Source organism: Salinispora sp. H7-4, from assembly GCF_013416675.1.
Classification (GTDB): Bacteria; Actinomycetota; Actinomycetes; order Mycobacteriales; family Micromonosporaceae; genus Micromonospora; species Micromonospora vitiensis.
The window spans coordinates 559,205-605,023 of the sequence record NZ_JABZED010000003.1; the positions used below are offsets into that span (position 1 = coordinate 559,205).

Below are 45,819 nucleotides of genomic sequence, written 5' to 3' on the forward strand. Positions count from 1 at the left end.
CGAGTACGTCGGCGGTGGGTAGCTACCCACCGCCGACGTACTGAAGATCAGATCTTGGCGACCTGGTTGAAGTTCAGCTCCACCGGGGTCTCTCGACCGAAGATCGACACCAACACCTTGAGCTTCTGCTGGTCGGCGTTGATCTCGCTGATCGTCGCCGGCAGGGAGGCGAAGGCACCGTCGGTGACGGTGACCGAGTCGCCGACCTCGAAGTCGAGGACCTTGACCTCGGGCTTCGCCTTCTTTTCCACAGCCTCGACCGCTGGCGCCAGCCACTTCAACACCTCGTCGAGGCTCAGCGGCGCCGGACGGTCGGCCCGGTCGGTGGCGCCCACGAAGCCGGTCACCCCGGGCGTGTTCCGCACGCAGGAGTACGACTCCGCGGTGAGCTCCATTCGCACCAGGATGTAGCCGGGGAAGACCTTGGCCTGGATCTGGGAACGCTTGCCGTTCTTGACCTCGACCTCGTCCCGGGTCGGCACCTCGACCTGGTAGATGTAGTCCTCCATGTCGAGGGAGGTGATCCGGGTCTCGAGGTTGGTCTTGACCTTGTTCTCGTAGCCGGCGTACGAGTGCACCACATACCAGTCGCCCGGCGCGTAGCGCAGCTTCTGCCGCAGCTCGGCGACCGGGTCGAACTCGTCCTCCTCGGCCGGCTCGCTGGCGCTGGCGGAGAGCTCCGGCTCGCTGGCGGAGAGCTCCGGCTCGCTGGCGGCCTCAACCGACATGTCACCAGCCGCCGTCGCGACCGTGGACTGCTCGTCCACAGGCTCGGCGGTCTCGTCGTACTCAGGCACGCTTGCTCACTTCCGTCACTATCAGCACAGTCAGCCGGTCAGCTGGGGTCACCGAAGACCCACAGCACACCCTCGGCGAAGGCGAGGTCCAGGCCAGCCACGATCGCCAGCATCACGGCGACGAACACGATCACCACGGAGGCGTAGGTCAACAGCTCCTTGCGAGTCGGCCAGATGACCTTACGCAGCTCAGCCACGACCTCGCGGACGAATCGCGCGACTCGACCGATCGGGCCTACCTTGTCACCCTGGGTACGACTCTTCGGCCGGTCACCCGACTCGGCCCGTGAGCTGCTCGCGCCCTCGCCCCGGGAGGCTGACTCATCGTCGGCGCCGGCATCACCGGCAGCGTCGAGCTCGCCGTCCAGACGCTCGTCGTCGGCATCCTCGCCACGCCGCTTGTTGTCGGCCACATCGCCCTCCGTCGCGGGATGTCGGTTCGCACGCCGTCACAGCATACGCGGAGTCTGGTCACGCCGGCCGGCCCGACCGTCCGCGACGGGCCGTAGCCAGCGGTCCGAACTTGGGGCCCCAGTGCCTCGGAGCCGCCCTGCCGATACCACCACCACGGGCCGGACGCCGCCAGCCGGCGACGCGACCCACGAAACGATCAGGCCTGAGGCGCAGGGGTGACAGGACTTGAACCTGCAGCCTGCGGTTTTGGAGACCGCTGCTCTGCCAATTGAGCTACACCCCTATGCGGCAGACGTCACCTCACCCCGCCAAAACGGCTGGGCAGGGTCACGTGCCCCACGGCGGATCAGTGTACGGGTAGTGGCACGACTTTCCCAACCGGTCCGCCCCTGGCACGTCAAAGATCGGTCAGCCGGATGCCCGAATGGTCGCCCTCGCCTGCGACAACACCTTCTCCCCGCCGCAGGTCGCGGTGATGTCGATCCTGGTCAAGCCCGCATCGGTGACCTCCCGAACCGCCGCCGTCACCTCGATCTCGGTGCCCTGATCATCGTCTGGGACAACGACCGGTCGGGTGAATCGGACCCCGTAGTCGACCACCGCGTCGGCAGCGCCGGCCCACTCGGCGACGGCCCGGCCCACCAAAGCCATCGTGAACATGCCGTGGGCGATCACGCCGGGCAGCCCGACGGAGGTCGCGATCCGGTCGCTCCAGTGGATCGGGTTGAAGTCTCCCGAGGCACCCGCGTAGCGAATCAGGTCCGCCCGGGTTACCCGGAATGTCTTGGTCGGCAGCTCCATCTCAGCCCTCCCCCCGTACGACAATCTTCGACCAGACGGTGACCACCGACTCGCCATCAGGCGTGGTGACCTCGGTGCGGGTGGTCAGGAACCCGTGCCCGCCGCGGGTGCGGACGTCCTCGATGGTGTTGACGCAGACCAACTCGTCCCCCGCCACAACCGGGCGGGTGTAGGCGAAGCGCTGATCGCCGTGGACCACCCGGCTGTAGTCGACACCGAGGTCCGGATCCTCCACGATCTGACGGGTGGCGGCCATGGTGACCACGACCGGAAAGGTCGGCGGGGCGACCACGTCCGGATGGCCGAGTGCACGAGCGGCAGTCGGGTCGTGGTGGGCCGGTTCGGTGGCGCCGATCGCGGTCGCAAACTCACGAATCTTCTCTCGGCCCACCTGGTAGGGGGCGGTCGGCGGGTAGGTCCGGCCGACGAAGGAGGGGTCCAGGGACATGCCGCGAACCTACACGCAGAACACGGCCGCCGACCCACCCGACCGGCGGCGACAAAGCCACTCGGGTCGACGGATCGGCGACCGTGGATAAATCAGCGGTGGACCGCCAGGATCAGCGGGTCTCGCGGTGGATCGTGTGCCGGCCCTCACGCGGGCAGAACTTCTTCAGCTCGATACGGTCCGGGTCGTTACGCCGGTTCTTGCGCGTGATGTAGTTGCGCTCCTTGCACTCCACACACGCCAAAGTGATCTTCGGCCGGACATCGGTCGCCTTCGCCACGGCGGAGTGCCTTCCTCGTAAATGGGTGACAACTACGGGCGCATCAGCCTACGCGCAGAGCACGTGGACATGCAAAGCGGGCGCCGAAGGCGCCCGTCCCATCATCCGCCGGGTGAGGCCCGATGGACGAAAGTAGCGGTGGCCGGACTTGAACCGGCGACACAGCGATTATGAGCCGCTTGCTCTGCCACCTGAGCTACACCGCCGGGTGGGTCCAGCCGGACCCTCTGAGCCCCCTTACGGAATCGAACCGTAGACCTTCTCCTTACCATGGAGACGCTCTGCCGACTGAGCTAAGGGGGCCTGCGCAGCCACTCGGTGGCCGTGCAGAGGTTAGCCTACACGGCGGGATCGCGGAGCTGAAATCGGATCCCCTCGGTGGCCCGTGGGCCCAGCTCACGGCACGACCCGCAGGCGCGGCGACTCCCCCGCGGCCGCTGGCCCCGACTCCAGCTGGGCGCCGAACCACGCCTCCAGCCGCTCAAAGGGCAACGGCCGGCTGAACAGGAACCCCTGCCCGTACTCACACCCGATGTCCTGGAGAAGCTCCAGGGTCAACTCGCTCTCCACCCCCTCGGCCACCACGGTGAGGCCGAACTGCTGGGAGAGCGTGACCACCGCGTTGACGATCGCCAGGTCCCCGGGGTCGGTCGCCATCCCCTGCACGAATCGGTGATCGACCTTCACCTCGTGCACGGGGAGCCGGCGCAGGTGGGCGAGCGACGAGTTACCCGTACCGAAGTCATCCACCGACAGGCGGACGCCCAGATCACGCAGGCGCCGCAGGGTCGGGATGGGGCGGTCGGTGCCGTCCAGCACCCCGGACTCCCGGATCTCCAACGTGAGCCGCTCCGGCGGCACCCCGTACTCCTCGAGCAGTTCCCGCACCCGCTCCGGGAAGTGCTGGTCGGTCAGCGTACGCGGGGAGAGGTTGACCGCGACGGAGAGCGGGTGGCCCCCGGGCGCCCAGTCACGGCTACGCCGTAGCCCCTCCCGGAGCACGAACTCGGTGAGCCGCCCCAGTTGACCGGTGTACTCCGCAACCGCCACGAAGTCCTCCGGCGAGACTGCCCCGTGGGCCCGGTCCTCCCAGCGGGCAAGGCACTCGACGCCCACCAACCGCCGGTCAGGCAGGGTGACCTTGGGCTGGAAATACACCTCCAGCTCACCATTGGCCAGGGCCCGCCGCAGGTCGCCGGCGAGACCGAGCCGCCGCAGCGACCGGGACTCCAACGCCGGGTGAAACAGCTGGACGCTCCCGGGCGAGGACTTGGCCGCCCGTACGGCCAGGTCGACCCGTTGCAGCAGCGCGGCAGACCCACTGCCATGTTCCGGGTGCATGGCGACACCCACCGCCGTATCCACGTCGAGGGTCAGCCCGTCAAAGGTCACCACAGCCCGGACCTGTTCCCGCATCCGCGCCGCCAGGTCCAGGGCCGCGGTCGCCCCCGCCAGCCGGAGAGTCACCAGAAACGCGTCACCGCCGACCCGTCCCACCAGTGCCGAGGACGGCGCGCAGGACCGAAGCCGCGTGGCGACCTGGACCAACACCGTGTCCCCGGCGGCGCGCCCGAGAGACTCGTTGACCTCCCGGAGTCGATCAACCGCGAAGAGCAGCAGCGCCACCACCTCACCCGGCGCCCGGATCTTCACCGCCTCGTCCAGCGCCTCGGTGACCCGCCGCCGGTTGGGCAGCTTGGTGAGCGTGTCGTGGTAGGCGTCGTGCCGCAGCCGGTCAACCAGCCGGGAATTCTCGAGCGCGACCGCGGCATGAGCGGCGACGGTCTCGAAGACAGGAATGTCCTCCGGGGTGAAGTGCCCCACATCACTCAGTCGGTTGACGGCTTCCAACGTGCCGATCACTGCCTTGCCCGACCGTAGCGGGACGGCGATCACGTCCTTCACCCCGTGGCCGGCCAGGTCCCCCCAAGCATCAGCGGGGTCCGGGAGGGCTCGCCCGACGGCGAGGGTCACGCCGGACTCGCGGACCTTGACGCGCAGGTCGGCAGGGGTCGGCGCAACATCGAGCAGGCCCCGGTCGTCCACCCGAGCGCTGAGCAGCACCTCGGGATAGCGCCCCTGCGCGGGGAGCCACAGAGTCGCGTACTCGGCCTGCATCAGGGCCCGGATCCGATCCAACAACAGGTCAGCGACAGCGCCCTCCCGACCGCCCTCAGTCATCGCCCGAGTCAACTCGTACATGCTGCTCAACGTGCGATGCTGCCGGAGAAACTGCGCGTACGAGCGGTAGATCACCACCATCGCGACGGTCAGCACGGCGATCAGCAGCGCTGACCACCGGGTCGACTCCAGCGCCAGCAGCAGGATCAGGCCGATCACCACGTTGATGGAGTTGACCACCAGCGGCACCGGGGATCTGCGGAACAACTCCCAGCCGGTCTGCCAACCGTGGAGCAGGCTCACGACACCACTGATCGCGAGCAGGGAGACCACCGAGTTCACGGTGACCGCGGCGAACAGGACCGCCCATGTCCGGGGGCCGATTCCGTTGACGCCGGAGAGCCCGACCAGGACGACACCACCGAGCGAGGCCGCCGCACCCGTGCAGGCCACATTGAACCAGACCTTCACTGCGGCATGTCGGCGCCAGAGCTGCCCGACCAGGGATGACAGCACAGTGAGCGCCACGACCGTCAAGGGCGGCAGGTAATAGAAAGCCAGCACGAGTGGGATCTCGGTGACTATCACCTCGAGCGCTTCACGGCGCACGACAATCTGCAGAACCCCGGCTCCAGCTGCGACTATCGCAACGAGTAGGGCCGCGGTAATGGCAAGGTTCCCCGGGGGCGGCTCGGCCGCGAGTGCCAGGAAGACGCTACAAGCCACCGCGACCATCGCCAGCGGGGCGGTGATCAGCCAGACCTGCTCGGCGGGCCTACGCACCGAAGGTGGACTTTCTGGCATACCGCCCCCTGGCCGGTGGCGCGGAACCTATCGGACTAACGCGATGCCTGACTCCACAGCTGGCGCGCCCCAATTGAAGTCGGCGAGTTGGACATTCGAGACCAGCGCTAGTAGGCCACCCGCGAACGCAGCCACAACCGCGAACGCGAGGACGGCACCACGCAGGCGATGCGTCGATTTAGACATTGGGGAACTCCTGTCGAGGACCGGAGGTGGTTGCCGGTGCCACGATGGTGCCATACGTGAATCGCCCGGCAAAGCCGCCGGGACCATTACCGCAGCCAAACGGGAGGCCCGGCTGAACGGGCTCATCCGGACAGCACTGACGAAACCGGTCTTCACCATCACCGGCCGTTAGCAAGGCACAGCGAAGGGGTGCAGCACATTGATCGGCGGCGGGCGCCCTCGGGTGTGCGGTCCGGCGGTTCCGGGGTATATCAGCCGCCATGCCAGATCAGAGGCGGTCAGTGGACGCGGAACACTCTCGGCCGGCAGGGGCCGATGACGTCACCATCGACGCACTGGGCGGGTTGAGTGAGGCGTTGGAGACAGTCCACCGGGCACGCGGTCACCTGTATTCGGCACACCAGCTCATCGGGGGAGCAGATCTCACCCTCGACCGAGTGGTACGGCTGCTCCGCGAGGCCGGGCACGACGACATGGCCAACCGGGTCGAGCACGAGCTGCTGGGCCGCAACGTGCTACCCGGGCGATGGACGTTCCAGGTCGTGGAAGAGTTCGACGACGGCTACTACGCCACGTTCCAGGAGATCGAACGGGACGCACGGGAGCGCCTGGGCGGCGGGCGGCGGCACATCTACGAGGCGGAGATGAAGCAGCGGCGCCGTACCGACGGGTTGCGGGGGCACGAGGCCACGCCGGAGGCGGAAGCTCCGTAACCCTGACCGGGGCAGCGCACCGGTAGCGCGGCTCGGGCAATGCCCCTCAAACGTTCACCGGTTGACCGGGACTGTCGTGAGCCCGACCCGGGTGGTACGCAGCGGCGCGGACAGGAGCGCCAGCAGCCCGACGCCGCTGGTGGCCACCGCGCAGGCCACGACCGCCACCACCGCACCACGGTGTTCGACGACAGTGCCGAGCACGTTGAGCATGACCAACGAAGCCAGACTCTGCACCAGGGTCAGCAGGGCCTGAATCCGGGACAGGTGCGTCTCCGGGGTCGTCCCCAGGATCAGGGGCCCGATATGCGCGGCGAAGAGACCACTCCCGAGTCCCAGGACCACCGCCGCGCCGATGGCGACAGCCGCGGTGGGTGAGAGCGCCAGTCCAAGGACACCAGTGCTCGCTGTCAACAGGCCCCAGGCGGAGAGGAGACCGGGCCGGCCGAGCGGGCCTCGGCGTGCGACAGCCAGGGTGACGACCAGCATGCCGATGCTCTGCGCCCCAAGAATGAGACCGACAGCCGCGGCTCCCCAGCCTTCCGCCCGCGCGAGCAGCGGGACCAGCAACGACAGCACCGGAAGCAGGAACGCCGCCGCGGCCCCGGTCATCGTCAGGCCGGGACGCAGAAGCGGATCACGAAAGCCAACGCGGAGACTGTCGAAGGCATCGCGGACAACCCCGCTGCCCGCCGGCGGTGGCGGGCCGCCGTACCGCGGCCGGATGACGATCAGCAACATCAGCACCGCGGCGAAGGTCACCGCGTTGACCAGGGCCGCCCCCGCCAGCCCGGCCAACCCGACGAGAACCCCGCCGAGCGGACCGCCGCCCACGGCCACCAACTGACCGCCGGCCTGACGTAGCGCCAGGGCCCGCGGCAACTGGTCCGGGTGGACCAGCCGTCGCGGCATCGAACCGGACGCCGGCAGATAGAAGGCGTCGGCGACCCCCACGGCGACCCCGGCGGTGAGCAACAACCAGGGCGGCGCGCCAAGATGGTAGGCCGCTGCCGCCAGGGCGACCGAGAAGACGAGCATCGCCGCATCGCCGATGATGAGCACCCGGCGTGCGCTCACCCGATCCCCGACCGCCCCACCGATCAAAAGCAGCAGCACCCGCGGCAGCGTGACGGCGGTGAGCACCAGACCGGTGATGGCACCGCCATGCGCACTCGCCTGCCAGCCGAGGGCGAAGTAGAACAGCGAGTTGCCCAGCAGCGAGGCGAGGATCCCGACGAGCCAGAGCAGGTACGAGGTGGGCAGTTGGTACCTCCGACGGCCGCGACGCAGATCTGGACCACCGGACAATGCCGGATCTTGGCCGCTGCCACAAGGCCGGCGAGGAACGGCCGTACCGCGGGGCTACCGTAGGCGCGTGACGCTCTCGCTGGCGATCTCGCCCTGCCCCAACGACACGTTCGTCTTCCACGCACTGGTGCACGGGCAGGTCCCCGGCGCCCCCGCGGTCACGGTGACCTACGCCGACGTGGACGTGACCAACACGGCCGCCGAGCGGGGCGCGTTCGACCTGGTGAAGGTGAGCTACGCGGCGCTGCCGTGGCTGCTCGAGGACTACCACCTCCTACCCTGCGGTGGGGCACTCGGCCGGGGATGCGGGCCCCTGGTACTGACCCGACCCGACCCGGCGCTCGCCCCTGCTGCGGCACCCGAGGGCTCGAGCAGCCGGGTGGCCGGGCTCCCGGACCGGGCCGACCTCTCCGGGGCCACAGTTGCCGTACCCGGCGACCGGACCACGGCCTACCTGCTCTTCCGGCTCTGGTCAGCCGGACGGCCACCCGCCCGGATCGAGGTGGTGCCGTTCCACGAGATCATGCCGGGGGTCGCCGCCGGCCGGTACGACGCCGGCCTGGTGATCCACGAAGCCCGGTTCACCTACCCCCGGCACGGGCTGACCGCCCTGGTCGACCTGGGCGAGTGGTGGGAGGCCGACACCGGCCTCCCGATCCCGCTCGGCGCGATACTCGCCCGCCGCGGCAGCGTGGACCCCGAGGCCGCCACCGGATGGATCCGGGAGTCGGTCAACCGCGCCTGGGCGGACCCGGCGGCCAGCCGCGACTACGTGCTGAGGCACGCGCAGGAGATGGAGCCCGACGTGGTCCAGCGGCACATCGACCTCTATGTGAACGAGTTCACCGCCGACCTGGGCGCAGCCGGGTACGCCGCCGTCAACGCGCTGCTGGGCCGGGCCGCCGACGCCGGCCTGGTGTCTCAGACCTCCAACTCGCGGGCGACCGCGTGGACCAGCTGAGCGATCTTCTGCGCGGTCTTCCGGTCCGGGAACCGGCCACGGCGTAGGTTCGGCTGCACCTTCGCCTCCAGAACTTTGATCATGTCTTCGACGAGGCCGTGCAGCTCCTCCGCCGGGCGACGACGCAGCTCCGCCACCGACGGTGGGGCCTCCAACAGCTTGACCCCCATCGCCTGGGTGCCACGACGACTGTCGACCACACTGAAATCGACCCGCTGCCCACCCTTCAGGTCGGTGACACCCGCCGGAAGCGCCGCCTTGGGCAGGAACACGTCGCCGCCCTCGTCACTGGTGACGAACCCGTATCCCTTGGTCGCGTCGTACCACTTCACTCGACCCGTCGGCACTTGAAAACCTCTGCTTCACTCACGACGTCTACTGCTCTAAGGCTAGCCGGACCGCGGCGTCGGGCGCCGCTGGGAATCCAGTGAGATCATCGCGCACCGGCGCCACCCCCGCCGCGGCTGCCACGGGTACGGCGGCCACCGATGCGGTGGGGGCGACTGGCCGACCGAGGGGCGGAGCGGACACCCGTCGGGCTAGCGTGGAAAGACGATGACCAACTCACTCGCCGACCACCTGCGTGCGCTGCCCGACCAGGAGCTCGCGGCCCTGCTCCAGCAGCGGCCGGACCTGGTCGTACCGGTCCCCAGCGACCTCGCCGCGCTCGCCCTCCGAGCCCAGTCCCGGGTATCGGTGGCCCGCGTGCTGGACAGCCTGGACCGGTTCACGCTTCAGGTCCTCGACGCCGCCCGGCTCACCCGCGACGCAGCGGCCGACACGACCAGCCTCGACGTGATCCTCGCCATGTCCGGGGCCAACGCGCGCCCGCCCGACCCGGCCGCCGTCCGCGAAGCGGTGCGACTGCTCCGATCCCGCCTGCTGCTGTACGGACCCGACGAACGGCTACACGTGATCGGCGGCATCGACGAAATCTCCCCGTACCCCGCGGGGCTGGGCCGGCCGGCAGCGGAGCTGGACTCGCGGGCGGCGGCCCTCTGCGCGGACCCGGCGAAGCTGCGGCGCACCCTACTCTCGGCACCGCCGTCGGCGCGGGCCATCCTGGATCGGCTGGCCGCCGGTCCGCCGGTCGGCAGCGTGCCACCGGGGGCGTTGCAGGCCCCGCCCCTGGGCGCCGAGGATGCCCTGCCGCCGGACCCCACGAACGGCGGCGCACCCACCGGCTCACCGGTGCGCTGGCTGGTTGACCACCGGCTCCTGGTTTCGGTCACCACCGGTGGGGGCGGCCGCCCCGGGACTGTCGAGCTGCCCCGGGAGGTGGGGCTCCTGCTCCGCCGGGACACCGGCCCGCTCGGCCCCATGCCCACCGACCCGCCACAGGTCGCGGCCCCACCTCGGGAACCGAAAGCGGTCGACTCGGCCGGAGCCGGCCAGACCATGGAGGTGGTCCGCCAGGCCGAGGCGCTGCTGGAACAGCTCGCCGCGGAGCCGGCCTCGGTGCTTCGCTCCGGCGGCCTGGGCGTCCGCGACCTCCGCCGGCTGGCCCGCGCCCTCGGCCTGGACGAACCGACCGCCGCACTGCTGCTGGAGGCGGCGCACGCCGCCGGACTGATCGGGGAGCTGGAGGCGCCCGGGGTCGCCGCGCCCCGGACCGCCGCCGAGCAGCAGGTGTTGCCGAGCGCCGGGTACGAGGCCTGGCGCGCCGGTTCGCTGGCGCAACGGTGGGAACAGCTGGCCCGGGCCTGGCTGACGATGACCCGACAACCCGGGCTGGTCGGCCAACGCGACGACCGGGACCGCCCGATCACGGTGCTCTCCCCCGAGGCGGAACGCGCCGGGGCGCCGATCGCCCGGCAGGCGGCGCTCGGTGTCCTCGCCGACCTGGAGCCGGCGACCGCACCCACCCCGGACGAGGTGTTGGAGCTGTTGGACTGGCGAGCGCCCCGGCGCAGCCGGGGACGGGAGGCGGCACACCGGGAGGTGCTGACCGAGGCGGCCACGCTGGGCGTCACCGGGCTGGGGGCGCTCACCTCGTACGGGCGGCTACTGCTCGCCGACACCACCGCCAGCGAGCAGCGGGGCGCGGGCGACCCGCTGGGCCTGCACGCCGACGGCGAGGCGTCAACGGCGGTACGGGCGCTGGACGGGCTGCTACCCGCCCCGGTTGACCACTTCCTGGTGCAGGCCGATCTGACCGTCGTCGTACCCGGACCGGCTGACCCGACCCTCGCCGCCGAGCTGGACGTGGTGGCCGAGCACGAGTCGGCCGGTGGGGCCAGCGTGCACCGGGTGACCCCGGCAAGCGTCCGCCGGGCGCTGGACGCCGGCTACTCGGCAGCCGACCTACACGGGTTGTTCGCCCGGCGCTCGCGGACCCCGGTGCCGCAGGGGCTCACCTACCTGGTCGACGACGTCGCCCGCCGGCATGGCGGGCTGCGGGTCGGCGCCACCGGGGCGTACCTGCGCAGTGACGATGAGGCGCTGCTCGGCGAGGTGCTCGCCGACCGCCGGTTGGAGGTGCTGGCGCTCCGCCGGCTCGCGCCGACCGTGCTCGTCACGCCGGGCCCGGTCACCCGGATGCTCGCCACACTGCGCGAGGTGGGCTATGCGCCGGTGCCCGAGGACGCCACCGGTGCGGCGGTACTCACCCGGCCCAGGACCCGCCGGGCACCGGCACGCCCGCCGGGCACCGCCGCCCGGATCGTGGACCCGGTCACCGCCCCGAGGCTCCCGATGCCCCGGCTCCTCGGCATGGTCGAGCAGATCCGGCGGGGCGACGCCGCCACCCGGGCTGCACAGCGGGCACCGGCGTCGCTCCGCGGCCAGGAGGGCGCCGGAGCCGCGCACCGGCACACCGACGCGCTGGCCGTACTCCAGCAGGCGGTTCGGGACAAGGCGCTGGTCTGGGTGGGGTACGTCGACGCGCACGGGGCAACCGCCTCCCGACTGGTCCGGCCGGTGTCGATCGGGGCCGGTTACCTACGGGCGGAAGACGAGCGGACCGAAATGCTGCACACCTTCGCCCTACACCGGGTGGCAGCAGCGGTGCTGGCGGACTGAACACCGCGCCGGGCCAACGCCGATCGCGCGGGAGGAGACCAACGGGCCAACGCCGATCGCGCGGGAGGAGACCAACGCGTCAGCGCCGATCGCGGCGGAACGTACCGACCACCGCGACCACCAACAGCAGACCAAACGCCGTACCGGCGGTCTCGCCGACCGAGTCCACGAGACCCTGCCGCTGCACCAGCAGACCAAACAGGAACCAACCGAACAGGAGCACCCCGCCGGCCACGTAGGCGACCATCGTGCCGGCGGAGACAGGCGGATCGGGTCTCCGCCGTGTCTCGGTCATCACGTCCTGGTCGACGGTCATTCCGCCCTCCCCGCCATCGACGAACTCCGAGGATCCAGGGTGACACTCACCGTGGCTGTGGGCCAGCACCACCACCGGCCGGTCCGGCCCGGGCGTTGCGCCCGCCCCCGTTGGCGACTCCGCCGCCCGACCGACGCGGGCCCTCCGACCCCGCCGCCCTCGGCCGCGGATCGAACGCGTACGCACCGGCGCCGACCAGCGTGACAACCGTGCGGGCAGGATCCGGAAGGTAGCCCGGAACCAGGAACATGAGACCCACCCGCATTGGTTGTCACCCTGCAAGACGTACCAGTACCCCGCCAGGTTGCATGGTGCACCCAAAAATCCAGCATCCGGTGCGGAGCGTGCAACACTGGATGGTCGTCCCGTGGCCCATGCCCGGCACGACGACCGACATCCGAAGATCAAGAGAGGCGCTCACGTGAGTGGTGGACCCCTGATCGTGCAGTCGGACAAGACCCTGCTGTTGGAGATCGAGCATCCCGATGCGCAGGCCTGCCGGCTGGCGATCGCGCCGTTCGCCGAGTTGGAACGCTCACCGGAGCATGTACACACGTACCGGCTGACCCCGCTGGGCCTCTGGAACGCCCGGGCCGCCGGGCACGACGCCGAGGGCGTGGTCAACGCGCTGATCACGTACAGCCGCTATCCGGTGCCCCATGCCCTGCTGGTTGATGTGGCCGAGACGATGGACCGGTATGGCCGGCTGCAACTGATCAACGACCCGGTGCACGGCCTGGTGCTGCGGGCCGTGGATCGGGTGGTGCTGATCGAGGTCGCCAAGAGCAAGAAGCTCGCCGGGATGCTCGGCACGAAGCTCGACGACGACACCATCGCGGTGCATCCGTCCGAGCGCGGGCGGCTCAAGCAGGCGCTGCTCAAGCTCGGCTGGCCGGCCGAGGACCTGGCCGGGTACGTCAATGGTGAGGCCCACCCGATCGAGCTGGCCGAGGCCGGCGGGGATGGCGGAAAGCCGTGGACGCTGCGCTCCTACCAACGGGAGGCGGTGGAGGCGTTCTGGGCCGGCGGTTCGGGCGTGGTGGTGCTGCCCTGCGGCGCGGGGAAGACCCTGGTCGGGGCGGCGGCGATGGCCGAGGCGAAGGCGACCACGCTGATCCTGGTGACGAACACGGTGGCGGGGCGGCAGTGGAAACGGGAGTTGGTGGCCCGCACGTCGCTGACCGAGGCGGAGATCGGCGAGTACTCGGGGGACCGCAAGGAGATCCGTCCGGTCACCATCGCCACGTACCAGGTGTTGACGTCCCGGCGCGGCGGCGCGTTCACCCACCTGGACCTGTTCGGGGCACGGGACTGGGGCCTGGTCGTCTACGACGAGGTTCACCTGCTGCCCGCACCGATCTTCCGGTTCACCGCCGACCTTCAGGCCCGTCGCCGGCTGGGGCTGACGGCCACCCTGGTTCGCGAGGACGGCCGGGAGGGGGACGTGTTCAGCCTGATCGGTCCGAAGCGGTACGACGCGCCGTGGAAGGACATCGAACAGCAGGGTTGGATCGCCCCGGCCCGGTGCACCGAGGTGCGGGTGACGCTCACCGAGGCCGAGCGGATGGCGTACGCCATGGCGGAGGCCGAGGAGCGCTACCGGATGGCGGCGACCACCCGGACCAAGCTGCCGGTGGTGAAGGCGCTGCTGGACCGACACCCGGGCGAGCAGACCCTGGTGATTGGCGGGTACATCGACCAGCTGCACCAGCTGGGGGAGTATCTGGACGCGCCGATCGTGCAGGGGTCAACCACGAACCGGGAGCGGGAGCGGCTCTTCGACGCGTTCCGCTCCGGTGAGCTGCGCACTCTGGTGATCTCGAAGGTGGGTAACTTCTCGATCGATCTGCCGGAGGCGGCGGTGGCGGTCCAGGTGTCGGGCACGTTCGGCTCCCGGCAGGAGGAGGCGCAGCGGCTCGGTCGGGTGCTCCGACCCAAGGCCGACGGCCGGCAGGCGCACTTCTACACGGTGGTGTCCCGGGACACGATCGACACCGAGTACGCCGCCCACCGGCAACGCTTCCTCGCCGAGCAGGGGTACGCGTACACGATCGTGGACGCCGACGATGTCCTTGGCCCGTCGCTGCCCTCGGTCGACTGACGCCGCGAGGCGCGCACCGACGGTCGGGCGGGGTGGACCGCTGGCGGGGCCGGGCCCGTGCGGACACGTTGCCGCAGACGACGGTGGCGGTGATCGCGGTTGACCGTCGCGCCCCGGGGGCAGGGCCCGCAACGACTCCGCCCGGCCGGGGAGCCCGGCCGGGCGGAGTACGACGTCAGCTAGGGCTATCCCGTTCAGCTGCCACCGGGAAGGTCTTCGAGCTCCTTCATGGCATCCTCAAAGTCCTTGCCGAGGTCCGCGAAGATATCCTCAAGGTCGGCAACCTCCGCTGCCGGCGGCGCCTCGATCTGCGCGGGCTCGTTGTAGTCGTAGTAGTCAACCGTCGTCACGCCCGCCGTGCCCAGGTCCGAGCGGAACCGACGGAGCAGGTACTCTTCGTCGATCCAGATATCGATCGTTACTTCGGTTACATCGAGAGTGTCCTCCGCAGGCGGCAGGTCCGAGGAATCAACCGAACCCTCCGGTTGTGCCTCGGCGAGCTTCTCGGGGGTGGTGGTGACGGTGTACTGGACCGTCCGGGTCCCATCCACCGTATCCTCACCCACGACGGTGACGCCCTCCAACTCCAGCAGCGCCTCGATCTGCTGGGATGGGTTGGATTCCTGCAACATCTGATCCATGCCCGTATCACCTGCGGGCGCCGAGCTGAGGTCGATCTTGGTCCAGCGCTTACCGCCGTAGAGCTCCCGATCCTCCGCGGAGTTCTCCGTATACATCACCGAGTCGACCAGGCGCAGGGCGACAGGTTCCCCAAGGGCCTCGCCGACCGCATCGAAGTTGAGTGAATCACGGAAGTCCAACGTCATCTGCAGCTCAGAATCTGCGGTACTTCCCGAGGTAACCACGTCAGCTCGCACCGTTTCGGTTTCCTTGGCCTTGTCGGCTGCCGCTCGAAGCGAGCCAGGGACGTCATCGGTGAGCAGTTCCAGCGCACCCGACTCTCCCTTGGAGTCGTTAGGCCCGCAGGCAGTCATCGAAACCGCCGCAACGGCCGCGACCGCCAGAACGCTCAATTTCTTCCAATGTGACATGTGAAGCCACTCCCCCGGAAGTACGTCTAAGTCGACTGGACACAGTAACCCAGCCCGTCAAGCCGGACAAGCACCTTTCGGACTCACCCACCCGGCAACGATTGGGACGGCGAATCAGTACATTCCCGACCTATGCCACGTCGGCGACGCGGAGACAAACCCGCATCATCCACGCCGAACTAATTCGAGAGTGAGTCGTAGTCGAAGGTCACCTGACCACTGATCAAGCTTGCCCAACCGGTGACGGCGAAGTCGAGGTCGTAATCCATCTCCACCCCGCCGTCGCCGGTCCATGCCACGTTGACCCGTCCCGACCAACCGGTGACGCTGACCTGGCCATAATAGATAGCGAATTCGAGCTCCGGATACGTTTCGATCGTCCATTGCACGGTCTGCGAAGAATCGACTGCGGTCCAGGAGAAGGGGCAGTCCTCCGGCGACGGGTCGGTGCTCTCAGCACAGTTGTCAAGGTACGCCTTCACCTGACTTCCGACCGCGCTGCGCGCCGAATCCCGGACCGTTGGCCGTAGCCTCGCCTCGTGCGGCCTCAGCAGGCCAACCTCCGCAGACACCGGCTCGGCCTGGAGTAGCGGGTCGTCCGACAGCCCCACCTCATGGACACCAGGGAAGACGCGGGCGATCGCGTTCCCTTCGCGAGCTGGCACCACCTGCCCGTTGATGAGCACGCTCGGACCGTTCTCCCAGGCCGACACGGTCAGCTCATTAACCCCGCCGTAGATCAACCAGCCATCAAGAACACCCAGTTCCTTCCGTTTCTGCCGGTGCAGATACAGCACTTCCCGAAAGGTACGGTCGCCCACCCGGTACGTGACGCCGGCCAACCGCCAGTCAGCCCGGTCCGCACCGGCCGGAACACCCTCCAGCTCGATCTCGTTCGGCACCTCGATCGAGGTGACCTCCGCTGCCGACGGCGGCTGGTAGGACTCGTTCAGGGGGATCAACGGTAGCTTCCCGGGATCATTCGGACCGTCCCCGGGTGGCTCCTCCAGGAGCGAACGCGCGGCGGCGAAGTCCCGCTCGGAGAGCGCGGAGAAGTACTCCGCGACCACGCGCTCGGGGGTGTAGAAGACGCTCTGGACCGCATAGAGGCCGGCAATACCGGCCAACAGCACGGCCAGACCGACGCCGGTGAGCCGGTACAACCAGCGATTGGGGTTGCGCACCTCGGCGAACGCGGTGGGCGGCGGCAACGGGGCAGCTGGATCGGTGCCGGGTGTCGGTGCCGTCGCCGCCTCACCGGCGGGCATCGGCGACCGCTGCCCCAGTCGCTGCCCACAGGCGGGGCAGAACCGCGCGTCCACCCCGGTGGGACGGTGACAGGTGGAGCACTCCTGCGTCTGCTCGGCTGCCGGGAAGCCACATCGCAGGCACCCCTGCTGGCCCGGAAGGAGCACGGTCCGGCACTTCACGCAGGCATGAATCGTCGTCATCGCTGCCTCTCCGCCCTTGGCTCAGTCACGAGATGGGCTGGACACGACCACCGGAAGCGGACGTGCCGGCGAGTCCCGGTCGGGCAGCGGATAGTCAACACCGGGCGCCTCGGCGCGCTCCAAACGCAGCTCACCCGGGGGGTGGTTGGCGCAGACAGCGAGTTCCCACCCATTGCGGGCCCCGTCGAACCCGCCCTGGACCCGACTCAACACCTGCCGCAGCCCGAGGTGGTGCCCCGCCCAGATCGCACCCTGGTCGGCGAGGTATTCGGCGCCCCGGTTCCCCGCCGCCTGCATCGGCATGACGAAGTACCGGACAGTCAGCAGGAGCGGCCAGGCGCTGAGCGCCAGGGCGAGGGAGAGGATCGGGTGCCGGAACTTCCGTCGCAGCCAGGTGACCAACGCGTAGGCGAGGTAGAGCGGCAGGCCGAGCCCGCGCACGAAGAGGCCGGACACCGGGTCGGCGTTGCGCCAGTGCGTCAGCTCGTGGCACAGCACCGCGGCGATCGGCTCGGGCGCGTAGTCGAACTCGTCGAGCAGTCCGCGGCTGAGCACCACGTGTCGGGTCCCGCTGACCGCGTGCGGATCACGGCTGTCATCGATAAGCAGCTTCGGGTGCGAGTCGAGCTGCAGCCGCGTCGCGCAGTCGACCAGGATCGGCTGGAGCAGTTCCCTTTCACGGCGGCTTGGTTCGCGGTAGCCGGCAGCCCGGAACCGCCATCCTTCGGTACCGATTCCGTAGCTGGTGTAGAGCAGGCTGAGGAGAATCGCGACAATGGTCTGGGCGACGAGGTAGCCGACGGCATAGCCCGGCTCGGTGGTGACCAGAGACCACGGCACGAACAAGCCGCCGAAGAACCCGGCCAGGCAGCCGAGCAGCACGCCGACCAGAAGACCGAGCACGCCGCCAACCTGAAGCGCGGCACCGCTGAGCACCGAACCGAGGAGGGGAACCTCGACGAGGAAATCGGGGCCGAATTCATTGCCGCTGGTGAACCCGCCGAGGTAGCCAGCTATCCCGCCGTACACGATCCCCAGACCGCCGACGAACACGGCGAGCGGCAGGTTGAACCAGGCGGCGAGGAACGCGCCGAGCGCACCGCGCCGGTCCCGGAACGCGCCGGTCACCACCCAGGAGACGAAGGTCGGATAGCCAGGGGGACGGGCGAAGAGCCGCTGCCCCCGGGCCGGCTGGACGTTGTGCGGCGGGACGGAGATCGGCTGCGCCGGCCGCTGGCCGGGCACCTCCGCGCCGGTTGGCTGCGGCAACGGAGTGCCGCACTCGCACTCACCCTTTGCCGGATCAATATAATTGCCGCAGTTCGTGCACTGCACCGTCGACTCCCAGAAACATCGTCATTGAATCCGAACGGATTGTTGCACGGACGACGGCCGGGCGATGACCCGCCGTTCCGGGAACGGCGAGGAACGCGATCGAATCGGTGCCCGATTTCACCGCCCTGCACTACTTCACCCGCTATGACGCCAGTAACGGCCGACCCACGAATTTCCAACCGGCACGTTAGTCGTACGGCCGACCTTCGCGCTGGGTAACGTTTGGGCTGGCGGCATTCGACGGCGGGACGGCGTGGATCGGGCTCGCCTCCCCGGGTTGGTCGTACCCACCGGGCAGGATCTGGTGCATGACTGATTCTGTGACACACCGACAGCACGCCATCGACTACGTTGAGTTCGCCGTCACCGACCTCGCGGAGGCGAAACGTTTTTACGGCGAGGCCTTCGGCTGGCAGTTCACCGACTATGGGCCGGAATACGCCGGCATCCGCAGCCCGCACGGCGAGTCCGCACCGGAGGTGGGCGGGCTCCGGCAGGACCCGCAGGTGCGGGCGGGCGGCCCACTGGTCGTGCTGTTCTCGACCGCCCTGGAAAAGTCGGTCCAGGCGGTGACCGGGGCCGGCGGCACCGTCGTCGACGGCCCCTACGACTTCCCGGGCGGGCGTCGGTTCCACTTCACCGACCCGAGCGGCAACGAGCTGGCCGTCTGGGCCGAGGCGTAACGACGACGGGAGCGGCGGGCTACCCGATCAGGGGCAGCACCGCGTCAACTCTTCGCGCAACTCATCCACCGTGGGTGGAATGTGGCTGGGGCAGGACGTCGAAGTGCCGCAGGGCGCGGGCGAAGCCCTCCGGTACGTCGGTGGTCTGCCAGCCCAGCTGACTGCGGGCCCGGGAGGCGTCCGGCAGCGGGTGCGAACGAAGGAAGTGCAGCTCGCCCGCGGCGAGCAGCGGTGGCCGACGGGTCACGCGGGAGATGGCCTCCCCGGTGGTGGCCATGGCTTTCGCGAGTGCCGGGGGTATGGTGCGGGGGACCTTGGCCGTCGGCACCAACGTGTGGACCAGCTCAGCGATGGCGGTCAGGGTCAGGTAGCGGTCGGAGAGGATGAACCGGCTGCCGATCGGCGCCTCGGCCGCGAGGAGGTGTCCCCGGGCGACGTCTTCGGTGAAGACGACGGGCATGCCACCTGGGGGCAGCGCGGGAATCTGATTACGGACCAGTCTGAGCAGCAGCAGGTTCAGCGCGGTCGCGGTCGCCGGACCGGGCCCGTAGACCCCGGACGGATGCAGGAACCGGGCTGGCAGGCCCCGCTCGACCGCATCGGTCACGAGCACGTCGGCGCGCTGCTTGGAACGCTCGTACGCGGTGCCGAGCGGACGTTCCGTGATCCGTGACTCGTCGAACGGCTGGCCCGGGACCTGGTCGAAAACGTCGATCGTGCTGGTGTAGACGAACGTCGCCACGCCCTCGGCGAGAGCTGCCTCCACCAGGTGCCGCGTGCCGCCGACGTTGACCCGCTCGAAGACGTCGGGATCGGCCAACCACTGCTCGGGGAGCCCGGCAGCGTGAAAGACGGTGTCACACCCGTCGACCGCGGACCGGACCGAGGCCAGGTCGGTGACGTCCCCGCGGACCGTCTCCACGCCCTGGGGTAGGGCAGCCGCCGCCCGCTCCGGCGAACGAACCAGCGCCCGCACTCGCACCCCGCGGTCGGCGAGGTCGCGAACCAGAAGGCTACCCACGGTGCCGGTGGCTCCCGTGACAAGTACCTGTTCCATGCTGCCCCTTCGCTCCACCGAATGTACGCCGCGCATCGTGACATTTACTCGTCGAGTGTCCACGGCTGAGAGCCCCGAAGTGTGGCGCAGGCCAACCCGGGGATCGCGGCCGGTGCGATGACCTCGAGCCTAACGAGGCACGGGTGGCGGCAGCGCGGGGTACTGCCCGATCAAGGGCAGCGCCCGTCAACGACGTGGCGGCTCCGCGACGAAGACGCCGCGTCCCGGACGACCCACCAACACCCCCTGCGCCCGCAGCCGCGCCACTGCCCGACTGATAGTGGACTGAGAGGTGTCGTACTCGTCCGCCAGCACCCGCCCGGAGGGCAACTGCGAACCGGGCGGGTAGGCCCCACTCTTGATCTTGTTCAACAAGCCTTCGAGCAACTCGTCCATCGTGGGTGGAATAGGCACGTCGGGCCCCTTGCAGTCGGTTGGCCCCGCACAGTATCGCTTCGACCAGAGCCAGCTGGGACTTGTCCGTGTCAGGTAGCGGCCGGAAAGGACGGACCGGCCGCCGACCGGCGCCTCGGCTGCGAGGAATACCCACGCGAGACGTCTTCGGTAAAGACGACAGGCACGTGCCCGGGGGCAGTACGGGAAGCTGGTTACGGGCCAGCCTGAGCAGTAGCAGGTTCGGCGCGGTCACAGTCGCCGGACCAGGCCCGTAGACCCGGACGGATGCAGGAACCAAGCTGGCAGGCCAACTGCACGGCCCCGGCCACGAGAACGTCGGCGCGCTGCTTGGAACGCTCGTACGCCGCGCAGTGCGGCCCGACCGAGGGCAGCAGCGTCAGCGGTTGGAGGGTTCGGCGACGAAGACGCCGCGCCCGGGACGACCCACCAACACCCCCTGCGCCCGCAGCCGCGCCACGGCCCGGTGAATCGTCGACAGCGACAGGTCGTAGTGATCTGCGAGCTCCTGGGTGGACGGTATCTGCGAGCCAGGACGAAGCTCGCCCGCCTCGATCCGCTTCAACAGATCGTTGATCAACTCGTCCATGGTCGGCGGTATTGGCACGGAAGCCCCTTGCGGTCGGTTGGCTACTCCAGTATTGATCACCGACTGAGAGAGCAGCAAGAGCTAGGAGAGAAGCAGCAGGAAGAGGGCGAGCTAGATTCGACAGATAAGGAAGCGTTGACAGAGGTGCAAGGTGTCAGTAGCGTCGCTGTCGGTGATGCGGTGCCGCTGCGGTCGGTTGGCGCCTCTCGTACTGGTCTCGCATCGCCGCCGAGATCACACCTCCGCGCCACCACCAGGCGCGGCCCGGTTGTCGTACCGCCGATTGAGGCTGCGACGGCCGGGGGAGGTCCGGGACCGCTACTTCTCGGTCCGGCGACGGGGGCTCGACCCGGTGGAGATCCGCGACTTCCTGCACCGGGTCGCCGACAAGTTGACCACCGCGCAGACCGCCCTGGTCGCGGTGCGGGAGGAAAATGTACGGATCAAGAACGCCCTACGGGAGTGGCAGAGCGCCCAGTCGGCTCGCCACCACTACCGATGACCAGCCGCTGGGTGATCCACCTCCCGGTCACCGCGGCCGACCTGATGCGAGCCCGAATCCTGGCCCGGACCGCCGCCCGGGTGTTGATTCGGTTCAGCGCCCGGGTCGAGCCGGGCGGGGTAACCGTCTCCGCCGAGGACCAGCAGGAGGTGCGCCACTGGGTCTTCTGCGACCGGCTGTTGCCGGAGGGAGGTGGACGGTGCGTACTCGCGGTGGACCACACCTCCCGCTGCCGGCCGCGCCCGCCCCGGTAACGACTCTGCCCGGCCGGTGAGCCCGGCCGGGCAGAGTCGTGGCGATCAGTGGGACCGTGCGTCCCGGTCAGGTGGTGGTGCTGAGCTCCTCCCCGAGGTCGCCGAGGACGTCGGCGAAGTCGGCGGTCTCGGCGGCCGGCGGCGCCTCAATGGTCACCGGTTCGTTGTAGTCGGTGTAGTCGACCGTCATCACGCCCATCTCGCCCATGGTCATGCGGGCCCGGCGCGGCCAGTACTGCTCGTCGATCCACAGCTCGGTCTTGATCTCAGTGACGCCGAACTCGGCCATCTGGTCCGCGGCATTCGCCTGGCCGGCGGAGTCGAGCTTGCCCTGCTCTTCCAACAGAGCAAGGTGCTCCTCCCCGGTGGCGGTGACGCTGTAGTGGACCGTGGGTACCCCGTCCACCGTCTCCTCGCCGACAACGGTGACGCCCTCAATTTCCAGCAGTGTCTTGACCTGCTGGACCGGGTCGGCATCCTGCATCTGTTCGTCGAGACCCATCCCCTCGGCGGCAGAGACGTCCAGCTTCATCCAGCGCTTACCGTCACTGCGCTCTCGTTCTGCCTCGGGAATCTCCATGTACATCACGGAGTCGACCAAACGGATGGTGGTGACTTCCCCCTCCATCTCCATGACTATCTCGTAGCTCACGGAGTCACGCAGATCCATCGCCATCTGCATCTCGAAGTCCTCGGGACCCGAGACCACCATCGTCGCCCGTACGGTCTCGACCTTGCCGGTCCGGTCCGCCGCCTCCTGGAGGGAACCCTGGAGGTCGCTGGCGAGCAGTTCCAGCACGCTCGACTCCTGTGCTGTTTCCTGAGAAGCCGTGGTGGGTCCGCAGCCGGTCACCGCGACCGCCGCGGCGGTCGCAGCCGCCAGGACGGCGACATTCTTCCAACGTGACACGGGTAGCCACTCCCCCCGAAAAGTGCGTACTGAACGACGGGTCACGCTATCCCATTCGGCCGGTCTCGGCATCGCCCTTTCGGGTATGCCATCCAGGAAAACGGACGAGGACTAAGTAAACGCCCTGTATCGGACGTCAACGGCGTAAGCCGACAATGGCGATAGGAAGGAGACGTTCGGCCCGAGCAGGGCTATCCGCAGCCAGGGCGATACCGATCGTCAGTTGCAGGATGTCCTCGACCTCGACGCCGGCACGCACGATGCCCGCCTCCTGCGCCCGCGCGACCAGCCCCGCCCCCGCCGTACGCAACTTCATGGCGCAGTTCAGGTCGGAGCCCGACGGCACTTTCATGATCGTTTCGGCCAGACCCCGGTCCGTCAGGCAGTGCTGGAGGAACGCCTCCAGCCACGCGGTCAACGCGTCGCTCGGCGGCCGGCTCTGGGCCAGCTCGTGGGCGCGCGCACACAAGGTCTCGATCCGGGTGGTGAAGACTTCGAGCAGCAGCGACTCCCGGGTGGGGAAGTGTCGGTACAGGGTGCCGGCACCGACGCCGGCCTGTTGCGCGATCTCGTTGAGGGAGGCGGCGGGGCCCTGCTCGGCGATGACGGCGGTGGCCGCCGCCACCAGCCGGTCCCGGTTGCGCCGTGCGTCGACCCGCATTCCTCGTTCCTCCCGGACCAACCAGCAAGCGGAGAATCTCTCCGCATGCTACCTTGCCGGTACGCGGAGAACCTCTCCACATCGTGCATGCCAACGTTTCGCCACACCGCTCATGGACTATCCACACCAGCACCGAGAGGACTGGAAGGATCAGAACCAGATGAACGACACACCCACCACACCGGGCGGTAGGACACCCCCCGCATCCCCCCACCGGATCGGAGTCACCATCGACTGCCCTGATCCGGACTCGGCAGCGGCCTTCTGGGAACGGTTTCTCGGCTACCAGCGGCGACCACACCCCGCAGGGAGCGCCTATGTCACGGTCGACTGCCCAGAAAACATGGCGGGACCACCACATCTGACGTTCCAGCGGGTTCCCGAGCCCAAGACCGGCAAAGTGCGGACCCACCTCGACATCTTCGTCGACCACGCACAACCACTGACGCGACAGATGCTCGCCGCCGGCGCCCATCAGATCAGCGTGACCGACGCCGGCGAGTGGACGACCCGCGTCCTGACCGATCCGGCAGGCAACGAGTTCTGCGTCATCGGCCCGGACTGACCGACGCCGGGGACAGGCCCCGGCTCTTCCTAGCCCGGCAGCTCGGGGCCCCCGTCAAGGAGCGGGGCGAGTAGATCGCCCTGCTCGGCGATGCGGGTCAACACCTCGGTCGCCGGGTAGGGCTTGACCGCCGGGCGTTTCCCGGCCGCCCCGGCCGCAACCTCGGCCCAGGTCAGTGGGGTAGACACCGCCGGCACCGACTGCGCACGCAGCGAGTACGGCGCCACCGTCGTCTTCGCCGCGCTGTTCTGGCTCCAGTCGATGAAAATCTTTCCCGCCCGTAGCTTTCGGGTCATCTTGGACACGATCAGCTTCGGGTGGGCCCGCTCCAACTCCTGGGCGACCCGCCGGGCGTAGCCGGAAACCGCGTCGGCCGCTTGGGTGCCGGCGATCGGGCAGCAGAGCTGCATGCCCTTCTTTCCCGATGTTTTCGGATACGACTCGATCCCGTCGTCGGCGAGCCGATCCCGCAGCAACAGGGCGACCTGACAACACTGGCGAAGCTCGGCCGGCGCACCCGGATCAAGATCAACCACCATCAGGTCCGGATGCGCCCCGATCTGCCACTGTGGCGTGTGCAGTTCGAGGGCGGCGAGGTTGGCCAACCAGACCAGGGTCGGCAGCTCGTCGGCGACCACGTAGTCGATCGTCTCCCGGCCCTTCGCCGAGCCGGGGACCGGCAACGTCTCGGTGTGGACCCAGCTCGGAGTCGCCGCCGGGGCGTTCTTCTCGAAGAAGGAGCTGCCGTTGACGCCGTTCGGGAACCGGATCCGGGTCAGCGCCCGGCCAGCGAGGTGCGGCAGGAGCACCGGGGCGACCCGGGTGTAGTAGTCGATCACCTCGCCCTTGGTGAAACCGGTCGCCGGGTACAGCACCTTGTCCAGGTTCGACAACTCCAGCGTACGGCCAGCCACGTCGACCCGGAGCCGGTCAGGCATCGTCAACCTCCTCGGCGGGTTTGTCCGGGCGTAGCCGCAACACCCGGGGAAAACGCAGGCGCCCATCCGGAGTGAGCTGGCCGTACTTCACCTCCACCACGACCCGGGGCGCAACCCAGACCACGGCCCGGGTGTCCGTGCGGGGCAGCTCACCGGCGAAGGGGGAACCATCGGTGCGCAACGGCTCCAGCTCGCGCAGCAGTTCCCGCTCCAGCGCCGCCCCGATGCCACCGCCGACCCGGCCCCGGAACGTGAGGCGGCCGTCCGGCCGTGGCACCCCGACCAGCAGCCCCCCGAGCCGGCGGGCTCCCGGCCGCCAGCCACCCACCACGAAGTCACCGGTCACCTCCAACTTGACCTTGACCCAGTCCGGTGAGCGCGTACCCGGCCGGTAGACCGAACCGACCCGTTTGGCCATCACCCCCTCCAGGCCGTGCTCCCCCGCCGCCTGGAAGGTCGCCGCGCCGTCCGAGAAGGCGGGCGGGACCGCCCATCGCGGCCCGGCCAGTCCCAACTCGTCGAGCACAGCTCGCCGCCGCTGCCACGGGTAGCCGGTCAGATCGACGCCATCGAGTCGCAACAGGTCGAAGACCAGGTAGGTGATGGGCAGGGACGCCGCGAGCCGCGCGGCCCGACCACGGTCCCGGACATGCATTCGCTCGGCGAGCGCCGTGAACGACGGCTGCCCGGTCGCGCCGAAGAGCACCACCTCCCCATCGAGGAGGGCGTCATCCACCTGGGCGGCGAGGCCCGCCAATTCCGGGTAGGCCACGGTGACCTCGACGCCGGAGCGGGCGAACACCCGCTGCTGACCGTCACCGATGTTGACCAGCGCTCGAATTCCGTCCCATTTGAACTCGTAGGCCCAGCCCGGGCCCACCGGCAGCTCCCCGGTGGTCGCGAGCATCGGCTTGGACGGCACGCCGGGCACGAACCGACCTTAGTCGAATGCGGAACTGCTCGCGCCCGGTTCCATTGGATGAGAACATGGTCGATACCGGCGAAAGGAGCACAGGGTGCGGGCCATTTGGAAAGGAGCCGTGTCGTTCGGGCTCGTCTCGATCGGGGTGAAGCTGTATTCCGCGACCGAGGAGAAGGATATTCGGTTCCACCAGGTGCACCGGGATGACGGGGGTCGAATCCGCTACAAGCGCACCTGCCAGGTCTGCGGCCAAGAGGTCAGCTACGACGACATCGCCAAGGGGTACGACCTCGGCGGCGGCGAGTTGGTCATCCTCACCGACGACGACTTCGCCGACCTGCCCCTGAGCACCTCACGGGCGATCGACGTGCTGGAGTTCGTCCCCGCCGAACAGGTCGACCCGATCCTCTACAACAAGGCGTACTTCCTCGAACCGGAGGGCACCGCCACCAAGCCGTACGTGCTGCTGCGCAACGCGCTCACCGACTCCGAACGGGTGGCCATCGTGAAGGTGGCCATCCGGCAACGCGAACAGCTCGCGACGCTGCGGGTACACCAGGACGTCCTGCTGCTCAACACGATGCTCTGGCCCGACGAGATCCGGACGCCGGAGTTCGGCTTTCTCGACGAGGACCTGAAGGTCCGCCCCCCGGAGCTCGCGATGGCCAGCTCCCTGATCGACTCGATGGCGGGTGACTTCCAGCCCGACGCCTTCACCGACGACTACCGGACCGCCCTGAAGGAGGTCATCGACGCGAAGGTGGAGGGCCGCGAGGTCGTCCAGCCGGAGGAGGTCGAAGAGGCTCCGGCCGCGGCGGTGGACCTGATGGCGGCGCTGAAGGCATCGGTGGAGCGGGCCCAGGCGGCACGCGGCGAGAAACCCGCCGGCTCCGGCGCGGGCGAACCGACCCCCATCTCGGCGGCGCGTTCCGCCCAGCGAAAGGCCGCCGAGCAGCAGGCCCCACCGAAGAAGGCCGCCGGCAAGAAAAGCGAAAAGACAACCCCGGCGAAGAAGACGGCGGAAAAGGAGAAGGCCGAGGAGAAGAAGGCCGCCAAGAAGACGGCCGGGAAGAAGACGGCGGCAAAGCCGACCGCCAAGAAGGATACGGGGCAGCGGTCGGAGCCGGCCAAGAAAGCCGCGGCCCGCAAGACCGCCCGCAAGACCGCCTGAACGGCGGGACCGACACCATCGGTGATACCAACCACCACCGTTGGTACCAGCCACCATCGGCGATCCCAGCCACCACCGGCCATGCCAGCCACCACCGGCGATACCAGCCACCACCAGCGGTACCGGCTTCCACCGGACAACGGGTCGTCCGGCACCTGCACCACGGGCGGCTCGGCGGGTACCGTGTTCGTCGGCCTTCCCCCGGCACGCGGTGCCGGCCACCATCTTCGAACAGGGAGTCGACGCCGTGAGCGAGCGGACGCAGAACCGGGCACAGAAGTCGGAGCGGCGGTTGGCCGCGCAGCTCGCCGAGCAGAAGGCGGCCGAGGCGAAGCGCCGCCGGCAGGCCTGGATCGGCGGGCTCGCCGGGGTCGCCGTGGTCGGCCTCCTGGTCACCGTGTTCGTGCTGGTCAGCCCAGCCGGTGACGACGAGAGCAACCCGACCGCGGCGGACACCCCGTCGGCCGGTGCCCCGTCGGCGGGCGCCCCCGACCCGGCGGCCGGCGGCACCGAGCTGCCGGACGGGGCCGACCCGGCGCTGAACACCCCGCCGACCGTGGAGGCGGGCGAGGGCGAGCTGACCGAGCTCGTCGTCACCCCGCTGATCGAGGGCACCGGCCCCGCGGTGGAGAGCGGTCAGACGATCACCGTCAACTACGTCGGCATCCTCTACAACGAGGGCGAGGAGTTCGACTCGTCCTGGTCGCGCGGGCAGCCGGCGAGCTTCCCGATCGGGGTCGGCGGAGTGATCGCCGGCTGGGACCAGGGCCTGGTCGGCGTGACCATCGGCAGCCGGGTGCAGCTGGACATCCCCGCAGAACTGGCCTACCCAAACCCCCAGGGCGGTCAGCCAGCCGGTCCGCTGCGCTTCGTCGTGGACGTGCTCGGCGCGCAGTAACCCACCGCCCCGCCCCGCCGCCGGTGCAGTTGGCCACAGTGGGCTTCCACACCGTTACCGAACGGCAGTAGGTTCGTCGAACCGGGGGCAGATACCCCCAAGGGGCCGGAACGGACGCGGAGGTGCGCATGACAGACGACGCGGGGCGGACAGCCCGGTTGATGTGGACCCACTTCGAGCCGGTGCACGCGGTGACGTACTTCCATCCCCGGGCCCGTGCGGCGTACGAGGCGACCGGGCTACGCGGCTACTGGCGGGGCTACTTCGCCGGCCGGTCCGCGCCGCTCGGCGCCATCACCGCGGCACCGGTGACCGCGGCCTTCTACCACTTCGCCCCGCACATGGTGCAGCGGGCGCTGCCCGCGGTCTGGAAACTGGCGTCCCCGGAGGAGGCGCTGCGGGCCCGACTCACCGGTGCCGTCCAGGCCCTCGCCGAGCTCACCTACGAGCTGCCCGAGTCCCACCTCACGGAGACCGCCGACCTGATGGAGGCCGCGGCGGCCGAGACCAAGACGGCCGGCCGGGTGCTGGGGGCCGCGAACGCCGCACTGCCGCGCGGTGAATACCCGCTCGCCCGGCTCTGGCAGGCGGCGACGGTCCTGCGGGAGCACCGTGGGGACGGGCACATCGCCGCGCTCATCGCGGCCGACCTCGACCCGGTGGAGACGCTGGCCTGGCGGGTCGCGGTGGGGATGCCCGTGGCCACCCTGCTCGGCCGGGGCTGGACCGAGCAGGAGTGGGCGGCGGCCAGGAGTCGGCTCCACGACCGGGGGTGGCTGACCGCCGACGGCGAACCGACCGAGCGGGGACAGGCTGGATTCGGCACCGTCGAGGCGGCCACCGACGCGGCGGCGACCCGCCCGTGGCAGGCACTCGGCCCGGAGCGCAGCGCCCGGCTCCAGGAACTACTCGACCCGGTGGTCCGGGCCGGGCACACCATCATCCCGCCGGACAACCCGATCGGCCTGCCGTCCCTGGGTTGACCGGCGCCGCCGACCCGGTCCGGCAGGATGAGGGCATGGTAGCTGCGGTGATCTTCGACCTGGACGGCGTGATCGTGGACTCCGAACCGGTCTGGGAGGAGGTCCGGCGGGCGTACGTTTCGGCGCACGGCGGCACCTGGCAGGCCGACTCGCAGCGCCGGATGATGGGCATGAGCACCGGCGAGTGGTCCCGCTACCTCAGCGGCGAACTCGGCGTCGACCGGACGGCCGAGCAGGTCGCCACCGAGGTCGTTACGGAGATGTCCCGGCGGTACGCACACCGCGTACCGCTGATCGACGGTGGCGTTGACGCCGTGCGCCGGACGGCCGGGCGGTGGCCGCTGGGCCTGGCCAGCTCCTCCCCGACCCGGCTGATCCGCACGGCGCTCGACGCTACCGGGCTCGGCGACACCTTCGACGCGACGCTGTCGACCGAGGAGACCAGGCACGGCAAACCGGCTCCAGATGTCTACCTGGCGGTCGCGGAACAGCTCGGCGTGGACCCGGCCCGCTGCGTCGCGGTCGAGGACTCCGCCAACGGCGTCCGGTCCGCGGCGGCCGCGGGGATGGCCGTGGTGGCGGTGCCGCACGGGGCGTACCCGCTGGAACCGGACGCCGAGCGGCTCGCCGCGGTGGTGCTCTCCTCGATCGACGAGCTGACGCCGGAGGTCGTGGCGACGGTCCACGGCGGCGAGGAACGGCCGGGTACGGCAGGCCAACAGGGCGGCTGAGAAGACCGCAGGAGGCGATGGCGGCATGAAGGCGATGGAGGCGGCATGAGAGCGATCGTGTACGAGCGCACCGGCGACCCCACGGTGCTGCGACCGGTCGACCGGCCGGTGCCCGAGCCGGGGGCCGGCGAGGTGCTGGTCCGGATGGCGGTCGCGGGAGTGAACCCGACGGACTGGAAGGCACGACGAAACGGCCAGTTGCCGGCCGGCTGGCAGATACCCGGCCAGGACGGCGCGGGAGTGGTCGAGGCGGTCGGCGAGGGAGTCGACCGGTCCCTCATCGGCGAACGCGTCTGGGTGTGGGAGGCCGCCTGGCAGCGGCCCTGGGGAACGACCGCCGAGTACACACTGCTCCCGGCCCGACAGGCTGTCCGCCTCGGCGCCGCCTCCTTCGACCTCGGCGCGTGCCTGGGCATCCCGTTCCTGACCGCGCACCGGTGCCTGACCGCCGGTGAGTACCTGCCGGACGCACTGCACGCCGGGGCGCTCGCCGGTCACACCGTGCTGGTGCAGGGTGGAGCGGGCGCGGTGGGTAACGCGGCGATCCAACTGGCGCGTTGGGCGGACGCCTGCGTGGTCACCACGGTGAGCAGCGCGGAGAAGGGGAAGCTCGCGGCGGCGGCCGGGGCCGATGTCGTGGTCAACTACCGGGAACAGGACGTGGTGGCGGAGGTCCGCAAGATCGCACCAGCGGGAGTCCACGCGATCGTCGAGGTCTCCACCCGGAACAGTGACATCGATGCCCAGCTGCTCCGGACCGGTGGCGCGGTCTGCGTGTACGCCGACGACGGCGGCAGCGAGGTGACCCTGCCGGTCCGGCCCCTCATGGCCTTGAACGCCCGCTGGCAGTTCGTCCTGGTCTACACCGCACCGAAGGCCGCAAAGGCGCAGGCGGTCGTGGATGTGGCGGCGGCGGTGGAGCAGGGTGGCGTCCGGGTGGGCGAGGAGGCGGGGCTGCCGCTGCACCACTACCCGTTGCCGGCAGCCGAGGCGGCGCACCGGGCGGTGGAGGAGGGGGCGATCGGCAAAGTGTTGATCAACACCGTGGACGACCGGTGAACCCGGATCGAGCCGGGCGATCCTCCCCCGGTATCAAGTTCCCAGGTATCAAGGACAGAAGCGAATAGTCCTCGCGAGAATGACGGTGCGGGTCGCCCCGCGTTGAACGGGCGGCCCCGGCGCGGTGCGAACGCCGGGGCCGCCCCCCTGGGCCACGACCCGCAGCACCCCTCCCTCGCACCAGTCCGACCTGGCCGACCGTGGGTGGCGGCTAGGAAGAGGCCAAGTCCCGGACGGCGAGCTCCCCCTCGGCGTACCGGGCCCGCACCGCCTTCTTGTCGAACTTGCCCACGCTGGTCTTCGGCACGGCGTCGATGACCGCCCAACGCTCGGGGAGCTGCCAGCGGGCCACCGACCCGGCGAGGAAGCCCCGCAGCTCCGCAACCCCGGCCTTCGCCCCCTCCCGGAGCACCACGGTCGCCAACGGCCGCTCGCCCCAACGCTGATCCGGGACCCCCACCACGCAGGCCTCGACCACATCCGGATGGGCCATCAGCGCGTTCTCCAGCTCCACCGAGGAGATCCACTCACCGCCGGACTTGATGACATCCTTCGCCCGGTCGGTCAACGTCAGGTAGCCGTCCGGGGAGAGGGTGCCGACGTCACCCGTACGCAGCCAGCCGTCCCGGAACGTCTCCTCGTCCGGAGTCTCGTCGCCGACGTACCGTCCGGTCACCCACGGCCCGCGGACCTCCAACTCCCCCACGGACGTGCCGTCGGCGGGCAGCCGCCTGCCCTGCGGGCCAACGATCCGGGCCTCGACGCCGGCCGGGACCCGCCCCTGGGTGTAGCGGTACCGCCACGCCGTGGCCTCGTCCACCCCGGCCGGCGGGCGGGCCACCGCACCGAGCGGAGAGGTCTCGGTCATCCCCCAGGCGTGAATGATCCGGATGTCGTGCCGCTCCTCGAACGCGTGCATCAGCGCCGGTGGGCAGGCCGACCCACCCACGATCACCTCCGCCAGGGAGCTGGTGTCGACGTCGTGGCTGTCCAGGTGGGCGAGGAGATCGGTCCAGATGGTCGGGACGGCACCGGCGACGGTCGGCCGCTCGGCGGCGATCATCCCGGCGATCGGGGCGGCCTGGAGGAACCGGTCCGGCAGGAGCAGCGACGCGCCGCAGAGGAACGCCGCATAGGGCAACCCCCAGGACATCGCGTGGAACATCGGCACGATGCCCAGGACCCGGTCCTTCGGCCCGAGGCTGAACGACTCCGGCATGCAGACCTGGAGCGAGTGCAGGTAGATCGAGCGGTGCGAGTAGGCCACCCCCTTGGGGTTGCCGGTGGTCCCGGAGGTGTAGCAGAGCGCGGCGGCGGAGCGCTCGTCCACGTCCGGCCAGTCGTAGCTGTCGGGCTTGCCGGCCAGCAGGGCATCCCAGTGGTGTACGGAGATCCGGTCGCCGGCCGCCGCGACCAGCGGGGCGGGATCACCGCCGCCGACCACCACCACATGCCGGACGGTGGTCATGTCGCCGATGACCTTCGCCAGCAGCGGGATCAGGGTCGTGTCGACCAGCACCACCCGGTCCTGCGCGTGGTTGGCGATGTAGGCGACCTGGTCCGGGAGGAGCCGGATGTTGAGCGTGTGCAGCACCGCGCCCATGCTCGGCACCGCGAAGTAGGCCACCAGGTGCTCGGTGTTGTTCCACAGAAAGGTGGCGACGCGCTCGTCCCCGGTCACACCGCACTCGTCCCGCAGCGCGTGCGCCAGCTGGGCGGCCGAACGCGCCACCTCGGCGTAGGTCATCCGGCGCGGCTCGGCGCCGGTCCAGGTGACCACCTCGGCCGAGCTGTGCACGGTGGCGCCGTGGCCAAGAATCCGGGAAACCTGGAGGGGGGCATCCATCATCGTGCTCCGCATGAGCAACAAGGTAGTGTCGCCGATCACATCTGGGAACCCCGGATCTCCATCTCGCTTCGGCGGCGGTGCGTAGATTAGCCGGAGTGAGCATTTCCTGGGCAGATTCCTACGTCGGGCAGCTCCGCGCCCTCGCCGGCGACCGGACGCTGATGTTCGTCGGTGCCCGCGCGGTGGTGCGGGACGACGCAGACCGGATCCTGCTGATCCAGCGCGCCGACAACGGGCACTGGGCGATGCCGGCGGGGGCGATGGAGTTGGGTGAGTCGATCGCCGACTGCGCGGTGCGGGAGGTTCGGGAGGAGACCGGGCTGCGCGCCCTGCGGGTCAGCGCCTTCGCCCTCTACACCGGGCCGGACCGCACCCACACCAACATGTACGGGCACACGTACCAGATCTTCACCACCGCGTTCCGGGTGGAGGAGTGGGACGGGGACCTCACCCGGGTCACCGATGAGACCACCGACGCCGCCTTCTTCGACCGGGGCCACCTGCCCAGCCCGCTGTCGGCCAGCGTCCCGGAGACCCTCGCCGACCTGGATGTCTTCGAGCAGACGAACCGACTGATCCTCAAATAGTCCGCCGCCGGTCCCGCACCGCCAGGTTTGGCCCGGCGGACCGACGGGGACCCAGACGGACATGGCAGGAGCAGCAGCGGAACAGCACCGACTCGCCGCCGTGGTGGAGAGCTGGCTGGGACGCCCCGTCCTGGTCGTCGGGGACGCGATGCTCGACGAGTGGCGGTTCGCCGACTCGGATCGGCTCTGCCGGGAGGCACCGGCCCCGATCCTCACCCTGCGCCGGCGGATCTCCGCCGCGGGCGGTGCGGCGAACACCGCCGTCAACATCGCCGCGCTCGGCGGACGGGCCGCGCTGGTCGCACCGATCGGCGCGGACGTGTCCGGCGACGAGGTGCACGACTGCCTGGACCGGGCCGGGGTGTGGGACCGCACGGTCAGCCACTCGAGCCGCCCGACCCCGGTCAAGCGGCGGATGCTCGCCGGCAGCCAGATCCTGCTCCGGGAGGACTCCGGTGGCCCCGCGGAGCCCCTGGACGACGCCGGGGTGGCTCGGCTGCTCGACGCCCTGGCCTGCGCGACCACGGAGCTACACGCGGCGGGCGGCGCGGCGCCGACCCTGGTGGTCTGCGACTACGCGCTGGGGGCCCTACCCGCACCGGTACGCGGGTGGCTGGTGGCCAACCGGGAGCGGTACGCGACGGTCGCGTTGGACGCGCATGACCTCGCCAACTGGCGTGGGCTCGCCCCGACCGTGGTCACGCCGAGCTTCGCCGAGGCGAGCCGACTGCTCGCCCACACCGCGGCCCGCCCCGGGGGCGGGGGCGAGGGCCTGCACCTGGACCACCCGGACCACGCCCCCTCCGACGGCCCCTCCGAACTGACCGTGGGAGTCGCACCCGGCGACGGCCGAGTCGCCGCCGAGGAGATCGAACCCGGAGCGCGCGGGGACGCTGCGCGGCCGGACCGGGCGCTACTGGCCGAGTCCCGGCTGGCGGAGCTACGGCAACACACCGGCGCCGATGTCGTGGCGGTGACGCTGGACACCGAGGGCGCGGTCGTCGCCGGCCCGGACGGCGAGCCCAACCGCAGCCACAGCAACCCGATGCCGGCCAGTCACACGGTCGGGGCCGGAGACGCGTACCTGGCGGCGATGACCCTCGCCCTGGCCGCCGACGCGCCCCTACCGACCGCCGCGCAGCTCGCCCAGCTCGCGGCCACCATCACCGTCTCCGACACCGGTACCTGTGTCTGCCGGCGGGAGGACCTGCTCACCGCGCTCAACCAGTCCGGCGACGGCGACGCCCCGACCCTCGTCGGCGCCGACGAGTTGGCGACGATCGCCGGTGCGCACCGCCGCGCGGGCCGCTCGGTCGTCTTCACCAACGGCTGCTTCGACGTCCTGCATCCCGGGCACGTCCGCTACCTGGAGCAGGCCCGCGCCCTCGGCGACCTGCTCGTGGTGGCGGTCAACGCCGACGGCAGTGTCCGCCGGCTCAAGGGCGCCGACCGGCCGGTCAACCCGGTCGAGGACCGGGTGGCCCTGCTGGCGGCGCTGACCCACGTTGACCATGTGGTGGTCTTCGAGGAGGACTCGCCCGCCCGGCTCATCGAGGCCATCCGGCCGGACATCTACGTCAAGGGCGGGGACTACCCGCCGGAGTTGGTGCCGGAGGCACCCCTGGTCCGGCGGCTCGGCGGCCAGGTCCGCACCCTCGGCTACGTGCCGGACCGCTCCACCTCGGCGATCATCGACCGGATCCGCGCGCACGGCGGCAGCGCACCAGTGGCGGGGCAGGCGTGAGCCGACCCCTCGACCACGGCACCTCCGGCGAGTTCCGCGCCGAGCGACACCTCGACGTACTGGTTCCCACCCGAAACCGCCCCGCCGAACTGGCGGTCACCCTGTCCGGGCTCGCCGCCCAGGAAGCCGTACCCGACTTCGGGGTGGTGGTCAGCGACCAGTCCGACGACGGCCCCGCGTACGCGCACCCGGCCGTGGCCGCGATGGTCCGGGTTCTGCGCCACCGGGGACACCCGGTCCTGCTGACCCGCCGACTACCCCGGCGTGGAATGGCCGAGCACCGGGCAGCGCTGCTGGCCGCCTCGACCGCCCGCTACGTGCTCTGTCTCGACGACGACGTGTGGTTGGCGCCGGGATCCCTGCGCCGGCTGGTCACCGCGATCGCGGAGCTGGGCTGCGGGTTCGTCGGCAACGCCGTACACGGTCTGTCGTACCGGCACGACATCCGCCCGGAGACGCACCGGCACTACGAGGAGTGGGACGGGCCGCCGGTGCCGGAGCGGATCCGCCCGGGCGGCCCGGAGTGGGAGCGCGCACTGCTCCACCCGGCCGCGAACCTGCTGCACGTCACCGAGCGGCTGCGGCTGCCACCGGAGGCCTGGCGGGCGTACAAGGTGTCCTGGATCGGTGGTTGTGTGCTGTACGACCGGGAGAAGCTGGTGAACGCGGGCGGCTTCGACTTCTGGCGACGGGTGCCGGAGCGGCACCAGGGGGAGGATGTCGCCGCCCAGCTCGCGGTGTTGGAGCGGTACGGCGGCGCCGGCGTCCTGCCCAGCGGGGCGTTCCACCTGGAGTCACCGACCACCGTCACCGAACGTGAGGTGGAGGCGTGGGAGGTGCTCCTCGAACAGGCGTGACCCGCGGGCGGTAGACCATCATCGCGGCCCGGCCCGCGCCGCCTGGGCGTAGCCCCGCCCCGGCTCAACGCATACCCCGGCCCGGGCTCAGCGGGTCGAGGCCGGTTGCGCTCCGTCGGTGAGCAGGTCGCGGGCGGCTTCGAGGACCTCGATCACCGGGACCTCGGCCACGAACGAGTCGCGGTGCGGGCACTCGCCGTCGCCGGGCCGGTGTGGATAGCTGCCCGGGGTGCAGTCGACCCCGCAGACCGGGCAGTGCACCGTCCAGGACGTGATCGGGCGGTGCCGGCCCCGCAGCGGGCTCGCCGTGGTGATCAGGTTGCCGACCCAGAAGATGCCCACCGTGGGCGTACCGACCGCGGCCGCCAGGTGCAGCGGCCCGGTGTCGTTGGCGACCACCAGTGCGCAGCCGGCGTAGCAGCCGGCCAGCCCGCCGAGGCTGAGCGTGCCGACCTGCGGCCGGAGGGGCACCCCGGCCGCCGCCACCACCCGCTCCACCACCTCCTGCTCCACCGGTGTGCCGGTTACCAGCACCTCGTACCCGTCCCGGTGCAGCTGCCGGGCGACGGCCGCGAAGTGTTCGACCGGCCAACGTCGACGGGTGTCGGTGGCGCCCGGGTGCAGCGCCACCCGTGGCCGGTCCGCCGGGCCGAGCACCTCGGCCGCCTCCGCCCGGTCGGCGTCGGTGACCGCCAGGGTGGGGACAACCGTGGTCGCCACCGCCCCCACCAGCGCCGCCACCTCCAGGTAGCGGATCACCTCATGCTGGTAGTAGACGTACCGCAGCCAGCGGTCCAGCGGCGGCGCGTCCTCGGCCCGCAGCCCGGCCGTCACCCGGGCGCCGAGGCCGGCCACCACCGGGTTGGAGTTGGCCCCGCCGCCATGCACCTGCAGCGCCAGGTCGAAGCGCTCCGCGCGGGCCCGGGCGAGGAAGTCCGCCAGGCCCGACTCCGGCTCATCCGGCTCCGGCTCGTCCGGCTCCGGGCGGCGGATCCCGGGAGCCGGCGGAACCACCAGGACCCGGTCCACCGGACCCGGCCGATCGCGCCAGAGCTTCGCGTGCCACGGCGCGCCGAGCAGGACAATCTCCGCCGCGGGGTACGCGGCCCGCAACGCGGCCAGCGCCGGCAGGACGAAGATGAAGTCGCCGAGCGCGTTGGCCCGCAGCACGGCGATCCGCTCCACCTCGGGTACGCGCTGCGCGGCCGGGCCGAGCAGGTGCGGGGCGACCATCGGCGGGCTACGGCCGGTCGGACTCGACGGGCGGGTGGTGCAGTTCCCGGTTGGCGGCGGGGTCGACCGGGAACTGGCTGCCACCGTCGGCGCCGCGAACACCGCTGTGCCCGACGGTGATGGTGCGGGGCTCGGGTCGGACGGTCCGGGGCAGCCGAATCCGGAGCAGACCGTGATCCATCACCGCGTCGATGGCCTCCGGGTCCACCCGGGACGGCAGCTCCACCCGGTACACGAACGCCCGGTCCTCGGAGCCGTCGAGGATCCCGTAGTCGGCGTTGACCTCGGCCTCCGACCGGGCCCGGACGCAGAGCTCCCGCTCGTCCAGCTCGACGGCCACCTCGTCGGGTGCCACCCCGGGCAGCCGGACGATCACCTCCCAGCCGTCCTCGGTCTCGTCCAGCTGGAGGTCCGTCGAGTCGGACCGACCCCCCATCAGCCGCCCCAGCTCTGCGCGGAGCGTTTGCCACTCGCCCATCGGGTCCCACCCCTGCTGTCGGCCGCGCCTGCCCTGGCCGATCCCGCCGCCGGGTTCAGTCATCACACTTCTCCTATTCACTGGGGGCTGTCGAGGGCCGCAGGGAACTGGGCGCGTCCAGGTCGGCGTCCCGGTCGACACCGACGCCGAGCCGGTCAACCAGCTCTCCGCCGAGCCACGCGCTGACCCCGAGGATGGCCAGGGCGACGATCTCGATCGCGATGAGCGCGCCGCCGGCGGCCCGGGAGTCGGCGTTGAGCCGGACCGCCCAGACCGCGGCGAAGAGCAGGATCAACGCCACGTTCGCGGCGGCATGGGTGAGCGCCACCCGCTTGGCCCGGGTGCCGGTCGGGATGGCGAGCAGGTCGACCGTCCCGGCCGCCGCGGCCAGCAGCGCACCGACCAGGCCGACGGTGAGGTTCCAGTAGGCGACCTCACCGAGGAAGTCGGGCCCGCCCACGATGTCGACCACGTCGAAGAGCACGGCGGTGGCGAGCAGGGCGACCGGGAACATCACCAGCATCGGGTGGAGGGGATGACCCAGCACTTTGAGTCGGCTCTCCATACCCGGGCCTCCACTGTTCGGCAAACCTCACCCCGGTCGATGCCATCTAGGCTGTCGATGACGCACCGCCGCCATGGTCAACGGATGAGGGAGGGGCACGTGACGGTAGATATCACCACTCACGAGGAGTTGCGGGAGTTACTGGGCGTACCGACGGCTCAGGCCGCCACGAAGGAGCGCACGCACCTGCACGAGCGGGACCGGCAGTGGCTGGCCGCCTCCCCGTTCTGTCTGGTGGCCACGGCCGGCGCGGACGGCACCTGCGATGTCTCGCCGAAGGGGGACCCGCCCGGCTTCGCCCTGCCGATCGACGACACCACCATCGCCATCCCGGAGCGACCCGGCAACCGACGGGCCGACGGCTTTCACAACATCCTGGACAATCCACACGTCGGGCTGATCTTCCTGATTCCCGGGCGCACCGACACGTTGCGGATCAACGGCCGGGCCCGGCTGGTGCGGGAGGCACCCTTCTTCGACTCGATGACGGTCAGGGGCCACCGCCCGGCCCTGGCGCTGGTGGTAACGATCGAGGAGATCTTCTACCACTGCGCGAAGGCGTTCCTCCGGTCGCAGTTGTGGAGCCCGCAGACCTGGACGCCCGAGGTGCTGCCGTCGCGCGCCCGCCTGGCCAAGGAGGTCGAGGCGCGCACGGAGAGCCTGGCCGACCTACAGAGCTACTACGGCCCGGAGTACGCCCGCCGCCTCTACGCCTGAGCCGCCCGCGGCGGGTCAGCCCACCTGCGGGGTGGCGCGGTCAATGATCGCGGTGAGGTCGATCCCGGCGGGGAGCGTGCCGTACGCGTAGCCGTGCGCACCGCCCAGCCGGGACGCACAGAACGCCTCGGCGACCACCGGGTGGCCGTGTCGCACCAGCAGTGACCCCTGCAGGACGAGGGCGAGCCGCTCCACCAGGTGCCGCGCCCGCAACTGGGCGTCGGTCGGGTCGGCCAGGCTCGCCCGCAGCCGCCGGACCGCGGCGTCGAGCCGGGCATCCGCACCGGCGGCGACGTCCACCTCGGCCTCGAAGGCGGCCAGCACCCGCGGCTGGCGGGTCAGCGCCCGCAGCACGTCCAGGGCGGCCACGTTGCCGGAGCCCTCCCAGATCGAGTTCAGCGGCGACTCCCGGAACAGCCGAGGCATGCCGGACTCCTCCACGTACCCGTTGCCACCCAGGCACTCCAGGGCCTCGGCGGCGTGGCCCGGCCACCGCTTGCAGACCCAGTACTTGCCGACCGCGACGCCGAGGCGCCGGAACGCGGCCTCGTCGGCGTCACCCCGGGCGGAGCGGTCCGTCGCACCGGCGAGCCGCAGCATCAGGACGGTCGCGGCCTCCGACTCCACCGCCAGGTCGGCGAGGACGTTGCGCATCAACGGCTGGTCGACCAGCGGGCGCCCGAAGGCCCGTCGGTGGCGGGCGTGGTGGACCGCGGTGACCACCCCCTGGCGCATCCCGGCGGCGGCGCCGATCAGGCAGTCGAGCCGGGTCAGGTTGACCATGTCGATGATGGTGCGGACGCCGCGCCCCTCGTCGCCGACCCGCCACGCCACCGCGTGCTCGTACTCGATCTCCGCCGAGGCGTTCGACCGGTTGCCCAGCTTCTCCTTGAGCCGCATCAACCGCAGCGGGTTGCGCGTGCCGTCGGGCAACACCCGCGGCACCAGGAAACAGGTCAGCCCACCCGGCGCCTGACCGAGAGTCAGGAAGAGATCGCACATCGGTGCGGAGGTGAACCACTTGTGCCCGACCAGCCGGTAGCTGCCGTCCGCCGCTGGCCGGGCGAGGGTGGCGTTGGCGCGTACGTCCGAACCGCCCTGCTTCTCGGTCATCGACATGCCCGCCAGCAGGCCGTGCTTGCCGAGCGCCGGACGCAACCCCGGGTCGTACGCGGTGGCGGTCAGCAGCGGCTCGTACCGGGCGGCCAACTCCGGGGCGTGCCGCAGCGCCGGCACCGCCGCGTAGGTCATCGAGATCGGGCAGCCGTGGCCGGCGTCCGGCCGCCAGGTGTAGAACTTCGCGGCCCGGGCGACGTGCGATCCGGGCCGGTCGTCGGCCCACGGCGCGCCGTGCAGGCCGTAGGTCACCGCGGTCCGCATCAGCTCGTGCCAGGACGGGTGGAACTCCACTTCGTCCACCCGGTGCCCGTAGCGGTCGTAGCTGCGCAGTACGGGCGGGTGCTCGTTGGCCAACCGGCCGTGCTCGACCGCCGCCTCCGCGCCGCCGAGCCGGCCGAGTTCGCGCAGCTCGGCGCTGGCCCAGCCGGCTCCCTCCCGGGCCAGCCCGGAGTGGAGTGCCGGGTCGTCGGACATGTCGTAGTCGACCAGGGGCGGCACCTGGTTGAACACCTCGTGCGTCGACACAGTGGCTCTCCCCACCCGGGTCAACTCGACCCGCTCGGCAAGGATCGCACCGGCATTCATTCTGCGCTGACCCGAAGGAGACAGCGAAGCGGTCTCTCCAGGGGCAGCGAATACCTTTGGGGACTTATCTTCAGATTCATGTTCGTTCGGGAGTTATGTCGGTTTGGGTGACAGGTGGTTGCTACCGCCGCTTGGTAGCCGAGGAGCCCTCCCCGCGGCTGCGGTGTGGGGTCCTTGTCGCTCACGGGGGAGGGAAGGACATCGAGTTCACGATGATTGACCAGGACCACACCCAGGGGCCGGATCGGTCCGGCAGGGGTCGGGCAAGGTCGCGGTTGCGGTGGTGGGCGGTGGGGCTGGCCGGGATGACCGGTCTGGCCCTGAGCACCGTCGGCGGCGTCGCCGCCAGTCCGGCAACGGACGCGGTCGGGCGCACCCTGACCGCCGCCGATGATCACGGCTACGACCGCGGCAAGCACGACGACAAGGCCAGGGACGGCGACAAGGGCAGGCACGACGAGAAGGGCAGGGGTTCGGAGAAGAAGCCGACCGGTATCCCGGTCCCGTGTGACGCCGACGCGTTGATCGCGCAGATCACCCTGGCCAACGCCCGCGGTGGCGCCGTACTCGACCTGGCCAAGGACTGCACTTACCTGCTCACCGCCGACATCTTCGACAGCGGCCTGCCCGCCATCACCACCCCGATCACCCTCAACGGCGGCAAACACACCACCATCGAACGGGCCGCCGCAGCCGTCGGCCAGTTCCGGATCTTCACCGTTGACGTCGGCGGCGACCTCACCCTCAACAAGCTGACCGTCACCGGCGGACAGACCAGCGACGATGACGGCGGCGGGATCTTCGTCAACGCCGGTGGGGCGTTGACCACCAACCACAGCACCATCACCCGCAACATCGCCAGTGGCGGCAACTCCGGCGGTGGCATCGCCAACCTCGGCACCACTCGGATCAACCACTCCGCAGTCGTTCGAAACACCGCCGGCTTTCATGGTGGCGGCATCTACAGCGCTGGTCTGCTGGAGATCGTCAAGTCCCACATCGACAACAACACCAGTGGCGACAACGGTGGCGGCATCTTCTCGACCAGCAGCACCGTCACCGTCAAGGGCGGCAGCATCTCCGGCAATCAGGGAGCCAACGGGGCAGGGATGTTCCTGTCCACCTCCATCGGAACGGTCACCGGCACCCGAATCACCGGAAACACCAGCAGCGGCAGCAGCGGTGGTATCCGAGCCGGCGTCGGGAGCCAGCTGACGATGCGGCATGTCAGTCTCGCTGACAACACCGCATCGTGCCTGGACGGCGGCTTGTTCGTCTCCGGCCCCGGAGAGGGGGAGAGCTTCGCGACCGTCGAGGACAGCGTGATCAATAACAATGTGACCTCGACTTCCGGCGGAGGAATCTTCAACGCGGGGCAGACGGTGCTGCGACACACCAAGGTGATCGGCAACCAGGCCGACCAGGGCGGCGGCATCTACAACGAAGGCACGATCAGCCTCTTCACCACCAAGGTGGTCGAGAACATCGCCACCACCGACGGCGGAGGCATCTACAACAACAACGGCACGGTAAACCTGAACACCGGCACCGGCACCGGCACCGGCACCATCGTGATCAAAAACCGACCCAACAACTGCGTCGACGTCCCCGGCTGCGCCGGATAGCGATCAGCGGATTCCAGAGGGGCCCGTTCCCGCCGTCAACCGGTAGGAACGGGCCCTCCCCCGCTCGCCGACTCGGCGGTGAACTGTCCCGGTACCCGACGAATCCATCGTGGCCGTTCCACGCCCAGGAGTCGGCTGCGACAATTCGTCCGTGACCCGGAACCACACCTACGAGGTCTCCACCACCTGGACCGGCGACCGTGGGCACGGCACGGCGGACTACCGCTCGTACGACAGGTCGTACGACACGGTGAGCCCCGGCCGCCCCCTCCTCGCCGGCTCCGCCGACCCGGCATTTCGCGGCGACCCGCGACAGTGGAACCCCGAGTTACTCCTCGTCGCCTCGCTCAGCCAGTGCCATCTGCTGTGGTACCTACACCTGTGCGCGGTCAACGACATCGTGGTCGTCGACTACCACGACGCCGCCCACGGCACGATGAGCGAGGCCGACACCGGTGCCGCCCGCTTCACCGACGTCCTGCTCCGCCCGCAGGTGACAGTCACCCACGCCGACATGGTGGAGCGGGCGACCGCGCTGCATGCCGAGGCGAACGACCGGTGCTTCATCGCCGCCTCGGTGTCCTTCCCGGTACGGCACGAGCCGCGCACCGTGGTCCGGCTAGCACCACCAGAACCGGCCAGGTAGCAGCATCGATCTCGACACTCGTTCCGTCGAAACTGGGTTCCTCCCAACGAGCCCGCCCTCAATTCGAGGGCAATGAGGAGTTGTTCCCATGTCCGATCGGAACCGCCCACACCGCCGCCCGCCGGTGTTCTCGACCCGGCGACGCGCGCTGGCCGCCGTGACGTCGTTCGCCCTCGTCGGCGGTCTTGCCCTCAGTGGGTCCGCCCCCGCGGCGAGCGCCGATGCTGTCCGGCACCGCGACGGCGTGCAGGCCGACCTCGACCGCCTCGTCCGGGAGGAGAAGTTCCCGGCTGCCCTCGCCGCCGTCCGCACCTCCGACGGTCGTGCCCGTAACCACACCGCCGGGGTGGCCGAACTCGGCACCAAGCGGAAGCCACCGGTTGACGGGCGGGTGCGCATCGGCAGCAACACCAAGACCTTCGTCGCCACCGTGGTCCTGCAACTCGTCGGCGAGGGAAAGGTCGACCTGGACGAGCCGATCGAGACGTACCTGCCTGACCTGGTCCGCGGTGACGGCATCGATGGGCGGCAGATCACCGTACGGCAGGTGCTGCAGCACACCAGCGGCCTCCCCCGCTATGTGGACGACATCGCCCCGGACTTCTTCCTTCTCCGGCACACCTATTTCGAGCCGCGTGACCTGCTCGACCTGGCCCTCGCGAACAAGGCGAGCTTCGCACCCGGCACGAAGTGGGAGTACAGCAACACCAACTACCTCGTCGCCGGGCTGCTCATCCAGAAGGTCACCGGCCGACCGGTGGCCGAGGAGATCACCAACCGGATCATCGTCCCCCTCAAGCTGCGCGACACCTACTTCCCGAACGTCGGCGAACAGGGCATCCGTGGTCGACACCCACACGGCTACTACACCGACGACCCGGACAAGCCGCTGCAGGACGTCACGAAGATGGACCCGTCCTGGGGCTGGGCGGCCGGCGCGATGATCTCCAGCCCCAGCGACACCAACCGCTTCTTCACCGCCCTGCTCGACGGCGACCTGCTCCGGCCCGCGGAACTCGACCAGATGCGCACCACCGTTCCCGCCTTTCCGGGCCGCGACTACGGCCTCGGCCTGATGAGCTGGGACCTGCCCTGCGGCGGCCGCGCCTGGGGCCACGGCGGGGACGTCCCCGGCTTCACGACCCGCGGTGGCGTCACCGAGGACGGCCGCGCCGTCACCCTCACCGTCACCGCGCCGCCCCCCACCGAGAGCGCCGCCGGTCAGGTCGAGGCGGCCGTGGACGGAGCCCTCTGCGAGTAGGCGCCCGGGAGGTTCCGTGCCTCGCACCCGGAAGGTTCCGTGCCTCGCTCCCTGGAGCGGGGCACGGAGCGCCGGCCGGATGCCTAGCCGACATCCTGCAGGTCCTCCCGGGTACGGGCATTGGGTCCAGCCGGCCGCTCCGCGGCCCCAGCGTCCAGGTCCGTCCGGGTGTCACCCCCGAATCGGGACGGCCAGGGCCGGGCGTACGTATCCTGACGGATCAGGACCAGGCAAACGATCGTGAACACCACGAGCACGGCGACGCTGCCAACCGCCAGGGTGGGAGTGAACGGCACCAGCAGGAGGGTGCTGACCAACTCCGCGAAGATCAACACGAACAGCACCCCGCGGATCGTCAGGGGCGTCAGGCGGGTGCAGATCCAGGCCCCCAGCGGGGCGCCCACGGCCACCACCGGTGCCGCGGTGATCCAGTAGTCAACCACAAACCCGGTGAAATCGCGGACGACGAACACATGCGTCAGAAACGCCGCGATCGACACCAGCGTCATCATGACCACCGTGGTCGGTGTTGCCACCTTCTCCGAAACCCGAAAGAGCAACACGAGCAGCAAGAACATGACGCAGTTCTCACCCACCCCGGCCACGCCGCTGAGCAGTCCGCCGGCGAAGCCGGCACCCAGGACCAGATTGCGCTCCCGTGTAGTCCACATCGGCACCACGAAATTTCGCCGATAGCCGCGCTGACGCAGTTGCACGAGTAGCGCTACCGCGAGCGCAACGAGCAGCATCGTAAACAACACCCGCACCAGCTTCAGCGGCACGTGTGGAGCGATCATGGTCACGCTGAGTACCACGCCGAGCATTCCCGCGGTCGAGCCGTACAGCACCACCCGTCGCTCTATTGGCACCCGGCACAGCAGGATTGACAGTGAAGCCGCAGTCATGCCGATCGACTGGATGGCGAAGGTGAAGATTCGTGCCTGATCCGGCGGCACGGTCAGCACTTTTGTCATCACCGGAAAGGCGATCGCACCACCACCCTCGCTGGTACCACCGCCAACCAGTGATCCGAACACCATGGTTAGCGCCACCGGCCAGTGCTCGTCAAGTCGGGTAAAGTAGCCCCACCCCCACACTTTCGCCCAGATCAGCCACACGATCGCCGCGAGAACGGCGTTGACCAACAAAACTCGAGGTACTCGTACCATTTCCGCCGTCCCGCCTTCCACAGTATTCCCTGAATCATCGGCCGCGGTCTAGTCGTTCACAGCCCACGGTGTTCGGCAAGGGCCAAAAAGAGCAAAACAAAAGAATTGAGCGGTGGGACGGCACGGCACACAACTCGAGTTACGCACGGCGCCGTTCTACGGCTGGGCAGGGTTGGGCTGACCGCCAGGACCGGAAGGCCGCCCACCACCCCTTGCTGGCTCGGGATTCTGCCCCTGGCGCAGCAGACAGCACGACACTGACCCTCCACCCCGGGGCCATCACCAACGAACGTGTGACCGTTTCAGTCATGTTTTTCGGGTTCATGTAGCTATGGGGTCCATGTCGGTTTAGGTTGCGGGTGGCTGCTACCGCCGTCCGGTAGCCGAGGAACCACCCCGTGGCTGCGGGTGGCGGGTTCCTTGTCGTTCGCGGGGGAAGGACATCGATTTCACGATGAGGTACCAGGACCACACCCAGGGGTCAGCTCGACCCGGCAGGGGTTGGGCGAGGTCACGGTGGTGGGCGGTGGGGTTGGCCGGGGTGACCGGTCTGGCCCTGGGCACCGTTGGTGTCGCCGCCGGCCCGGCCGTGGGCGCGCTCGGGCGTCCGCTGACCGCCGCCGATGACCGCGGCGGTGACCGCGGTACGCAGGAAGCGGGCAAGCACGACGACAAGGCCAAGTACGACGACAAGGCCAAGCATGGCGAGCCGGGAAAGCAGCACGACAAGGGCAAGCGGGACGACAAGCGCAAGGGTTCGGAGCACAAGCCGAAGGGGATTCCGGTCCCGTGTGACGCCGACGCGTTGATCGCCGCAATCACCCTGGCCAACGCCCGCGGTGGCGCCATACTCGACCTCGCCAAGGACTGCACCTACCTACTCACCTTCGACATCGACGGCGCGGGGCTACCGATGATCGTCACCCCGATCACCCTCA

The 45,819-nt window shown here is 70.0% G+C and carries 45 protein-coding genes, 3 tRNA genes and 2 pseudogenes; 21 read left to right on the forward strand and 29 right to left on the reverse strand.

The window, feature by feature from the left end; translation table 11 throughout:
* Nucleotides 1-47: 47 nt before the first annotated feature.
* The 9 genes from nusG to H0524_RS04600 all read right to left on the reverse strand — a co-directional run bounded on the left by nusG (nt 48) and on the right by H0524_RS04600 (nt 5,665).
* Nucleotides 48-797 carry a transcription termination/antitermination protein NusG gene (nusG, locus tag H0524_RS04560; RefSeq protein WP_180197492.1) on the reverse strand — a complete coding sequence of 250 codons (750 nt, stop codon included), beginning with the start codon at nt 795-797 and terminating at the stop codon, nt 48-50.
* A gap of 38 nt (nt 798-835) precedes the next feature.
* Nucleotides 836-1,210: a preprotein translocase subunit SecE gene (gene secE / locus H0524_RS04565; RefSeq protein WP_180197493.1), complete on the reverse strand. Its 375-nt coding sequence runs from the start codon at nt 1,208-1,210 to the stop codon at nt 836-838.
* Between the two features lie 211 nt (nt 1,211-1,421).
* Nucleotides 1,422-1,494: transfer RNA gene (locus H0524_RS04570), tRNA-Trp, on the reverse strand.
* A 125-nt stretch (nt 1,495-1,619) separates the two neighbouring features.
* Complete coding sequence (locus H0524_RS04575; RefSeq protein ID WP_180197494.1) at nt 1,620-2,012, reverse strand: MaoC family dehydratase; 393 nt, start codon at nt 2,010-2,012, stop codon at nt 1,620-1,622.
* Nucleotide 2,013: 1 nt separating this feature from the next.
* A complete protein-coding gene (locus tag H0524_RS04580) occupies nt 2,014-2,460 on the reverse strand; it encodes a MaoC family dehydratase N-terminal domain-containing protein (RefSeq protein WP_018726256.1) in 447 nt (148 codons plus the stop codon).
* A gap of 112 nt (nt 2,461-2,572) precedes the next feature.
* Complete coding sequence (gene rpmG / locus H0524_RS04585; protein WP_012015142.1) at nt 2,573-2,740, reverse strand: 50S ribosomal protein L33; 168 nt, start codon at nt 2,738-2,740, stop codon at nt 2,573-2,575.
* Nucleotides 2,741-2,873: 133 nt separating this feature from the next.
* Nucleotides 2,874-2,946: transfer RNA gene (locus H0524_RS04590), tRNA-Met, on the reverse strand.
* Nucleotides 2,947-2,970: 24 nt separating this feature from the next.
* Nucleotides 2,971-3,043, reverse strand: a tRNA-Thr gene (locus tag H0524_RS04595).
* A 93-nt stretch (nt 3,044-3,136) separates the two neighbouring features.
* Complete coding sequence (locus tag H0524_RS04600; RefSeq protein ID WP_180197495.1) at nt 3,137-5,665, reverse strand: bifunctional diguanylate cyclase/phosphodiesterase; 2,529 nt, start codon at nt 5,663-5,665, stop codon at nt 3,137-3,139.
* Nucleotides 5,666-6,099: 434 nt separating this feature from the next.
* Between H0524_RS04600 and H0524_RS04605 the strand changes: the two genes are divergently transcribed.
* Entirely contained in the window at nt 6,100-6,564 is a 465-nt protein-coding gene (locus H0524_RS04605; RefSeq protein WP_180197615.1) for a hypothetical protein, read from the forward strand.
* 54 nt (nt 6,565-6,618) lie between these two features.
* Here the strand turns inward: H0524_RS04605 and H0524_RS04610 are convergent, their stop codons facing one another.
* Nucleotides 6,619-7,872, reverse strand: coding sequence for an MFS transporter (locus H0524_RS04610; protein WP_180197496.1), 1,254 nt, complete (start codon nt 7,870-7,872; stop codon nt 6,619-6,621).
* Between the two features lie 67 nt (nt 7,873-7,939).
* Here H0524_RS04610 and H0524_RS04615 point away from each other — a divergent pair, with 67 nt between their 5' ends.
* The gene (locus tag H0524_RS04615; RefSeq protein ID WP_180197497.1) at nt 7,940-8,833 is read left to right on the forward strand and encodes a 1,4-dihydroxy-6-naphthoate synthase; all 894 of its coding nucleotides are present in this window, start codon (nt 7,940-7,942) and stop codon (nt 8,831-8,833) included.
* Here the strand turns inward: H0524_RS04615 and H0524_RS04620 are convergent.
* A complete protein-coding gene (locus H0524_RS04620; protein ID WP_026322528.1) occupies nt 8,794-9,180 on the reverse strand; it encodes a cold-shock protein in 387 nt (128 codons plus the stop codon). The genes H0524_RS04615 and H0524_RS04620 overlap by 40 nt on opposite strands.
* A 208-nt stretch (nt 9,181-9,388) precedes the next feature.
* On the opposite strand from H0524_RS04620, the gene H0524_RS04625 reads away from it, so the two are divergent.
* Entirely contained in the window at nt 9,389-11,854 is a 2,466-nt protein-coding gene (locus tag H0524_RS04625) for a helicase-associated domain-containing protein (protein WP_180197498.1), read from the forward strand.
* A gap of 79 nt (nt 11,855-11,933) precedes the next feature.
* Here the strand turns inward: H0524_RS04625 and H0524_RS04630 are convergent, their stop codons facing one another.
* Nucleotides 11,934-12,170: a hypothetical protein gene (locus H0524_RS04630; RefSeq protein ID WP_180197499.1), complete on the reverse strand. Its 237-nt coding sequence runs from the start codon at nt 12,168-12,170 to the stop codon at nt 11,934-11,936.
* 421 nt (nt 12,171-12,591) lie between these two features.
* Between H0524_RS04630 and H0524_RS04635 the strand changes: the two genes are divergently transcribed.
* A complete protein-coding gene (locus H0524_RS04635; protein WP_180197500.1) occupies nt 12,592-14,271 on the forward strand; it encodes a DNA repair helicase XPB in 1,680 nt (559 codons plus the stop codon).
* A gap of 194 nt (nt 14,272-14,465) precedes the next feature.
* On the opposite strand, the gene H0524_RS04640 is transcribed toward H0524_RS04635, so the two are convergent.
* The 3 genes from H0524_RS04640 to H0524_RS04650 all read right to left on the reverse strand — a co-directional run bounded on the left by H0524_RS04640 (nt 14,466) and on the right by H0524_RS04650 (nt 18,109).
* On the reverse strand, nt 14,466-15,323 hold the full coding sequence (locus H0524_RS04640; RefSeq protein WP_180197501.1) for a hypothetical protein: 858 nt from the start codon (nt 15,321-15,323) through the stop codon (nt 14,466-14,468).
* 179 nt (nt 15,324-15,502) lie between these two features.
* Nucleotides 15,503-16,774 carry a zinc ribbon domain-containing protein gene (locus tag H0524_RS04645; RefSeq protein WP_180197502.1) on the reverse strand — a complete coding sequence of 424 codons (1,272 nt, stop codon included), beginning with the start codon at nt 16,772-16,774 and terminating at the stop codon, nt 15,503-15,505.
* A gap of 21 nt (nt 16,775-16,795) precedes the next feature.
* Entirely contained in the window at nt 16,796-18,109 is a 1,314-nt protein-coding gene (locus H0524_RS04650) for a M48 family metalloprotease (RefSeq protein WP_180197503.1), read from the reverse strand.
* A gap of 308 nt (nt 18,110-18,417) precedes the next feature.
* Between H0524_RS04650 and H0524_RS04655 the strand changes: the two genes are divergently transcribed.
* Nucleotides 18,418-18,792 (forward strand): VOC family protein, encoded by a 375-nt coding sequence (locus H0524_RS04655; RefSeq protein ID WP_180197504.1) that lies wholly within the window; start codon nt 18,418-18,420, stop codon nt 18,790-18,792.
* A 61-nt stretch (nt 18,793-18,853) separates the two neighbouring features.
* Here H0524_RS04655 and H0524_RS04660 read toward each other — a convergent pair whose 3' ends face one another.
* The 4 genes and pseudogenes from H0524_RS04660 to H0524_RS04670 all read right to left on the reverse strand — a co-directional run bounded on the left by H0524_RS04660 (nt 18,854) and on the right by H0524_RS04670 (nt 20,870).
* Nucleotides 18,854-19,849 carry an NAD-dependent epimerase/dehydratase family protein gene (locus tag H0524_RS04660; protein WP_180197505.1) on the reverse strand — a complete coding sequence of 332 codons (996 nt, stop codon included), beginning with the start codon at nt 19,847-19,849 and terminating at the stop codon, nt 18,854-18,856.
* Nucleotides 19,850-20,035: 186 nt separating this feature from the next.
* A complete protein-coding gene (locus H0524_RS04665) occupies nt 20,036-20,245 on the reverse strand; it encodes a winged helix-turn-helix domain-containing protein (protein ID WP_180197616.1) in 210 nt (69 codons plus the stop codon).
* Nucleotides 20,246-20,323: 78 nt separating this feature from the next.
* A pseudogene (locus tag H0524_RS25335) lies at nt 20,324-20,622 on the reverse strand (NAD-dependent dehydratase); the annotation flags it as partial.
* 20 nt (nt 20,623-20,642) lie between these two features.
* On the reverse strand, nt 20,643-20,870 hold the full coding sequence (locus H0524_RS04670) for a winged helix-turn-helix domain-containing protein (protein ID WP_180197506.1): 228 nt from the start codon (nt 20,868-20,870) through the stop codon (nt 20,643-20,645).
* A 157-nt stretch (nt 20,871-21,027) separates the two neighbouring features.
* Between H0524_RS04670 and H0524_RS25550 the strand changes: the two genes are divergently transcribed.
* Both H0524_RS25550 and H0524_RS04680 read left to right on the forward strand, forming a co-directional pair.
* Nucleotides 21,028-21,354 carry a hypothetical protein gene (locus H0524_RS25550; protein WP_375371990.1) on the forward strand — a complete coding sequence of 109 codons (327 nt, stop codon included), beginning with the start codon at nt 21,028-21,030 and terminating at the stop codon, nt 21,352-21,354.
* Nucleotides 21,351-21,608 carry a hypothetical protein gene (locus tag H0524_RS04680; protein WP_180197507.1) on the forward strand — a complete coding sequence of 86 codons (258 nt, stop codon included), beginning with the start codon at nt 21,351-21,353 and terminating at the stop codon, nt 21,606-21,608. The genes H0524_RS25550 and H0524_RS04680 overlap by 4 nt, the downstream gene beginning before the upstream one ends.
* Nucleotides 21,609-21,675: 67 nt before the next feature.
* On the opposite strand, the gene H0524_RS04685 is transcribed toward H0524_RS04680, so the two are convergent.
* Both H0524_RS04685 and H0524_RS04690 read right to left on the reverse strand, forming a co-directional pair.
* Nucleotides 21,676-22,518: a hypothetical protein gene (locus H0524_RS04685; protein ID WP_180197508.1), complete on the reverse strand. Its 843-nt coding sequence runs from the start codon at nt 22,516-22,518 to the stop codon at nt 21,676-21,678.
* A gap of 136 nt (nt 22,519-22,654) precedes the next feature.
* Entirely contained in the window at nt 22,655-23,179 is a 525-nt protein-coding gene (locus tag H0524_RS04690; protein ID WP_180197509.1) for a TetR/AcrR family transcriptional regulator, read from the reverse strand.
* 160 nt (nt 23,180-23,339) lie between these two features.
* Between H0524_RS04690 and H0524_RS04695 the strand changes: the two genes are divergently transcribed.
* Nucleotides 23,340-23,744, forward strand: coding sequence for a VOC family protein (locus H0524_RS04695; RefSeq protein ID WP_180197510.1), 405 nt, complete (start codon nt 23,340-23,342; stop codon nt 23,742-23,744).
* A 29-nt stretch (nt 23,745-23,773) separates the two neighbouring features.
* Here H0524_RS04695 and ligD (H0524_RS04700) read toward each other — a convergent pair whose 3' ends face one another.
* Nucleotides 23,774-24,682 carry a non-homologous end-joining DNA ligase gene (gene ligD / locus H0524_RS04700; protein ID WP_180197511.1) on the reverse strand — a complete coding sequence of 303 codons (909 nt, stop codon included), beginning with the start codon at nt 24,680-24,682 and terminating at the stop codon, nt 23,774-23,776.
* The gene (gene ligD / locus H0524_RS04705; RefSeq protein ID WP_180197512.1) at nt 24,675-25,613 is read right to left on the reverse strand and encodes a non-homologous end-joining DNA ligase; all 939 of its coding nucleotides are present in this window, start codon (nt 25,611-25,613) and stop codon (nt 24,675-24,677) included. Before ligD (H0524_RS04705) ends, ligD (H0524_RS04700) begins: the two co-directional genes overlap by 8 nt.
* 85 nt (nt 25,614-25,698) lie before the next feature.
* On the opposite strand from ligD (H0524_RS04705), the gene H0524_RS04710 reads away from it, so the two are divergent.
* The 5 genes from H0524_RS04710 to H0524_RS04730 all read left to right on the forward strand — a co-directional run bounded on the left by H0524_RS04710 (nt 25,699) and on the right by H0524_RS04730 (nt 30,446).
* Nucleotides 25,699-26,775 carry a Ku protein gene (locus tag H0524_RS04710; protein ID WP_180197513.1) on the forward strand — a complete coding sequence of 359 codons (1,077 nt, stop codon included), beginning with the start codon at nt 25,699-25,701 and terminating at the stop codon, nt 26,773-26,775.
* A 211-nt stretch (nt 26,776-26,986) separates the two neighbouring features.
* Nucleotides 26,987-27,673 (forward strand): FKBP-type peptidyl-prolyl cis-trans isomerase, encoded by a 687-nt coding sequence (locus H0524_RS04715; protein WP_180197514.1) that lies wholly within the window; start codon nt 26,987-26,989, stop codon nt 27,671-27,673.
* A gap of 128 nt (nt 27,674-27,801) precedes the next feature.
* Nucleotides 27,802-28,656, forward strand: a complete 855-nt coding sequence (locus H0524_RS04720) for a hypothetical protein (RefSeq protein ID WP_180197515.1) — start codon at nt 27,802-27,804, stop codon at nt 28,654-28,656.
* A gap of 35 nt (nt 28,657-28,691) precedes the next feature.
* Nucleotides 28,692-29,387: an HAD family phosphatase gene (locus H0524_RS04725; protein ID WP_180197516.1), complete on the forward strand. Its 696-nt coding sequence runs from the start codon at nt 28,692-28,694 to the stop codon at nt 29,385-29,387.
* 45 nt (nt 29,388-29,432) lie between these two features.
* Nucleotides 29,433-30,446 carry an NADPH:quinone reductase gene (locus tag H0524_RS04730; RefSeq protein WP_180197517.1) on the forward strand — a complete coding sequence of 338 codons (1,014 nt, stop codon included), beginning with the start codon at nt 29,433-29,435 and terminating at the stop codon, nt 30,444-30,446.
* Between the two features lie 211 nt (nt 30,447-30,657).
* On the opposite strand, the gene H0524_RS04735 is transcribed toward H0524_RS04730, so the two are convergent.
* Nucleotides 30,658-32,307: a fatty acid--CoA ligase gene (locus H0524_RS04735; protein WP_255435763.1), complete on the reverse strand. Its 1,650-nt coding sequence runs from the start codon at nt 32,305-32,307 to the stop codon at nt 30,658-30,660.
* Between the two features lie 83 nt (nt 32,308-32,390).
* On the opposite strand from H0524_RS04735, the gene H0524_RS04740 reads away from it, so the two are divergent.
* The 3 genes from H0524_RS04740 to H0524_RS04750 all read left to right on the forward strand — a co-directional run bounded on the left by H0524_RS04740 (nt 32,391) and on the right by H0524_RS04750 (nt 35,483).
* Nucleotides 32,391-32,882 carry an NUDIX domain-containing protein gene (locus H0524_RS04740; RefSeq protein ID WP_180197518.1) on the forward strand — a complete coding sequence of 164 codons (492 nt, stop codon included), beginning with the start codon at nt 32,391-32,393 and terminating at the stop codon, nt 32,880-32,882.
* Nucleotides 32,883-32,943: 61 nt separating this feature from the next.
* A complete protein-coding gene (rfaE2, locus tag H0524_RS04745) occupies nt 32,944-34,626 on the forward strand; it encodes a D-glycero-beta-D-manno-heptose 1-phosphate adenylyltransferase (protein ID WP_180197519.1) in 1,683 nt (560 codons plus the stop codon).
* On the forward strand, nt 34,623-35,483 hold the full coding sequence (locus H0524_RS04750; protein WP_180197520.1) for a glycosyltransferase family A protein: 861 nt from the start codon (nt 34,623-34,625) through the stop codon (nt 35,481-35,483). The genes rfaE2 and H0524_RS04750 overlap by 4 nt, the downstream gene beginning before the upstream one ends.
* 87 nt (nt 35,484-35,570) lie before the next feature.
* Here H0524_RS04750 and H0524_RS04755 read toward each other — a convergent pair whose 3' ends face one another.
* The 3 genes from H0524_RS04755 to H0524_RS04765 are packed head-to-tail and all read right to left on the reverse strand — an operon-like array spanning nt 35,571 to nt 37,759.
* Nucleotides 35,571-36,716: a glycosyltransferase family 9 protein gene (locus tag H0524_RS04755; protein WP_180197521.1), complete on the reverse strand. Its 1,146-nt coding sequence runs from the start codon at nt 36,714-36,716 to the stop codon at nt 35,571-35,573.
* Between the two features lie 7 nt (nt 36,717-36,723).
* Nucleotides 36,724-37,257, reverse strand: a complete 534-nt coding sequence (locus H0524_RS04760; RefSeq protein WP_180197522.1) for an Hsp20/alpha crystallin family protein — start codon at nt 37,255-37,257, stop codon at nt 36,724-36,726.
* Between the two features lie 10 nt (nt 37,258-37,267).
* On the reverse strand, nt 37,268-37,759 hold the full coding sequence (locus H0524_RS04765) for a DUF2231 domain-containing protein (protein ID WP_180197523.1): 492 nt from the start codon (nt 37,757-37,759) through the stop codon (nt 37,268-37,270).
* 99 nt (nt 37,760-37,858) lie between these two features.
* Here H0524_RS04765 and H0524_RS04770 point away from each other — a divergent pair, with 99 nt between their 5' ends.
* The gene (locus H0524_RS04770) at nt 37,859-38,476 is read left to right on the forward strand and encodes a pyridoxamine 5'-phosphate oxidase family protein (protein WP_180197524.1); all 618 of its coding nucleotides are present in this window, start codon (nt 37,859-37,861) and stop codon (nt 38,474-38,476) included.
* 15 nt (nt 38,477-38,491) lie between these two features.
* On the opposite strand, the gene H0524_RS04775 is transcribed toward H0524_RS04770, so the two are convergent.
* Complete coding sequence (locus tag H0524_RS04775; RefSeq protein WP_180197525.1) at nt 38,492-40,120, reverse strand: isovaleryl-CoA dehydrogenase; 1,629 nt, start codon at nt 40,118-40,120, stop codon at nt 38,492-38,494.
* Nucleotides 40,121-40,470: 350 nt separating this feature from the next.
* On the opposite strand from H0524_RS04775, the gene H0524_RS04780 reads away from it, so the two are divergent.
* The 3 genes from H0524_RS04780 to H0524_RS04790 all read left to right on the forward strand — a co-directional run bounded on the left by H0524_RS04780 (nt 40,471) and on the right by H0524_RS04790 (nt 43,712).
* Entirely contained in the window at nt 40,471-41,805 is a 1,335-nt protein-coding gene (locus H0524_RS04780) for a right-handed parallel beta-helix repeat-containing protein (RefSeq protein ID WP_180197618.1), read from the forward strand.
* A gap of 151 nt (nt 41,806-41,956) precedes the next feature.
* The gene (locus tag H0524_RS04785) at nt 41,957-42,451 is read left to right on the forward strand and encodes an OsmC family protein (protein WP_180197526.1); all 495 of its coding nucleotides are present in this window, start codon (nt 41,957-41,959) and stop codon (nt 42,449-42,451) included.
* A gap of 88 nt (nt 42,452-42,539) precedes the next feature.
* Nucleotides 42,540-43,712, forward strand: coding sequence for a serine hydrolase (locus H0524_RS04790; RefSeq protein WP_180197527.1), 1,173 nt, complete (start codon nt 42,540-42,542; stop codon nt 43,710-43,712).
* An 83-nt stretch (nt 43,713-43,795) separates the two neighbouring features.
* Here the strand turns inward: H0524_RS04790 and H0524_RS04795 are convergent, their stop codons facing one another.
* Nucleotides 43,796-44,881, reverse strand: a complete 1,086-nt coding sequence (locus H0524_RS04795; RefSeq protein WP_180197528.1) for a sulfite exporter TauE/SafE family protein — start codon at nt 44,879-44,881, stop codon at nt 43,796-43,798.
* A 526-nt stretch (nt 44,882-45,407) separates the two neighbouring features.
* Here H0524_RS04795 and H0524_RS24440 point away from each other — a divergent pair.
* Nucleotides 45,408-45,819: pseudogene (locus tag H0524_RS24440) on the forward strand (right-handed parallel beta-helix repeat-containing protein); the annotation flags it as partial.

Coding starts and splice junctions, on each gene's coding strand:
- H0524_RS04640 (WP_180197501.1), bottom strand. CDS start 15,323: ATGTCACATTGGAAGAAATTGAGCGTTCTGGCGGTCGCGGCCGTTGCG.
- H0524_RS04760 (WP_180197522.1), bottom strand. CDS start 37,257: ATGACTGAACCCGGCGGCGGGATCGGCCAGGGCAGGCGCGGCCGACAG.
- H0524_RS04680 (WP_180197507.1), top strand. CDS start 21,351: ATGACCAGCCGCTGGGTGATCCACCTCCCGGTCACCGCGGCCGACCTG.
- rfaE2 (WP_180197519.1), top strand. CDS start 32,944: ATGGCAGGAGCAGCAGCGGAACAGCACCGACTCGCCGCCGTGGTGGAG.
- H0524_RS04655 (WP_180197504.1), top strand. CDS start 18,418: ATGACTGATTCTGTGACACACCGACAGCACGCCATCGACTACGTTGAG.
- H0524_RS04665 (WP_180197616.1), bottom strand. CDS start 20,245: ATGGACGAGTTGCTCGAAGGCTTGTTGAACAAGATCAAGAGTGGGGCC.
- H0524_RS04735 (WP_255435763.1), bottom strand. CDS start 32,307: ATGCGGAGCACGATGATGGATGCCCCCCTCCAGGTTTCCCGGATTCTT.
- H0524_RS04625 (WP_180197498.1), top strand. CDS start 9,389: ATGACCAACTCACTCGCCGACCACCTGCGTGCGCTGCCCGACCAGGAG.
- H0524_RS04600 (WP_180197495.1), bottom strand. CDS start 5,665: ATGCCAGAAAGTCCACCTTCGGTGCGTAGGCCCGCCGAGCAGGTCTGG.
- H0524_RS04730 (WP_180197517.1), top strand. CDS start 29,433: ATGAGAGCGATCGTGTACGAGCGCACCGGCGACCCCACGGTGCTGCGA.
- H0524_RS04630 (WP_180197499.1), bottom strand. CDS start 12,170: ATGACCGTCGACCAGGACGTGATGACCGAGACACGGCGGAGACCCGAT.
- H0524_RS04660 (WP_180197505.1), bottom strand. CDS start 19,849: ATGGAACAGGTACTTGTCACGGGAGCCACCGGCACCGTGGGTAGCCTT.
- H0524_RS25550 (WP_375371990.1), top strand. CDS start 21,028: ATGCGGTGCCGCTGCGGTCGGTTGGCGCCTCTCGTACTGGTCTCGCAT.
- H0524_RS04695 (WP_180197510.1), top strand. CDS start 23,340: ATGAACGACACACCCACCACACCGGGCGGTAGGACACCCCCCGCATCC.
- H0524_RS04790 (WP_180197527.1), top strand. CDS start 42,540: ATGTCCGATCGGAACCGCCCACACCGCCGCCCGCCGGTGTTCTCGACC.
- H0524_RS04580 (WP_018726256.1), bottom strand. CDS start 2,460: ATGTCCCTGGACCCCTCCTTCGTCGGCCGGACCTACCCGCCGACCGCC.
- H0524_RS04755 (WP_180197521.1), bottom strand. CDS start 36,716: ATGGTCGCCCCGCACCTGCTCGGCCCGGCCGCGCAGCGCGTACCCGAG.
- H0524_RS04725 (WP_180197516.1), top strand. CDS start 28,692: ATGGTAGCTGCGGTGATCTTCGACCTGGACGGCGTGATCGTGGACTCC.
- H0524_RS04720 (WP_180197515.1), top strand. CDS start 27,802: ATGACAGACGACGCGGGGCGGACAGCCCGGTTGATGTGGACCCACTTC.
- H0524_RS04645 (WP_180197502.1), bottom strand. CDS start 16,774: ATGACGACGATTCATGCCTGCGTGAAGTGCCGGACCGTGCTCCTTCCG.
- H0524_RS04575 (WP_180197494.1), bottom strand. CDS start 2,012: ATGGAGCTGCCGACCAAGACATTCCGGGTAACCCGGGCGGACCTGATT.
- H0524_RS04795 (WP_180197528.1), bottom strand. CDS start 44,881: ATGGTACGAGTACCTCGAGTTTTGTTGGTCAACGCCGTTCTCGCGGCG.
- H0524_RS04765 (WP_180197523.1), bottom strand. CDS start 37,759: ATGGAGAGCCGACTCAAAGTGCTGGGTCATCCCCTCCACCCGATGCTG.
- ligD (WP_180197511.1), bottom strand. CDS start 24,682: ATGCCTGACCGGCTCCGGGTCGACGTGGCTGGCCGTACGCTGGAGTTG.
- H0524_RS04690 (WP_180197509.1), bottom strand. CDS start 23,179: ATGCGGGTCGACGCACGGCGCAACCGGGACCGGCTGGTGGCGGCGGCC.